The 57,671-nt window shown below is 51.1% G+C and carries 44 protein-coding genes (1 of these 44 running past the window's edge); 19 read left to right on the forward strand and 25 right to left on the reverse strand.

Translation table 11 applies throughout. The features are described from left to right. Both R3B84_24475 and R3B84_24480 read right to left on the reverse strand, forming a co-directional pair. Positions 1-10,388 (reverse strand): SdrD B-like domain-containing protein (locus tag R3B84_24475; GenBank protein MEZ6143733.1); only part of this gene is annotated, 10,388 nt, incomplete at its 3' end. Between the two features lie 362 nt (positions 10,389-10,750). After that, a complete protein-coding gene (locus tag R3B84_24480; GenBank protein ID MEZ6143734.1) occupies positions 10,751-11,230 on the reverse strand; it encodes a YfbM family protein in 480 nt (159 codons plus the stop codon). Positions 11,231-11,789: 559 nt separating this feature from the next. Here R3B84_24480 and R3B84_24485 point away from each other — a divergent pair. From R3B84_24485 to R3B84_24525, 9 genes are all read left to right on the forward strand, one after another. After that, the gene (locus R3B84_24485; GenBank protein ID MEZ6143735.1) at positions 11,790-13,562 is read left to right on the forward strand and encodes a prenyltransferase/squalene oxidase repeat-containing protein; all 1,773 of its coding nucleotides are present in this window, start codon (positions 11,790-11,792) and stop codon (positions 13,560-13,562) included. A 3-nt stretch (positions 13,563-13,565) separates the two neighbouring features. Further along, entirely contained in the window at positions 13,566-14,957 is a 1,392-nt protein-coding gene (locus R3B84_24490) for a hypothetical protein (protein ID MEZ6143736.1), read from the forward strand. Positions 14,958-15,179: 222 nt separating this feature from the next. Then, entirely contained in the window at positions 15,180-15,662 is a 483-nt protein-coding gene (locus R3B84_24495) for a helix-turn-helix domain-containing protein (GenBank protein ID MEZ6143737.1), read from the forward strand. Further along, positions 15,659-16,228 carry a PIN domain-containing protein gene (locus R3B84_24500; GenBank protein MEZ6143738.1) on the forward strand — a complete coding sequence of 190 codons (570 nt, stop codon included), beginning with the start codon at positions 15,659-15,661 and terminating at the stop codon, positions 16,226-16,228. Before R3B84_24495 ends, R3B84_24500 begins: the two co-directional genes overlap by 4 nt. A gap of 413 nt (positions 16,229-16,641) precedes the next feature. Further along, entirely contained in the window at positions 16,642-16,938 is a 297-nt protein-coding gene (locus tag R3B84_24505; protein MEZ6143739.1) for a co-chaperone GroES, read from the forward strand. 58 nt (positions 16,939-16,996) lie between these two features. Beyond that, on the forward strand, positions 16,997-18,631 hold the full coding sequence (gene groL, locus R3B84_24510) for a chaperonin GroEL (protein MEZ6143740.1): 1,635 nt from the start codon (positions 16,997-16,999) through the stop codon (positions 18,629-18,631). A gap of 280 nt (positions 18,632-18,911) precedes the next feature. Next, positions 18,912-20,243 (forward strand): sulfatase, encoded by a 1,332-nt coding sequence (locus R3B84_24515; protein MEZ6143741.1) that lies wholly within the window; start codon positions 18,912-18,914, stop codon positions 20,241-20,243. 28 nt (positions 20,244-20,271) lie between these two features. Then, positions 20,272-21,618, forward strand: coding sequence for a sulfatase (locus tag R3B84_24520; protein ID MEZ6143742.1), 1,347 nt, complete (start codon positions 20,272-20,274; stop codon positions 21,616-21,618). 89 nt (positions 21,619-21,707) lie between these two features. Further along, complete coding sequence (locus R3B84_24525; protein MEZ6143743.1) at positions 21,708-23,141, forward strand: hypothetical protein; 1,434 nt, start codon at positions 21,708-21,710, stop codon at positions 23,139-23,141. A 473-nt stretch (positions 23,142-23,614) separates the two neighbouring features. Here R3B84_24525 and R3B84_24530 read toward each other — a convergent pair whose 3' ends face one another. Together R3B84_24530 and R3B84_24535 are read right to left on the reverse strand one after the other, a co-directional pair. Continuing rightward, complete coding sequence (locus R3B84_24530) at positions 23,615-25,018, reverse strand: IS4 family transposase (GenBank protein ID MEZ6143744.1); 1,404 nt, start codon at positions 25,016-25,018, stop codon at positions 23,615-23,617. Between the two features lie 411 nt (positions 25,019-25,429). Next, a complete protein-coding gene (locus R3B84_24535; protein MEZ6143745.1) occupies positions 25,430-25,912 on the reverse strand; it encodes a hypothetical protein in 483 nt (160 codons plus the stop codon). Positions 25,913-25,922: 10 nt separating this feature from the next. Between R3B84_24535 and R3B84_24540 the strand changes: the two genes are divergently transcribed. Then, entirely contained in the window at positions 25,923-27,326 is a 1,404-nt protein-coding gene (locus R3B84_24540; GenBank protein MEZ6143746.1) for an IS4 family transposase, read from the forward strand. 337 nt (positions 27,327-27,663) lie between these two features. Here the strand turns inward: R3B84_24540 and rpoN are convergent, their stop codons facing one another. Genes rpoN through dnaX form a run of 4 tightly spaced genes read right to left on the reverse strand, consistent with a single transcriptional unit; the run spans position 27,664 to position 32,096 of the window. Further along, positions 27,664-29,229 (reverse strand): RNA polymerase factor sigma-54, encoded by a 1,566-nt coding sequence (rpoN, locus tag R3B84_24545; GenBank protein ID MEZ6143747.1) that lies wholly within the window; start codon positions 29,227-29,229, stop codon positions 27,664-27,666. A 30-nt stretch (positions 29,230-29,259) separates the two neighbouring features. Beyond that, positions 29,260-29,862, reverse strand: a complete 603-nt coding sequence (gene recR / locus R3B84_24550) for a recombination mediator RecR (GenBank protein MEZ6143748.1) — start codon at positions 29,860-29,862, stop codon at positions 29,260-29,262. 13 nt (positions 29,863-29,875) lie between these two features. Beyond that, positions 29,876-30,223 carry a YbaB/EbfC family nucleoid-associated protein gene (locus tag R3B84_24555; GenBank protein MEZ6143749.1) on the reverse strand — a complete coding sequence of 116 codons (348 nt, stop codon included), beginning with the start codon at positions 30,221-30,223 and terminating at the stop codon, positions 29,876-29,878. Between the two features lie 7 nt (positions 30,224-30,230). After that, positions 30,231-32,096 carry a DNA polymerase III subunit gamma/tau gene (gene dnaX, locus R3B84_24560; protein MEZ6143750.1) on the reverse strand — a complete coding sequence of 622 codons (1,866 nt, stop codon included), beginning with the start codon at positions 32,094-32,096 and terminating at the stop codon, positions 30,231-30,233. A 199-nt stretch (positions 32,097-32,295) separates the two neighbouring features. Between dnaX and R3B84_24565 the strand changes: the two genes are divergently transcribed. Both R3B84_24565 and R3B84_24570 read left to right on the forward strand, forming a co-directional pair. Continuing rightward, a complete protein-coding gene (locus R3B84_24565; GenBank protein ID MEZ6143751.1) occupies positions 32,296-33,054 on the forward strand; it encodes a hypothetical protein in 759 nt (252 codons plus the stop codon). Between the two features lie 156 nt (positions 33,055-33,210). After that, positions 33,211-34,182 (forward strand): DUF1559 domain-containing protein, encoded by a 972-nt coding sequence (locus R3B84_24570; protein ID MEZ6143752.1) that lies wholly within the window; start codon positions 33,211-33,213, stop codon positions 34,180-34,182. A gap of 76 nt (positions 34,183-34,258) precedes the next feature. Here the strand turns inward: R3B84_24570 and R3B84_24575 are convergent, their stop codons facing one another. From R3B84_24575 to rplK, 5 genes are all read right to left on the reverse strand, one after another. After that, on the reverse strand, positions 34,259-34,771 hold the full coding sequence (locus tag R3B84_24575) for a hypothetical protein (GenBank protein MEZ6143753.1): 513 nt from the start codon (positions 34,769-34,771) through the stop codon (positions 34,259-34,261). 243 nt (positions 34,772-35,014) lie between these two features. After that, complete coding sequence (rplL, locus tag R3B84_24580) at positions 35,015-35,410, reverse strand: 50S ribosomal protein L7/L12 (protein ID MEZ6143754.1); 396 nt, start codon at positions 35,408-35,410, stop codon at positions 35,015-35,017. Between the two features lie 107 nt (positions 35,411-35,517). Beyond that, positions 35,518-36,057: a 50S ribosomal protein L10 gene (gene rplJ, locus R3B84_24585; protein ID MEZ6143755.1), complete on the reverse strand. Its 540-nt coding sequence runs from the start codon at positions 36,055-36,057 to the stop codon at positions 35,518-35,520. A gap of 50 nt (positions 36,058-36,107) precedes the next feature. After that, complete coding sequence (rplA, locus tag R3B84_24590) at positions 36,108-36,902, reverse strand: 50S ribosomal protein L1 (protein MEZ6143756.1); 795 nt, start codon at positions 36,900-36,902, stop codon at positions 36,108-36,110. A gap of 63 nt (positions 36,903-36,965) precedes the next feature. Then, positions 36,966-37,427 (reverse strand): 50S ribosomal protein L11, encoded by a 462-nt coding sequence (rplK, locus tag R3B84_24595; GenBank protein MEZ6143757.1) that lies wholly within the window; start codon positions 37,425-37,427, stop codon positions 36,966-36,968. Between the two features lie 328 nt (positions 37,428-37,755). Between rplK and R3B84_24600 the strand changes: the two genes are divergently transcribed. Then, positions 37,756-38,139, forward strand: coding sequence for a hypothetical protein (locus R3B84_24600; protein MEZ6143758.1), 384 nt, complete (start codon positions 37,756-37,758; stop codon positions 38,137-38,139). A 58-nt stretch (positions 38,140-38,197) separates the two neighbouring features. On the opposite strand, the gene rho is transcribed toward R3B84_24600, so the two are convergent. Both rho and coaE read right to left on the reverse strand, forming a co-directional pair. Then, entirely contained in the window at positions 38,198-39,460 is a 1,263-nt protein-coding gene (rho, locus tag R3B84_24605) for a transcription termination factor Rho (GenBank protein MEZ6143759.1), read from the reverse strand. Between the two features lie 352 nt (positions 39,461-39,812). Further along, entirely contained in the window at positions 39,813-40,823 is a 1,011-nt protein-coding gene (gene coaE, locus R3B84_24610; GenBank protein MEZ6143760.1) for a dephospho-CoA kinase, read from the reverse strand. A 722-nt stretch (positions 40,824-41,545) separates the two neighbouring features. Here coaE and R3B84_24615 point away from each other — a divergent pair. Then, on the forward strand, positions 41,546-42,469 hold the full coding sequence (locus R3B84_24615; protein ID MEZ6143761.1) for a CAP domain-containing protein: 924 nt from the start codon (positions 41,546-41,548) through the stop codon (positions 42,467-42,469). A gap of 275 nt (positions 42,470-42,744) precedes the next feature. Here the strand turns inward: R3B84_24615 and R3B84_24620 are convergent, their stop codons facing one another. Further along, positions 42,745-44,031 carry a beta-ketoacyl-[acyl-carrier-protein] synthase family protein gene (locus R3B84_24620; protein ID MEZ6143762.1) on the reverse strand — a complete coding sequence of 429 codons (1,287 nt, stop codon included), beginning with the start codon at positions 44,029-44,031 and terminating at the stop codon, positions 42,745-42,747. A gap of 615 nt (positions 44,032-44,646) precedes the next feature. On the opposite strand from R3B84_24620, the gene R3B84_24625 reads away from it, so the two are divergent. From R3B84_24625 to R3B84_24635, 3 genes are all read left to right on the forward strand, one after another. After that, positions 44,647-45,204, forward strand: coding sequence for an RNA polymerase sigma factor (locus R3B84_24625; protein MEZ6143763.1), 558 nt, complete (start codon positions 44,647-44,649; stop codon positions 45,202-45,204). 91 nt (positions 45,205-45,295) lie between these two features. Continuing rightward, positions 45,296-46,189 carry a hypothetical protein gene (locus R3B84_24630; protein MEZ6143764.1) on the forward strand — a complete coding sequence of 298 codons (894 nt, stop codon included), beginning with the start codon at positions 45,296-45,298 and terminating at the stop codon, positions 46,187-46,189. Next, positions 46,189-46,683, forward strand: coding sequence for a hypothetical protein (locus R3B84_24635; protein MEZ6143765.1), 495 nt, complete (start codon positions 46,189-46,191; stop codon positions 46,681-46,683). The genes R3B84_24630 and R3B84_24635 overlap by 1 nt, the downstream gene beginning before the upstream one ends. A gap of 114 nt (positions 46,684-46,797) precedes the next feature. On the opposite strand, the gene R3B84_24640 is transcribed toward R3B84_24635, so the two are convergent. The 5 genes from R3B84_24640 to R3B84_24660 form a co-directional block, all read right to left on the reverse strand. Further along, complete coding sequence (locus R3B84_24640; GenBank protein MEZ6143766.1) at positions 46,798-47,262, reverse strand: hypothetical protein; 465 nt, start codon at positions 47,260-47,262, stop codon at positions 46,798-46,800. 32 nt (positions 47,263-47,294) lie between these two features. Continuing rightward, the gene (locus tag R3B84_24645; protein MEZ6143767.1) at positions 47,295-47,969 is read right to left on the reverse strand and encodes an HAD family hydrolase; all 675 of its coding nucleotides are present in this window, start codon (positions 47,967-47,969) and stop codon (positions 47,295-47,297) included. A 176-nt stretch (positions 47,970-48,145) separates the two neighbouring features. Further along, positions 48,146-48,835, reverse strand: coding sequence for a response regulator (locus tag R3B84_24650; GenBank protein MEZ6143768.1), 690 nt, complete (start codon positions 48,833-48,835; stop codon positions 48,146-48,148). Then, positions 48,832-49,938 carry a HAMP domain-containing sensor histidine kinase gene (locus R3B84_24655; GenBank protein MEZ6143769.1) on the reverse strand — a complete coding sequence of 369 codons (1,107 nt, stop codon included), beginning with the start codon at positions 49,936-49,938 and terminating at the stop codon, positions 48,832-48,834. Before R3B84_24655 ends, R3B84_24650 begins: the two co-directional genes overlap by 4 nt. Before the next feature lie 397 nt (positions 49,939-50,335). Further along, the gene (locus R3B84_24660) at positions 50,336-50,491 is read right to left on the reverse strand and encodes a hypothetical protein (GenBank protein ID MEZ6143770.1); all 156 of its coding nucleotides are present in this window, start codon (positions 50,489-50,491) and stop codon (positions 50,336-50,338) included. A gap of 30 nt (positions 50,492-50,521) precedes the next feature. On the opposite strand from R3B84_24660, the gene acnA reads away from it, so the two are divergent. After that, complete coding sequence (gene acnA / locus R3B84_24665) at positions 50,522-53,212, forward strand: aconitate hydratase AcnA (protein MEZ6143771.1); 2,691 nt, start codon at positions 50,522-50,524, stop codon at positions 53,210-53,212. A 175-nt stretch (positions 53,213-53,387) separates the two neighbouring features. On the opposite strand, the gene R3B84_24670 is transcribed toward acnA, so the two are convergent. The 4 genes from R3B84_24670 to R3B84_24685 form a co-directional block, all read right to left on the reverse strand. Continuing rightward, complete coding sequence (locus R3B84_24670; protein MEZ6143772.1) at positions 53,388-54,962, reverse strand: hypothetical protein; 1,575 nt, start codon at positions 54,960-54,962, stop codon at positions 53,388-53,390. Positions 54,963-54,989: 27 nt separating this feature from the next. Further along, positions 54,990-55,814: an SDR family oxidoreductase gene (locus R3B84_24675; protein MEZ6143773.1), complete on the reverse strand. Its 825-nt coding sequence runs from the start codon at positions 55,812-55,814 to the stop codon at positions 54,990-54,992. A 235-nt stretch (positions 55,815-56,049) separates the two neighbouring features. After that, positions 56,050-56,793: an ABC transporter permease gene (locus R3B84_24680; GenBank protein ID MEZ6143774.1), complete on the reverse strand. Its 744-nt coding sequence runs from the start codon at positions 56,791-56,793 to the stop codon at positions 56,050-56,052. Continuing rightward, a complete protein-coding gene (locus tag R3B84_24685) occupies positions 56,790-57,461 on the reverse strand; it encodes a methyltransferase domain-containing protein (GenBank protein ID MEZ6143775.1) in 672 nt (223 codons plus the stop codon). The genes R3B84_24680 and R3B84_24685 overlap by 4 nt, the downstream gene beginning before the upstream one ends. Positions 57,462-57,652: 191 nt before the next feature. Here R3B84_24685 and R3B84_24690 point away from each other — a divergent pair, with 191 nt between their 5' ends. Then, on the forward strand, positions 57,653-57,671 hold the start of the coding sequence (locus R3B84_24690) for an ATP-dependent Clp protease adaptor ClpS (protein MEZ6143776.1). It continues 305 nt past the right edge of the window; 19 of the gene's 324 nt are visible here — the first part of the coding sequence; its start codon is at positions 57,653-57,655; its stop codon lies off the right edge, out of view.

Consider the following 57,671-nt stretch of genomic DNA (forward strand, 5'->3'; position numbering starts at 1 on the left):
AAGTCCAGGGTATTGTTCGTGGTGCCGGGGGTGACTGCAAACGGATTCGTCTGCACCACGCCACCAGTTCCGAGCGTACCCACAACCACACCGTTGTCATCGTTGTCGATGCCATCGTTCGGCGTGGTGCTGGTTGTGGTGCTGGACTGGAAGCCCGCCAGTGGGTTGCCCACGTTGAAGTTCGTCGCACTGATCTGCACCTGGTAGTTGCCCGCACCCAGATTGCTGAAGCTGTACAGTCCGCCGCCAGCGGTTGTGGTGGTGACCAGTGGTGTGCCGGTGCCATCCAGCAGCACCACTTCCACGTTGTCGATCCCCACTTCACCCACATCCAGCAGGCCGTTGTTGTTCAGATCGTTGAAAATCGTGTTACCGATCGTCGATGGCAGGAAAACACCCATGTCCGCTGCCAGGTTCGACTGATTGTCTGGCGTGGTGGGGTCGTTATTGGGATTTTCGCCCGTCGGTTCGGTGTTATCCAGCACCACCGCCACGGTGCGGATCACCCCGCCGGCACCGAGGGTGCCCACGATCGTGCCGTTGTCGTCGCCATCCACATTACTGGTGTTCGCGTTCGCACCTGGTTCGAATGGTCCCGTCAGCGAACCATTCAGGCCGGTGCTGCTGGTGAAGCCCGCCAGCGGATTCCCCACGTTGAAGTTCGGTGCGGAAACCTCGATCACATAACTGCCCGCAGCCAGCCCACTGAACAGGTACAGACCCTGGGCATTCGTCGTCGTGGTCTGCAGAGCGGTCGTGCCGGCAGCATCGTACAGAATCACTTCGACTTCATTGATCCCCAATTCACCCACGTCCTGAATGCCGTTGTTGTTCAGATCGTTGAACACCACGTTCCCCAGCGACTGCGTGCGGTATACCCCAAAATCGACTGCCAGGTTCGACCGATCATCCGGTGTGGCAGGATCGTTGTTGGGTGTTTCACCTGTCGGCTGCACACCCTGCAGCAGGAAAGTGGGTGTTTCAATGAAGCCACCCGAACCCAGCGTGCCGGTGGTAGTACCGTTATCATCGTTGTCGACGTTGCTGGTACCAGGTACTGGCGTCCCCGCACCTTCAAAGGCGTTCGCTGCACCCGTGCTGGAGCGGTAACCCACCAACGCACCGGCAAGGTTAAAGTTTGCCGCACTCAACCGAACGCGGTATTCCGCTGGTGCCAGCCCGGTAAACAGGTACTGGCCGTTTGCATCGGTTGTTGTGGTCGCAATCCCGGTGCCCGTGCCATTGAGCAGTACCACTTCGACGCCACTGATGCCGTTTTCACCGACATCCTGCACACCGTTGTTGTTCACATCGTCGAATACCAGGTTCCCTATCGACAGAGCGCCGAACAGCCCGAAGTCCAGCGTGTTGTTCGTGGTACCAGGGGTGACTGCAAACGGATTCGTCTGCACCACGCCACCAGTCCCCAGCGTACCCACCACAATCCCGTTGTCATCGTTGTCGATGCCATCGTTCGGCGTGGTGCTGGTTGGGGTGCTCGACTGGAAGCCCGCCAGTGGGTTGCCCACGTTGAAGTTCGTGGCACTGATCTGCACCTGGTAGTTACCTGCACCAAGGTTACTGAAGCTGTACAGCCCGCCGCCAGCGGTTGTGGTCGTGACCAGTGGCGTGCCCGTGCCGTCCAGCAGCACCACTTCCACGTTGTCGATGCCCACTTCACTCACATCCAGCAGGCCGTTGTTGTTCAGATCGTTGAAAATCGTGTTACCGATCGTCGATGGCAGGAAAACACCCATGTCCGCTGCCAGATTCGACTGATTGTCTGGCGTGGTGGGGTCGTTATTGGGATTTTCACCCGTCGGTTCGGTGTTATCCAGTACCACCGCCACGGTGCGGATCACCCCGCCGGCACCGAGGGTGCCCACGATCGTACCGTTGTCGTCGCCATCCACATTACTGGTGTTCGCGTTCGCACCTGGTTCGAATGGTCCCGTCAGCGAACCATTCAGGCCGGTGCTGCTGGTGAAATTCTCTAACACATTACCAGCATTGAAGTTCGGTGCAGAAACCTCGATCACATAACTGCCCGCAGCCAGCCCACTGAACAGGTACAGCCCCTGGGCATTCGTCGTCGTGGTCTGCAGAGCGGTGGTGCCTGCAGCATCGTACAGGATCACTTCTACCTCATTGATCCCCACTTCACCCACATCCTGAAGGCCGTTGTTGTTCAGATCGTTAAAAATGGAGTTGCCGACGGAAGTTCCCAGAAACAGGCCTGCATCGATCGTACCGTTGATTTCGCCATCAGCCAGTGTGATCGTGTTCGTTCTTCCTGTGGTAGCACTGGCGTCACTATCATTGGCAGGTGTCGCACCGACTGCAATAGTGTTCTGAGGGGACCGTTGATAAGTGAGTGTACCATCCGTATTCCCAAACGCTAACTGGTAGTTTCCTGCAACGAGACCGTTAAAGCTGTATGCTCCCCCACCGGCAGTGGTGGTTTGAGCAATCACCTGATCATCAAGGGTATTGAACACACCATCGAGGCCTGCTTGAAGCAGACTGACCTGCACACCGTCCAGACCAGGTTCACCACCTTGCTGAATGCCATCACCATTCAGGTCGTTCCACACAAAGTCGCCGATGCTGGCCGTCCCACGGTAGCCGAAATCCTGCAACAGATTGGTCTGTCCGGGTGCTAATGTCAGGGCAGACTGATTCGGGGTGATGAATGGCCCGTTGAGAGGATCATCGTTGTCGAATGTCTGCACCGTAAAACCCGCGGGTGGGGTGACGGTTACTCGATACGGACTATTCGGCAGATTTGCCGGTAAACCAGTCAGTTGGTAGGTGCCACTGGCATTGGTGGTTGTGGTAAAGACGATCTGGTCACCTGTATCGCCAGCGTCGCCAGGGAATAGCCCATCCGCACCTGCAAAGGTAACTGTGACGACAGCGTTGGCAATTCCAGGTTCAAAAATACTGGGGCCGTTTTCACGAATGCCATTGCCATTGACATCATACCACACGGTGTCACCGATCGTGGCGTTGCCCTGGTAGCCAAAATCCACATTCAGCAGATTCTGGCCAATATTCAGGAACACCTGAGGCTGGGCATTGGGATCGAGCACTGCATCGTTAATGGAATCAGTCAGATTGACGTTGGCTGGTACTCCGCCCGACCCACCTGTGGCAGAAACCTGCACCGAATAATTCCCACTGGGAAGATTGCCAAACAGATAATTCGGCTGGCTTGCCAATGCCGGGTTCGTGGTAGTGACGGTGCCGATAGTGATATCGTTGCCATTGCCGATCGTGTCGCTGTTGAATCCACCCCAAACCAGGGTAACCTGAACACCGGGCAGGTTGGGATCACCAGTATCCTGCACCCCATCTCCATCCAGATCCATATAGACCCGATCACCAATGCTGCCTGTCCCACGCAGACCGAAATCGGCATCGGTGACTGTCTGCTGTTGCACAACAGTTCTGTTCTGGAACACTGGCGTCGTATTGGTGGTCAATGCAGAGGGAGCAGTGAGAGGATTTACCTGAACGCGGTACAAACCTGGCAGCAGATTATCAAACGTATAATTTCCCGTAGCATCAGTGGTGATCGAGGCTACCGGCGTGGTCAATTCCGTACCATTAAATACCCCATCTGTTCCCGAATAGAAGAGTTGCAACTGCACTCCAGGGATTCCAGGCTCGCCGGGGTCCTGGATACCGTCACCATCGATATCAAACCAGACGAAATCACCAATTGAGGCGGGCAAGGTATATCCTGCATCGATGCTGTTGTCTGTCTGACCTGCAGTCAAAGTGATCGGGGCTGTTTGTCCGGAAGTCTGTGCAGGATTGCTGTCAGTGGCTGGAGTTCCCAATGTAGAGTTTTGTGTTACTCTCAGATAAGTATTGGTACCATCATTGTTCCCAAACGTCAGCGTGTACGTGCCTGGACGGAGGTTGTTGAATGAGTACGCACCACCAACTCCTGAAGTAGTGGTGGCATTCACCGTATTCCCTGCGTTATCTGTACCAGTCAATTGAATGGAAATCCCAACGATCCCTGGTTCACCAGTGTCCTGAACACCGTTTCCATTCGTGTCATTCCAGACAAAATTACCGATCGAAGCGGGAATCAATTCGCCAAAATTGTAATTGACTGCGTTCGCATTGGAATCGAGTGGGATCACAATGGTGGCAATTTGATCCCCGGTTGGCGGCAATGCCGACCCACCGAACAGGTTGCCTGGGGTATCAATGCCATCCACAAAACCCGCTGGCTGGGTTTCCTGCGTGATCGTATAACCCTGGGCATTGCTGGGTCGAAGGTTCGAGAAGGAGTACTGGCCGGTGCTGGTGGTCAGCAGCACATTCACTGCATTGCCTAAGTGGTCGGTGCCTGTCAATCGCAGATTCACCGCACTGGTAATCAGGGTTTCGCCCGCACCGGGTTCAAAAATACCGTTATTATTCAGATCGGTGTAGATATTACCGCTGATCGAGTTGGTATTCACTGTCACGTTCGTTGTCGAACTGGTGGTACCCGGTCGACTGACGGTGGGGTCAGGATCGGGCGAACTGCGGAACGTGGTGGTGGCAGTATTGGGAATGGCGCTTCCCGGAGTAACTGCACCGGCAGCAGGTGGGCCAACAACGGTTGCCTGGTACTGAACCACAATTTCATCGAGAATTGCTGGCGAAACCGGGCTGGAAGGATGATCCAGCCATGGTGCGGTAATCGTAACCGTATTGCCCGCAGTGCTGACCACTGGGGGTGTCCAGCCAGGGCTGGTGTAATTCGGTGCCGATACCACCGTGGGGGTGCCAGTCAGTTGCAGGCCCGCTGGCAGGGTATCGGTAATCGATAGCCCATAAGCGATCCCTGTTGAAGTGGGAGCATGGCGTACCGTCACCTGGTAGGTAACTGTACCATTGGCATCCAGCGTCGAATCCCCCACCACTGTTTTGATCACTTCGAGTTGTGGCTGAACCACTTCAACGTTGGCATTGGCGGTAATATTACCATTTGGATAGGTCAGTGTGGCATTATTGGTCAATGCCAGGCCTGCGACGTTCGCAGCATTGTTGATGACCTGAGCCACCACTTCAACAACTACCTGATCTGCCGCAGTCACCACACCATCCGGGGTGTTGGTAATCGTACCAAAGTTGAATGTCGTGAGATCGTTGTTGGTGTCTGCGTTGGTATCAGATGCCACTCCGCTGGCACCCACCGCGAGTGCCGAGCCAGAAAGGTTCGCACCCAGTGAGACGACCTGGGAAGACACCACACGCATCACTCCCTGAGCACCCACAGGAAGTTGATCGGTCAGAGAAATCTGATTGGTTCCTTCTGGCAGCACTACCGTCATGCGGTAGGTCACCGTTTCACCAATCGCAGCGTCCACCACCGTGGGATTAAACTGATTCGAAGTGGTTTCCGCAATCGAAGTCCCAAATACTGCTTTCGTCAAGGTTGGTACAGCAATCGGTGTGTTGTGGGTGTCGTTATCGGTGTAATCGTTCGGCGTTCCGGGAGTATTGTCGCCGGTTCGTTCACCCGTGGTGGTTCCCGGTGTACCGGGTGTGGTGCTGCCAGTGGGGTTCGCAGGTGTCCCGTTCGGGCCAGGCAAGCTGGTGTAGGTTACGGTTGCCGTGTTTGCGATGTTCGCACCTGGTACCACCGCGGTGGTGAGAATCACATCATAAAAGATCGAAATGGCATCGTTCGGCAGAACCTGATCGATACTCACATCGACTGTCGTGGCGGTAGAACTGTTGGTGAATCCAGTGGTAATCGGAACGCCATTTCGGAATACACGGATACTGCCCAGATCGAGCGTCATATTCGCTGTGGGTGGGGTATCGGTCAGGCGGACATTGTAGGCGGTGGCAATATTCGCCGCAGGCCCGTTCGTGAAGGTATTTCGGAAACGGACCCGATCACCAGCATCGTGGGGCTGATTATCCAGCGTAATATCATCCAGCAGCACAGCCACTTTATCAACATTGGTAATGTTGGGCTCAGCCACAGTGATCACCGCAGGACCAGACGGTGTACCTGGCGTACCATTGACTACCACACTGTACGTGTTTGATAGAGAAGTACCTGCCTGATTTCCTGCAACGTTCAGAACCAGCGCATTGAATTCGATGACAACGAATTCCAGGTTGGCATCGTTCTCGGTGTTGGTCAGTGAGCCAAAATCGAAGGTAACATCCGTCCCGTTACCAAATGGCCCACCCAGAATGGCACCGGCTGGAATCACAAACTGGGGAATAATCGAATTCAGTGTGCTTTCATCCCCCACCTGGAATAAGGCGGGTGGGTTGGGATCCGCATCTGTAATTGTGGAAGATGTGACAGTACCAAGTGTATTCGATACAAACGCAATGGTGGCGGTACCATCATTCAGAAATTGCATACCAGCCGGCATCTGATCTACAAACTGCATGGTGGTGCTGGTACTTTCTGGCACACGCGACAGCAGTCGATAGCGGACAATTTCTCCCACAACCACTGAATCTGCGGCCGTGGTGGCTGTTTCGGAAGTATTCGTAAATTGTTTGACCACTTCCACTGCCTGAATGGTGTGGGTGGCAGGATTGGTTGCGGTGTAGTCGTTGATTCCACCTGCCCCAGTCCGTTCGACAGAATTCGCATTAAAGGTCGAACGAGGGCCGGGAGTGCCATCCAGACTGCTCCAGGACGTAGATGCAGTGTTCGTAATGGTTTGCGAAGGTACCACACTGGGGCTGATGGTGCCATTGACCGTCAACGTAATGGTGCGGGTATTGTTCACAAGCAGATCAAAACTGGTTCCTGTCAATGTCCGTAGCGTCCAGCCCGCAACATTATCCCCCACCAGTTCGAAATCAGCTGCCGTAACGGTGCCGGTAGAGTCTACCACCGTGAAGGTGGGATTGATAATGGTGGAACCACCTGCAAAGATCGGCAACGGATCGTTGAAAGTGACATCAAATGCATCGGCAGTGCTGTTATTCGCACCAGAAGGATTACTCAGCACAATGGTGTAACTGACGGGGTCGTTGGCATCCCCTACCGTGCCTGTACCATTCACCAGCACTGTTTTGTTGACGACCACACGTGGTTCAATAATCAATGTGTTGGGTGCAGATGCGGTGATGGCACCAGGAGCACCAGTGAACGTCAAGGATGCACTATTGTTGACGTTCGTCCCACCCTGGGCATTATTGACGTTCAACGGCACTGCGGTGTAGGTAATGGTGATTGTTTCTGCTACCGAATTATCGGTATTGGAATTGGTGATATTCCCCAGATTGAATGTCACCACCTGTCCACTGGACGTGACCACCGGAGTTAACGATCCAGAAATTGCCAAACCAGGAGATAAGGTGGTCGAAACAATATCCACAAATGCCAACTGGCTATCCAGTGTATCGGTTAATACGGCGTTCGGTGTGACCCCTTCCGGAACAGTAACTGTCACGGTATAGGTAATCAGTTCACCAATCACCGCTTCAGAAATCGTGTTGAATGTGTTGACAATTTCTGTGCCGTTTCGCACTTTCGTTAAGGCGAGATTTCGGATCTGTACGGTGGCATCGTTCGTCAGATCGGTGGCGGTAAAATCAGGCCCGGCTTCCGAGTTGGCATAATTGAACAGCGTGGCGGTGTTCGTAATCTGCTGGGCAGGTGTCACTCCCTGCGAAATCAGATCGTAGGTAATCACCAGAATATTACTGCCATCGGTCACGGGGTTACCGTTTACAACTCCAGCACCCAGCGCACCGGTGGCACCATCGGTCAGTTCAATGCCCCCAACACCGGAAAAGAAAGATCCGTTGGTGGTAAATGCCAGCAGATTGCCCGCACCATCGGTGACCCGCAGATTCACTCCTTCCGCACCCACGCCAGTGGGGACAAAACCAGTGGGGATCAGATCTCGCAGCCGAATGTCAAATGCGCCCTGTGAGCTGGTGCCGATATTTTCCACAACGACCGCAAAAGTAACCAGATCGGCGTTATCAATGTTCGATAAATTGCTGTTAATTGGGTTGGAAGCAAGATTGGTGGAATTGATGGTTCCAGCAAAGCGTGCGCCTGCGGTACCAGGTGCGTTAAAGGTAACAGGTCCCACGGTGGTGGGGGCAAACACCCCTGCAGCATTCGAGGTTGCCACAACACCTTTCTGGATACCCAGAATCGAAGGCTGTTCCAGCACCACCTGGGTGATACTGGCACTGCTGACAATCGTGGTGGTAGAGGTTTCGCCAGTGTATTCCACCTGATTGGTATGCAACAATTCATCTGCAAAAGGCAGATTGGTTACTGTTACCGTAAACACCAGATCGATTACACCCGGCTGGTTGGCTGGGTCGTTGGCATCGCCGTACTGCAACTGCACCATGTTTTCGGTCAGATTCACACTCAGCGTGGGAGTCACCCCTGGATACAAAACGCTGTAAGTATCTGTGGGCAACAATCTTACGGTGCCTGCAGGTGGGGGAACCGCACTTTGGGTGTAATCCAGCGTGGTTACTTCTGCCGCATTGAAAATGGGCAGGGGCAGATAATCGCGGATGAACGTATTTAACTGGTCAGAAGTGATATATTCATACCGAATTCGGTATGTCACTGTATCACCGGGTTCAATCCGGTTTGACGTGAATCCGGTATTTCCATTGATCGCATAGATCGATTTCTGGATATCCGGTTCGGGAATAGAAACACCTGCACTACTGTTATCCGCTTCCCGCTGTCCGTTCTGTGGGAAGCCTGCGGTATTTGTCAGTACCGCACCATCAATATTGACCACATTATTCAGTGAATCACCCTGGGTGACGTTTGTGGGACCGGGATCATCCGTATATTGGTCCTGAATCACTGCTCGAAATGTCAGCGTTCCCGTCGTGGGGCCATCACCAGGTGCAGCGACAATCGCACCAGTGGTAGGATTGACCAACCCACCCAGCAGGTTGCCGTTCAAAATCCCTCGGCTGATCATTTCATCGGAAACACGAAAACTGATCGTCGTGGTGCCGTCATTAGCTGCTGGATCGACTACGAAAATCGGAGGGGTTGCGGCCGCGCCGGTAAAATTCTGCGAAACGGTGTAATTTGCAGCATTCAGTGCCACCGGTGGGAGGGTGAATGTATTCCCGTTGATTGTCAGCGTGGGCACGAACGTCTCATCAAAGCGCAGACCATCCTGGATCGTATCCGTGATCACCAGATCGTTAAATGCAAAGAAATCGGATACCTGGAAATTGACAGCATATTCCAGCACATCGCCAGGTGACGTACCTGTCGCACCTGCGTTGACAACGGTTGCTACCGATTTCTGGGTGGCAATCGATTTTAAGGTCAATTCATGCTCTGGTCCGGGTGGGTCGATAGTCACCAACGTGGTGCCATCGCGAACATCCAGCGGATCCCAGGTGCCACTGGCAGAGGCATTGTTGGCTGCCAGCACATCATCCCCGGTGGTGGGGTTCAATACAGAATTACTACCCGCATCCAACTGTGGGGCAAAAAATGAGAATAACAGTTCCGCATCATTGTCTGCTGCGGTTCCGACAACCGTATTCAATTCCCGAATCAGCGAACCGCCTGGGGTGGCACCCGGTGTGGCAACGGGCGTAATGGTAGTGGTACCATTGCCCGTAACACTATCTACCTGCACATATTGCAGATTATCGGGTAATAAATCGGCAATCTGCAGATTGGAAATTGTCTGACCGTTCGCCACATCCACCGTAATGCGGTACTGCCGCACAAAATTCGGACCGGTCGCTGTTTCATTTTCCGGTCCAATATACGTTTTTGTTAAGGTCATCACCACGGGAGTTGTGCTGGCCGTACTCACCCCACTCAGCAACGGATTATCGGTGGTGGGGTTGTTCAGGGGGTCGCTGCCAAAGCGAAAGCCCCCCTGGGCTGCCACCTGCAGTGGGACGTTGGCATCCGCCAGGTTACTGACAGTACCAGTAACTTCAATTTGCAGATCTGGTTGATCTGGCACAATACTGCCAAACGGCAGTTGGATGACTAATAATTGATCCCCCGGTCCAAATCCAGGTGGTGGGGTTATTACACGTGGATTTCCGGCAGCATCCAGTGCAAATGGGTGGTTCTGCGGTCCTGCGGTTAATGTAATGGTACTTGTCGTCAGCGGTGCACCACTATACGTGGCAGCAACATTTGTAAGACCATCGTTGCCATCCGCACCCGTAGCTGGGATAAACAGGTCGATGTACGGCCCATAACCTGTATCGAGCAGGTCGGCGTTATCAAAATCGACTGTGAAAGAAATATCCGATCCAATCAATGCCGTTGAAGGCATATCCAGGATCGTAACCACTGGGTTTGCAACAGGATTGACCCGTTCTTCGAGAGAATTCAATTGCAAACGAGTATCACGCTTCCGTGGTGTCATTCTTCTAACCTGTTTGAGACAATAGCGAATTTGGATAAGCTGGCGAACAAGCCGCACTAGGAGAATTTACACCGATTCTTGTGAGTGACAAAATGAAATCTGTGTTCTCATCAGAATTTCCCGCTTAGAAACTGCCCTGAACGGTGCATGCCGAAAAGTTTACTAAATATAACAACAGTGATATATAGCTGGCTAAAAATATAACTTGATGTTGAAGGCGATTAAGTTTCGTGTAAAATAATCACATGTAATTAATTGATCGGACAGGTAATGGAGTATTCGTGGCTTGGGCATTCTGCCCCTGTTGGTTCCCACGGTTGAAAAGTTGAATTGTGAGAACTTACCGGGTGGGGAGCGTTCAATTACATCATCGCCACCAGCAATGCCTGTCCTTTACCTGCGGCACGCACGATTAACTCTCTCGTCGCTCGAAAATAATCGGTGTATTCTTCCAGCAAATCCTCGAGCGGCTCATCCCAGATCTGTGGGTAAATCTCATTTTCTTCTAATAAATTGAGATCAAACCTCTGTGCGAAATGATCATCACTAAAGTCACCCAGTTGGCCATTGATTTCTACAACATCTTCAGGCTTGATGATGCGTGCGGCCCCGTAACCAATATCTTCACCAACTTCCTGCCCACCACCCAGAATGAAGTTTAATGGGGGATCACCTTCCCACGCAGTGCCGGTAAGAGTGAAATGGATCCCATGCCAGCTTTTTTCAAGCGAGACCTGATCGATATTGCCATCATCCAGCAAATTTTCGATCATTTCCGGGTTGGCAATCGCCTGCCGGGCAGCATCGGCAGAGATTGCATACAGCACGCACGTCATACTCATCGCGAGGATTCCTGCAACTTTGGGTGGAGCACTTTGAATGCACCCTAGAACACAGCCAAAGCAGAAATTAAGAAGAAATTATTTTTTTCATCATTCGGGTGGCTGAGTGTAGATAACTATTCGTTTTCATCACCAGTAAAGACCAGTTGATTGTCCCGCTGCAGTTGCCCTTCCGAACCATTTCGACTTTGTGGGTGATAGCAATTTTGCAAAAATTCACAAAAAAGTTGTTGCTGACGCAACTCACTTCCAGATAAACAGTTGTGGCAATTTTGTTGCAAAAAAACTCGGCCCAGCAACAGAAAAATTGCCAATATTCGACTGTTCGAGGATATATTAATATAGCATGGAAATAATTCCATGCTTTGAAATGATTGTTGGGTTGCCTGCTTGTTGAAAATTTCCCCCAGGTTTCTTGGGTTTGAAATCTGGCTGATTGGGCATCCAATTTGAAGAAGCTTGTCATTTCAGGAGAACAATGGAGAAAATCTTTCATGAAATATCACTTGTACCGCCAAGGTACCAATTCTGGCGAAATCTGCTATCGTAGCCAAAAAAGATGATCACCAGGGAACAGATCGATGCTGCGTGGCAGACCGTCCGCACCACATTGCTGGAGCAACGGGTGCCCAGTGGGCATTGGGAAGGGGAACTTTCCAGTTCTGCGTTGTCAACTGCCACAGCAGTGGTGGCACTCTCCTTTTCTGGTCCAAAATACCAGCACCTCATTCAATCTGGCCTGGATTGGCTGATTCAGAACCAGAATTCTGACGGTGGGTGGGGCGATACCACAAAAAGTTTCAGCAATATTTCCACCACGATGCTGTGCTACGCTGCCTTCAAACGCAATCCACACCCCGCCAGTGGTGCGGCAATGGCACAGTGCGAGCAATGGCTTTCAAGTTATGGCAGCACACCAGAGGAATTGGCGGAAGCAATTCGAGCTCGTTACGGCAAAGACCGCACCTTCAGCGTGCCGATTCTGATGATGGCTGCGTTGGCGAACCTCATTTCCTGGCGGGAAGTGCCCCGTCTGCCGTTCGAATTGGCTGCACTGCCCAGTTCGTGGTATCGGTTTGCCCGCCTGCCAGTGGTCAGTTACGCACTGCCCGCCCTGATTGCGATTGGCCAGACTGTCCAGGCTCACCGTGGGAGTTGGAATCCCATCTCCAGCACCATCCGCTGGTGGTGCCGAAACCGTACCCTGCGAAAGTTACGCACCATCCAGCCGACCAGTGGGGGTTATCTGGAAGCCACGCCACTGACCAGTTTCGTGGTGATGTCGCTGGCCAGCTTACCGTATCGCACAACGGATTCTGAAGCGGTGATGGCTGCGGGCCTTCAGTTTCTGGAAGATTCGGTGCGACCCGATGGCAGTTGGCCGATTGATACGAATCTGGCCATCTGGGTAACTACATTGTCGGTAAATGCCCTGGCTGCGGGGAACGATCTGCCCACGGAAACGGAACGCGCACCACTGTTTGACTGGATTGCCGACCAGCAGACACGAACAAGGCACCCATACACCGATGCAGACCCAGGTGGCTGGGGCTGGACCGATTTTTCCGGCAGCGTACCCGATGCCGATGACACCCCAGGTGCCTGGCTGGCACTGATGAATCTGGATGCCAATCGTGGGGTAGAGGCAATTGCCCGACCGGAGTGGTTGCTGAATCTGCAGAATACCGATGGGGGCTGGCCCACCTTCTGCCGTGGCTGGGGCACATTACCGTTCGACCGCAGTGGGGCAGATTTAACAGCCCACGCAATTCGGGCTTTGAACCGATATTGTCAGCTTCAGCCCAATTCCCCCCACGCCAGCCGCATGAAGCGTGCAGTAGAACGTGGGTTTCGCTATCTTGCCCGCCAGCAGGCAGCAGATGGTTCGTGGCTGCCACTTTGGTTTGGGAATCAGCACGCACCGGACGACATCAATCCGGTGTATGGCACCTCCCGCGTGTTGGCCTGCTATCTGGAAGCAGATGGCACCACCGACCCTGCATATCAACGTGGAGTAGCGTTTTTAATGAAGTTCCAAAACAGTGATGGTGGCTGGGGCGGTGCGGCAAACACACCAAGCACTGTTGAAGAAACGGCGTTGGCCCTGGATGTGCTGGTGCGGGCAGTACCCACAGAACATCCCACCATTCAGAATGGTTATCAGTATCTGCTGCAACAGATTGCTGAGGAAAGCTGGACCACCCCATCGCCAATCGGTTTCTATTTTGCGAAACTATGGTACTTTGAAAAAATGTACCCACTGGTCTATGTATCTACTGCCATTGGCCGCCTTCGAATACTCATGCAATCTTCAAGCACCGTACCTGGGTAACAAATGCTGAAAACAACTCTCGCTCTCTTTGCTGTTCTCTGGATCAATGTGGTCTGCTTCGCCCAGCCATCGCGATATGAACTGGGTCGGCGAATGCACGACTTTGAAGTAGCGTGGGATCAGCCGGGCATCGATGCTGCCGGGAAAAAGCGGGCTGCGGTGCTTGTGAACGATGCCGTACAAAGTTTCTTTCGCCTGAACCTGACCAAAGCCGGCCAATTGATGGATCAGGCACGCCATTCACTCCGATCTGCAGAGCCAGCAAGCCCCACCACGCAGTGGGCAGAATCGTTGACTTTTGAACTTCCCAGCCGCGTCTTCGATACCGAAACCAAATCAATCGAAGCGACCTTGGTGCCGTTCTACAAAACTGAACTCGACATCCCCGCCAAGGCCAAAGCGGTCTTTCTGTTCGAGCAAACTCCTCTGGTGACTGCAGCAATCAGCAAATTGCCACAGCCAATTTCAATCCCCATATCACTGAAGGATGATGCAGATAAACAACTCCACCTTCATGTGGTGGTGGACGGCAAAGTGCTGTTTCGCCGCGCCATCAGCATCAGTTTTCTGGTAAACAAGGCAAAACGATTACAGGCAGCAGATGACGCACTGCTGGCGATGCCAGAATTGCCTGCGTTAGAAGCAAATACCGCTGCCCACCTGGTGCGGTTAATCAAGGCAGGTGATCGCACGCCTGAAACCGATATGCCCTACGCGCGTTTTCTCAGTGAAATCGAAACAATTCTGAAAACAAAATCGCCCTACTACACCCCCGAACGTGGGGGAGAATTCTGGCTGAAACTGCCAATTGAGAAACGCACTGTTACGGTGCGAGTGGCTGTCCCGCAGAAGGCAAAACCGCCCATGCCGGTGGTGCTGGCTCTGCATGGTGCCGGTGGCAGCGAAAATCTGTTTTTTGATGGCTATGGCAACGGCATCACCATTCGTGAAGCCACCAGACGGGGCTGGTTCATCGTTGCCACGAATGCCGGTGGTCTGTTTGGTACGGGCGGTGCCCCACCGATCGATCAGATTGTCGAGGTATTGGCGAAGCGTTATCCCCTGGATACCAGCAAAATTTTCGTAGTGGGCCATTCGATGGGTGCGGCCCACACCATTTCGCTGGCACAGCAAACCAAACTGAAATTAACCGCCATCGCCGCACTGGGAGGTGGGGGGAATGTGCGTCAGCCGGAGAAATTCGCGAAACTGCCCACGTTCATTGGCTGTGGGAAGGATGATTTTCTGCTGAACGGTGCCCGCAGCCTGAAAACCAGCCTCGAAAAATCTCCCACCGTGGAATACCGGGAATACGATGATATCGAACATCTGCTGATTGTGCGGGAAGCCACCCCAGACGTGTACCGCTTTTTTGAAAAGCAGTTGCAGAAGTAAAGTTCCTCGCTGCAGGCGCAAACTCCATTTCATGTAGCAAAGCCGCACGATTCAGACCAATTCAGGCAAAAAACCTTGCGCTCAGCATTTTGGCGTAGATTCCGTGATGAAAACGGAATTGACAATTGCGTTTGCTTCGTCTGCTGCGTTTATTGCGTTTAGATGCTATCATGAAGAGATGGCAACGCGTGTCAGCTACCTGACAGAGATGGGAATCAACGGATGACAATTACACTTGAAGAACGATTGGAAACTGTTGCACCCACGCCGGAGGAAACAGCTCTGGCGCAGGAAAGCAGTCGCCAACTGGTGCGATTGCTGGGGAAAAGTAAGGCACGAACCGAGTTCAAACTGCGTATAGGTTCCGATTCTGATCAAGAAGAGACGGTGTCGATACCTGTTTCGGCATTTCGCCTTTTGAACGATATTCTGACGCAGATGGCACAGGGGAATGCCGTCACCATTATTCCGATACATGCGGAACTGACTACCCAACAGGCGGCAGATATTCTCAACGTATCGCGACCATTTCTGATCGAGCAACTGGACAAGAACGTGATTCCTTTTCGCAAAGTGGGAACGCACCGACGCATTCTGTTCCAGGATTTGATGGTATATAAGCGGGAAACAGATCGCCAGCGACTGGAAGCGTTGGAAAAACTCACTCAACAAGCGGAAGAACTAGGGATGGGGTACGAGGCTTGAGCCACTTTACGGTTGTTTACGATGCCTGTGTGCTCTATCCAGCACCGTTGCGTGATTTTCTGATGCACTTAGCCCTAACCGACCTGTTCCGGGCAAAATGGAGTGCGATGATACACGACGAGTGGATACGTAGCGTATTGCGAGACCGCCCCGATCTGAAGCCCGAACAGTTACAGCGAACCCGCGACCTGATGGATGCCCACGTTCGTGATTGTCTGGTCACTGGTTTTGAAGATTTGATTCCTTCTTTGCAACTTCCTGATGAGAACGATCGGCATGTGATGGCAGCAGCCATTCGCGCAGGTGCAGATGTTATCGTGACATTCAACGCACGGGACTTTCCAGTTGCCAGCCTTCAACCCTACGGCATTGAAACACTTCACCCGGACGCGTTTTTGAATTATCAACTGGATCTGGCACCAAATATCGTCTGCACCGCCGCAAAAAAACACCGTGCCAGTTTGAAAAAGTGCCCCAAAACGGTAAGTGAATATTTAACAACGCTGGAAGCACAGGGATTAGCACAAACAGTTGCTGAACTACGAAAATACTCTGAATTAATTTAATTCAAATGACTGACCAAGTACAAAATGTACCTGGTCGAGTTTGAGATTTTCGACGGTGGCACACTGATTAACGTTTGGGATTGGATGTGTGAAACCAACCTGGCACAACAACCAAAGTTAGATTGAGTGATTGAAGTTGAAAAAGGCGAAGAAATGCCTCCTCACCAGCAAGAACAAGTTCGTTGGGTATTGCCTTCATAAATGAGCAATTATTCATAATCTGGCAGACTGCCAAAAAGACAGTCTCGCCACGGTGGGGGTGGCGAATCCTGTCATTTTGGGCTCGATTTTATTTCGCTCGATATTCCTAAACCCCTGTCAAACAACACTTTACGAATAATAATTTCTCTTTGGCACAAAAATTGCACACATCTCCAGCAGATTATTTGAATCTTTTCGGTGGAGTATATTGCATGGCCATCCAGCCACTTGATGACAGAATCCTGGTTCAGCGAGAAACCAGCGAAACAAAAACTGCCGGCGGTATTCTGCTGCCGGATAACGCACGTGAAAAACCACAGAAAGGCAAAGTGCTGGCTGTGGGTCCGGGCAAAATGAAAAAAGATGGCACTCGCGCTGCCATGCAGGTCAAAGTAGGCGATACCGTCCTCTTTACTTCATGGGCAGGTGACGAAGTGAAGCAACAAGTTGCCACTTCCGATGAGCACCTGATTATGCGGGAAGACGACGTGCTGGCAGTGATCGAATAATTTCCACCCGATAATAATTTATTCACAAGTATTTACTAGATAAGAGGTTACAACGAATATGAGCGCGAAGCAGATTGCATTTGATCAGGAAGCCCGTGAAGCTATGAAACGGGGCGTTTCCAAACTGGCCAAAGCCGTGAAAGTGACCCTCGGACCGAAAGGCCGCAACGTCATTATCCAGAAATCGTTTGGTTCCCCCACCGTTACCAAAGACGGTGTCACCGTGGCACGGGAAATCGAACTGGAAGACAAATACGAAAACATGGGTGCCCGTATGGTGCGTGAAGTTGCCAGCAAAACTTCCGATACCGCTGGCGATGGCACCACCACCGCAACGGTGCTGGCAGAAGCCATTTACAACGAAGGCCTGAAAGCAGTGGTCTCCGGCGTCAACCCCATGCTGATGAAGCGTGGGATTGAAAAAGCCGTTGAAGACATCGTTGCCGCTGTTAAAGCAATGGCCATTCCTGTCAAGAACGAACTCGACCTCGAAAACGTAGCCACCATCGCAGCCAACAACGACAATGTGATCGGCAAAATCATTGCCGGTGCCATGGCCAAAGTGGGCAAAGATGGCGTGCTGACCGTGGAAGAAGGTAAAACCCTCGAAACCAACCACGAGTTTGTGGAAGGGATGCAGTTCGATCGTGGCTACATCTCCCCTTACTTCGTGACCGATGCCGAATCGATGGAATGCGAATTGGATGAACCATACATCCTCGTGTTCGAAAAGAAGATCGGTTCGATTCGCGATCTCGCACCCGTACTGGAAGAAGTGCTGCGCCAAGGCAAAGCTATCCTGATTATCTGCGAAGATGTGGAAGGTGATGCTCTTGCCGCACTGGTGGTTAACAAGATCCGCCAGCCTGGCGTCTTCAAGTGTGCCGCAGTCAAGGCACCTGGTTACGGCGATCGCCGTAAAGCAATGCTGGAAGACATTGCCATTCTGACCGGTGGCCGGGCGATCTTCGAAGATCTGGGCGTGAAACTGGAAAACGTCAAAATTGGCGACCTGGGCCGTGCCAAGAAAGTGAAGATCGACAAAGACAACACTACCATCATTGAAGGTGAAGGCAAGAAAGAAGCCATTCAGGCTCGTATTGCCATGATCCAGCGTGAACTCGACAAGAGCACCAGCGATTACGACCGCGAAAAGCTGTCGGAACGGATTGCCAAACTGTCCGGTGGTGTGGCCAAGATCAACGTTGGCGGTGCGACCGAAAGCGAAGTGAAAGAAAAGAAAATGCGTGTGGAAGACGCAATGCACGCCACCCGCGCTGCGAATCAGGAAGGGATCCTGCCAGGTGGGGGCATTGCACTGCTGCGTGCCACTGCCAGCCTGAAACCATCCGGCCTGAGCCACGACGAAGAAGTGGGTTACAACATTGTGCTGCGGGCCTGCAAAGCACCAATCACTCAGATTGCGTTCAATGCAGGTGTTGATGGCAACATCGTTGCAGCCAAAGTGCTGGAAAACAGCTCCCCCACCTTCGGCTACGATGCACGTAACGATAAATACGTCGATATGATTCAAGCCGGTATCATCGACCCAGCCAAAGTGGTTCGCAGCACCATTCAGAACGCAGCCAGCGTTTCTACCTTGCTGCTGACCTCGGATGCTCTGGTGGCAGACGCACCCAAGGACGATGAGAAGAAGAAAGGCGGCGGCGAAGGCTACGACGACATGTACTAAGAAATGATCCAGATTCGTGGGATGAAAGCATTTCTTTAGATCCCACATTTTTGGGTTATTGCGTCTCCCTTATTCAACATTTTCGATTGGTTTTTCAATCAATTTCAGGCACAAATTCATCAAGCATTGCAATGGTCTGTGCCATGTGATTTGATTTTCATGGACTGATCATTCCCGCTGTGGTATGTTTCAATACAAGATCATCACCCCCACCTGACCTGTTAACATTGTGCATCGTTTGGTGGCCAATTGAAGTTACAAACATTGTGCAGGCAACCTCATGAAATATTTTGGAATTGTGTTCGCTTTTCACACGTTGCTGATGCTGGGGACTGCCCAGGGTCAGGTTCGGCCAAATATCGTATTGATCGTGGGCGACGATATGGGCTATGCAGATGTTGGTTTTCAAGGCTGCAAAGATATTCCTACTCCACATATCGATGCACTCGCAAAAACGGGTGTTGCCTTCACTAGTGGCTATGTTACTGGGCCATATTGCTCCCCCACTCGGGCTGGATTGCTGAGTGGGCGATATCAGACTCGTTTCGGTCACGAGTTTAACCCCGCAGGAAAAGGCCCAAAGCAAGGGTTGCCTGTCGCAGAAAAAACAGTTGCCGATCGACTGAAATCAGCAGGCTACCGCACCGGGATGGTAGGCAAATGGCACTTAGGGAATTCTCCAGAGCATCACCCACAGAAACGTGGTTTTGATGACTTTTATGGTTTTCTTGGTGGGGCCCACGATTACTTTCGCCCCATGGGGATCTTGCGTGGAACGGAACCTGCTGGTGACAATACCTACCTGACAGATGCAATTGCTCGCGAATCGGTAGCATTTATCAAAGCAAATCAAACAAAGCCGTTTTTCTTATACGTCACCTTTAATGCAGTTCACACTCCAATGCAGGCAGACGATCCAAGACTGAATAAGTTTGCCTCCATTGCTGATAAAAACCGCCGCACATACGCAGCCATGATGAGCGCCATGGACGATGCAGTAGGTTCAATCTCAAAGACATTAACTGATCTGAAATTATCGGAAAATACTCTGGTGATGTTTATCAGTGATAACGGTGGCCCGACAATGAAAGGCGTTACTGTCAATGCCTCCAACAATGCCCCTCTCCGAGGGTCGAAACGCACCACGCTGGAAGGTGGGATCCGAGTGCCATTTATTCTTAACTGGCCAGGCAAACTATCACCGGCTAAAGACGATCGCCCGGTAATCCAGCTTGACCTGCATGCCACATCTCTCGCGATTGCAGGCATCACACCAAAAGAAGACTGGAAACTGGAAGGTGTAAACTTACTGCCTTATCTGCTGGAGAAAGACAAAGCGACAGAAATACCCCACGAGGCCTTGTACTGGCGATTTGGAAAACAGATGGCAATCCGTCGTGGTGATTGGAAACTGGTGCGTTATGATCTTGCTGCAGAGGGAAAGAGTGGCCTCTCTGCTGCAAAGCTATACCACTTGAAGCAGGACATTGGTGAAACAATCGATCTTGCTTCGAAAGAATCAGATAAAGTAAAGGAGCTGCAATCGGCCTGGGATACGTGGAACAAATCGAATATCGCCCCACTGTGGGGATCCCCTGGGCCTGTTCAATAAACTGCCTCTGGAGTGACGGATACTATCTATGCGACACATAATTCTCTTAGCATTTTTCTTCCAAAGCATCCTGGCTATTCCAGCAGCAGATCTACCAGAGAAGCCAAACATCGTGGTGTTTTTATCCGATGATCATGGCCAGTTGGATAGCACCCCATACGGTGCCAAAGATGTTCGCACTCCAGAAATGCAGGCACTTGCAGATGCGGGATGTGTGATGACAAACGCCTTTGTTGCATCGCCCAGTTGTGCTCCCAGCCGAGCGGCACTGCTGACTGGATTAATGCCCGCTAGAAATGGAGCCGAAGCCAATCATTCGTTTAAGAAAGATGATGTTGGTTCGTTGCCAGAAGTTTTAAGAAAAGCAGGATATGAAACCGCAGCGTTCGGTAAAGTAGCCCACAATGTAATGGATGCCAGGAGGCACGGCTTCGACCAGATCAATAAACTGCACGATGTCAGTGCGGTGGCAGACTTTCTCGCAACACGCACTTCGAAAAAGCCCCTGGCACTGTTTGTGGGCACGCCACAACCGCATGTTCCGTGGGCGAAAAAAAGTGCATATGATCCCAGAAAAATTACCCTGCCACCCACTTCCATAGATACTGCTCTCACACGCGAATTTCGAACACGGTACTACGCTGACATTTCTATTGCTGACCGGGAACTGGGTGAAACAAGACAACTGGTGAAAAAATATCTTGGTGATGCCTGCCTGTTCCTTTACACATCTGACCACGGTGCACAATGGCCATTTGGCAAATGGAACCTGTACGATGCTGGAATACGTGTACCACTCATTCTGGAATGGCCTGGAGTTATCAAAGCTGGTACCCGTTCCGATGCCATCGTTCAATGGACAGATCTTTTGCCAACTTTAATTGAAGTGGCAGGCGGGAAAGTTCCCGATAAGCTCGATGGTCAATCTTTCCTGCAAGTTATCCTTGGGAAAAAATCAACGCACCGAGATCGCATTTTTGCAACGCACTCCGGAGATGGCGATATGAATGTGACTCCGATGCGATGCTTACGAAAGGATGGTTATAAGTATATTCTGAACCTCTATCCACAGCACGAATACAGCACGCATATCGACCGTGGGCCGGTCCCGGACCGCGATGGTGTTCCCTATTGGGAATCATGGGTGACCAAAGCAGAACATGATCCTGCGGCGGCAACTATTGTGCAGCGCTATCGGCGGCGTCCTGCAGAAGAGTTGTACGACTTAAAACAAGACCCACACGAGATGAATAATCTGGCTGGTGTCGCAGAATATACCAAGCACCTGCAAACGATGCGGCAGGAATTGAATGAATGGATGATTTCTCAGAATGACAGCAAAAAATTCTTTGGAAAACCAAGGTTATTCAAGTAACCTGCGATTGACCTGGAAGTTCAGACTTGCACATCGATTATGCACTAAACTAATCATTAAGTAGATTTTCACTGCGAAGCGGTACAACCATGGCACCTCTCAAGAATTACCAGAGTTTCAAGAACCTCCCACCGTTAGCGGGGCTGGCATCATTTGCAGAAGCCAGCAAACCAGGCATGTCGGTGGAGCAGTGCACGGACAGATTAAAGCGTTTTCACTTTATTTTCCGTCGCCTGCACGAAATCCTGATCAGCAAAATCCCATCGCAGCCGATTTACGAACTGAAATCGGGCTTTGCCCACCATGCCTATCTGTGTGCAGAACATGTGCAGGCACTCCGCACCCGAATTGGTGAAATGCGTGAACCACCCCTGGGGCTGGACAAAATCCCCCACGATGGGCTGGAAATGCTGATGAAGGAGATTCAGTGTGCTCCCAACACTGCGGAACTGCTGATCGGCATCTATGAAGTGGTGATTCCGAACCTGCTCGGTGCGATCACTCGTTATATGGACGAAACCAATCGCTTGACCGATGCACCCAGTGTGCGGGTGCTGCGATTTGCCCATCTGGAACTGCTGGATCTGATCGAATACGGCGAACATGCCATTGCTGCGGTCGTGGAAGAAGAAGACCGCACCGCTTCCAAACATTGGGAGGCCGTTTTACAGGATTGCCTGGATGCGGCGGGGTCAATTGATGGCAGTGGCAGCACAGGGCCAGTGCCGCACGCCATTTATTCCCAGGCTGGCTTTCGCTATGATCCCGTCCCACAGCGGGATGAGCGATTTGAAGATCTCTGGAATCAGGGTGTTAATGCGGAAGCCTTTATTTACGATCCCACCCTGCCTGCGAAGCCTAAAACGCTGATGATGCTGTTCAAACGGCTGCGGGAGATCGATGTGCCGGAAATGATGTCCAGCATCATCTACGAAACCAAAGGAAAACCGTGGGAATACTACCGTGATATGACCCGCCAACTGTGGGATGAGGCCCGCCACGCCATGATGGGTGAAGTGGGCTTTGTCGCACAGGGGGTAGACTGGAAACTGGCACGCATCACCTTCAACTGGTCGATGCGGCTGAACACGGAATGCACCGCACAGGAACGCCACGCAGTGTTGTATTTCATCGAACAGGGATTGATGACCAGAACCGGAAAACGGTATGAATGGGAAGTGGCCCAGGAGTCTGGTGTGCCACTGATGGCGACAATCCAGGATTTCGACTGGGCCGATGAGGTGTTGCATGCCGCAATTGGCCGCACCTGGTATGTACCGGAATTTGAGAATCTCCACCAGGCACTGGCGTATGGCGATGAATGCTGGTCTCGGATTTTAAGCAACTGGGAAGAAGTGCGGGATTCCGGCCTCACCGAGCACCACAACTGGTGGCCATCGCTTTATCGCAATGCTTGCCAGGCGTGGGGAATTCAACCAGACCCACAGGTAGAGCAGTTTGATATCGATTACAATGGTGCCCGCGCCGACCTGAAGTCGATTCAGGCCGGCTCCAATGGGTAATAATTAATTCCCTGGGTTCTGTTTCAAGTCACCATAGGCTTAGAAAGTTGACACTTTCGTAGAAGAAAGCAAGGCTTCCCGCTTTCGAGAAAATGACGGCTGCAGGAATTGGCAGCAGGTTATCAGCAACCGGAATAACTGCCGTTATTTGCGTCGCAATGCAAGTAATCAATGAGAATAATTCCCATTAGAATCACTATCTCCGAGGACAATCAAGTGGAAAAGATCCTACTGAGAGTTATCTGTTATGTGCTTGAACAGCGGGGCCTGGAAGAGCTGACTTTACTGTGGATGGAATCCTATCCCTGCGGGGGATTCTGGGTTCACCCTGATATCGATGACCAACCTCGTGCCTTGGGTTTTCACCCGCCCATAAGTATCGGTGGCGTGCCAGGAAGCAGAGGACAAGGGGAACTGAGTCTCCGCACGGTGGACCCGGAGTCAACAGACCATTGGTGTGAAGGTCTTGGGCATCATTTTTTTGCTCGCTTCATCACCCTAAAGACTGAATCGTGGCAAGTTGTCTGTTTCAGTTTTTGGGGTTTTGGATTTGGAATTTTTGTAGGATCTGTACGCCCTACTTTGCTTTTTGCCCACTTCTTTTTCCACAGATTGCCCAATAATTCAGTTAGTCTTTCTAATATCCCCACTTCTTGTTTGATCCCTTGAAGCAGCATCTGCACATCGCGCGTTCGAAGCAATCGCGTTGCGGCCATCACCTCATCTCGGATATCTCGCCAGAGCATTTCGCCAGATACTTCATCTATTTTCTTTCCGTTTCCGACCGAAATATGCCATTTGATTGCTTCTGTAATGTTAAATAAAATGAGGCAAAGCGATGCTTGTATTAAACCAGCCTCTGGACTGGTACCTATCAAGTGACGCAACTGAAACACTTTTGTAATCGTCGCGTATACACGCTCAATATCCCAACGATAGCGATATATCTCTGCGATGTCGTCTGCAGGGTATCGTTTCGAATCGGTCAGGTCTGTTAGTAGTTGTATCTGCACTTTATCGCGGATAATGCTCAGTCGGCGTACTGCGATCAATTTCGTATTCTTTTGACTTGTGATCCAGCCATGTTCTTCGATAAGTTTTCGGCCATATCGGTCTTTGCCAATTCTCGCTGGTTTTTCCGGATCTTGAATAAATTGGGTAATGCTTGCAACTCGTAAAACAAAATGGCACCCGTCATCCTTGATCATTGCAATATGCTTGTAGAAACCATAGCATCGATCCGCCACAATTAATTTCTCGCCGCAATGGTCTTTCAGCTGTTGCAAAAGTGGAGCTAACAAGCGTGTTTCACTTGCTTCTCCATCCAATTCCGAAGCCATTTCCATTACCAGACCAGTACTCAGATTCACTGCAACAAGTGCTTTCCCTCCAAGCAATTTTGATGCATTTTGCTTGCTTATTCTTAAAGGAAGAAGGCGCCGCATCGTATGCTTAATTACTTTGCCATCAACGGCGACAACAGTAAGTTTGCAAAGAGATTTTGGTAATTTAGAAGTCATTTTTCTTGGCAAAAGCTTTGAAATAGCCCGATAGGAATGCGAAAGGAGCCCCGCCCCAACCTCTGGCGGCATATGCGCTAATTTGTCATAAAACGCTTTGAGCGATGTAGGCAATTCACCGTTTTCAGATGCATCGATCAGACGAGCCCTGGCAGAGTGATCGGGAGAAATCAGTGAATCTCGCAACAATTGGAAAAATGAAGAGAATGTCAAAATACGAGTGTAGGTGCGTCCACGATTTGATTGATAGATCGCTTCAAGCGTATTATTTTGGAAAATGTCATCAAGCATGAGGAAAGCGGCTTCGGCTAAAGGTAGGCGTGATAAAGCCTCTGAAGCGAATGAATTTGAAGTCATCTGTCAATCCTTGACAAAACATAAAACCTTACTCTTAAAGAACTTAGCCAAATCCTCCCAGCAGTTCAAGACCTTCACACCAATGGCCCTTACGGACCCTTACGGACTGGGCTACACCTAGACGGCACTTCGTGCCTACAGAAATAATCGGGCATCGAAATCTTGGTAGCCCTGACCAACCAGAGATGCCAAGTACAGACGACAACACCCGTCAACTCAGCCCAGTTCAAGTACTACTTCCCACTCTTTCGATAACGGCATATTCGGATCTGGTATGGCCTACAAGTGATTTTCAAAGTTATCTGGCTGGCTAATCAGGAACGCCAAATAACAGACAAACACCCCAAACTGCTGGAAGTCACCACACCTGCCACCATTGCATGGATGCACTCAATTCGTTTCATTAGCTTGTCATCCCACCAGCTGGCCAATAGTTTGGCCGAATCTGGATAGAACGGAGATGTCTTTTGGCACGATCTTGAAGGCTGAGACAACTATCACTTCGCCCACCGCTTCCCCAGAAGAACTGCATTCCGTGAACCGAACCACTCCCTTCACACAGGAACCTGAAGTCGTCTCGAAATCGGCCGGATAAAAGACCTCAAGCTCGATTCGGCGTGCATGAAATAATTCAACGATCTCTTGTTCACCTCTTTGCCGCAGTCGATCTACAGCTTCCTGAGAAAGGGCAAACGGCAGGACAGACAGCGAGGCGAGTTGCATCCGGGCATTGAACCGCAAGGTCGTTACGGGGATCTCGGTATTGATTATGAAGCCACCTTGCAGAGTCTGGTCGTGTAGAACCGGGTCTGTTGACTCCATTGGTGTGAAGGTCTTGAACTGCTGGGAGGATTTGGCTAAGTTCTTTAAGAGTAAGGTTTTATGTTTTGTCAAGGATTGACAGATGACTTCAAATTCATTCGCTTCAGAGGCTTTATCACGCCTACCTTTAGCCGAAGCCGCTTTCCTCATGCTTGATGACATTTTCCAAAATAATACGCTTGAAGCGATCTATCAATCAAATCGTGGACGCACCTACACTCGTATTTTGACATTCTCTTCATTTTTCCAATTGTTGCGAGATTCACTGATTTCTCCCGATCACTCTGCCAGGGCTCGTCTGATCGATGCATCTGAAAACGGTGAATTGCCTACATCGCTCAAAGCGTTTTATGACAAATTAGCGCATATGCCGCCAGAGGTTGGGGCGGGGCTCCTTTCGCATTCCTATCGGGCTATTTCAAAGCTTTTGCCAAGAAAAATGACTTCTAAATTACCAAAATCTCTTTGCAAACTTACTGTTGTCGCCGTTGATGGCAAAGTAATTAAGCATACGATGCGGCGCCTTCTTCCTTTAAGAATAAGCAAGCAAAATGCATCAAAATTGCTTGGAGGGAAAGCACTTGTTGCAGTGAATCTGAGTACTGGTCTGGTAATGGAAATGGCTTCGGAATTGGATGGAGAAGCAAGTGAAACACGCTTGTTAGCTCCACTTTTGCAACAGCTGAAAGACCATTGCGGCGAGAAATTAATTGTGGCGGATCGATGCTATGGTTTCTACAAGCATATTGCAATGATCAAGGATGACGGGTGCCATTTTGTTTTACGAGTTGCAAGCATTACCCAATTTATTCAAGATCCGGAAAAACCAGCGAGAATTGGCAAAGACCGATATGGCCGAAAACTTATCGAAGAACATGGCTGGATCACAAGTCAAAAGAATACGAAATTGATCGCAGTACGCCGACTGAGCATTATCCGCGATAAAGTGCAGATACAACTACTAACAGACCTGACCGATTCGAAACGATACCCTGCAGACGACATCGCAGAGATATATCGCTATCGTTGGGATATTGAGCGTGTATACGCGACGATTACAAAAGTGTTTCAGTTGCGTCACTTGATAGGTACCAGTCCAGAGGCTGGTTTAATACAAGCATCGCTTTGCCTCATTTTATTTAACATTACAGAAGCAATCAAATGGCATATTTCGGTCGGAAACGGAAAGAAAATAGATGAAGTATCTGGCGAAATGCTCTGGCGAGATATCCGAGATGAGGTGATGGCCGCAACGCGATTGCTTCGAACGCGCGATGTGCAGATGCTGCTTCAAGGGATCAAACAAGAAGTGGGGATATTAGAAAGACTAACTGAATTATTGGGCAATCTGTGGAAAAAGAAGTGGGCAAAAAGCAAAGTAGGGCGTACAGATCCTACAAAAATTCCAAATCCAAAACCCCAAAAACTGAAACAGACAACTTGCCACGATTCAGTCTTTAGGGTGATGAAGCGAGCAAAAAAATGATGTCCAAGACCTTCACATCAATGGCCCTTACGGACTGGGCTGGACCTAGACGGCACTTCGTGCCTGAAGCAAGACCTCGAATGATCGCGAACGCTGTGCCACATTTGTTCTATTCAGCAATGGTGTAGATTTAAAATGAACAATATTTGTAGAGCATTCGCACGTTCAAGTTCACTCGAATGTTAACCCATCCCGGTTAGGTTATTAGGAGAATTGAACCCAGGAAGTACATCGAGCCAACTGACCTGGATTCGAAAGTTCGTGGGAAGGACGAAGCTGACACCCATTTCCTTCAAAAAGCAATCCAAAGTGCCAACCCACAAGTGGGGCCGGATTTTCAGTTGCTTTCTACCCAGCTTCGACGTTCGCGGCTGGAGGGGATGTTCAGCACCTTGCGGTATTTGGTGATGGTGCGGCGTTTGACAGGATAGCCTGCCTTTTCCAGCCGGTGGTACAGCTCTTCATCGGAGAGCGGGTTAGACTTGTCTTCGTTCTGGATCATTTCGGTGAGTGCGGCTTTCACTTTCTCCCAGGGAATACTTTCGCCAGTATCCTTGTTTTTCGCGGCACCCACAAAAAAGCGTTTCAGTGGGAACATTCCCTTGGGGGTCATTACCCATTTATCATCCACTGCCCGGCTGACGGTGGTAACGTGCACACCCACCTGTTCGGCGATTTCCTGCATCCGTAGCGGCTCGATGTAATCCGGGCCGGAATCCAGAAATGCCCGCTGGTGCCGCACAATTGCTTCAGTGACTTTCTGTAAGGTTTCCCGCCGTTTCAAAATGGCATTTCGCAGCCATTGTGCTGAATTCAGTTTTTCCCGCAGGTAGGTGCGGGTTTTTTCGTCGTTATTGGGGTTCCGGGCCATGTCCAGATAGCGTTTCGGAATCCGCAGCCGTGGCACCCAGTCGTTGACAATTTTTACTTCATATTCCCCATCCGCATTCTGTTCAATGATCAGGTCTGGCAGCACATAGGGGGTGGTTTCGTGCTGAAAACGGTTGCCCGGCTTGGGATCCAGTGTCTGGATAAATTCAATCGCCGCCTGAATCATTTCCAGCGATGCACCAGTGTGCTTCTGCACCAGCGGCAGGCGATTGTGGGCAATATCTTCCAGATGTTTTTGGATAATCGTCTGAATCAATCCGTACTGTGGGTGTTCCTGTGGCACCTGCAGCAACAGGCACTCCCGCAGATCGCGTGCCCCCACCCCAGGTGGGTCCAGCATCTGAATTAATTCAAGGCAGCCTTCAGCATCCGACAGTGTGGCGAGGTATTTTTCTTCTTCAGCCGATTCCAATTCTGGATTAGTCTGACGCTGATTAAACTGTTCTACAATTTCGGCCAGGGAAACCGGTTGAAACTGGTCCTGTTCGTCACGTTTCCCCACGTAACCAGTGGGGTCGATGTAGGAAATGATGTGCAGAACCAGCAATAATTCCTGCGGGTTCAGATTCAGCTCGGGAAGCTGTTCAAACAGGTGGTCGTGAAGGGAAATCGGTCGATCCTGGATGTTCATCATCGCATCCAGTTTCTGATCTGACCGTTCCTCGCCCGTGGCCCGCGTGGGGCCAGCATCTTCCTGATTAAAATACCCACCCCAGTCGATATCCAGAGCATCCAGCCGCTCAAATTCCTGCGAGGCACCAGGGTCGCTTAAATCGTGTTTTAAGGGGGTATCGGGGGCAACCATCGCATCCATCGCCGGTGCATCCCCAAAATCCTCTACTTCGGCACGGCGAAGTTCGATGACTGGATTTTCTTCGAGTTCCTTCTCGATGCGTGCGTCCAACTCCACCTGCGGCATCTGCAGTATTTTCATCGCCTGGATCTGCAGGCGGGAAAGTACTTGCCGCTGGGTTTGGATCATCTGCCCCGAGAGATCAATCCCCATTTTCATCGAACGTGAAACCTCTCCGGAAAGTAGCTGTTAATCCATCGACCTTCGCCCTTCCAGGGCATCGGCCAGCATTTGAGTGTTCGCCAGTTCGATCGATGCCCCACTGGGCAGTCCTCGCGCCAGTCGGGTAACGTTTTTGTTGGTGCGTTGCAGCAGGTTCGCTGCAAACAGGGCGGTACCATCCCCTTCCATTGTCGGGCTGGTGGCAAGGATAATTTCCAGCACTTCTGGTGCCATCGCCCGCTCCAGCAGTGCGTCAAAAGTCAGTTTGTCCGGCCCCATGTTGCTCAGTGGGGCCAATCGCCCACCCAGCACGTGGTAGACACCACGGAAGGTGCCTGCCCGTTCAAACATTGCCAGATCGCGTGGGGTTTCCACCACGCAGATAATGCTGGTATCCCGCCGATTGCTGGCACAGATTTCGCACTTTTCATGATCTGTCAGGTTGAAGCAGATCGGGCAGGGGTGAACATCCCGTGCCACCTGATGGAGTGCGTCTGCCAGTGCCACCGCGTTGCGGGCATTTTCCGCCAGTAAAAAGTGGGCAATCCGTTCCGCAGACTTTGGTCCGATCCCGGGTAATTTCACCAATTCGCTGATCAGCCGCCCTAACGGACCAAGTGATTCATTCACGTGATGTTATTTCCTAGCTGGGGAATAAACCCTGCATTCCAGGTGGGAGTGCCACACCCATTTCGTTCGCCATGGCCACCTGCGATTTTGCCACCTCTTCGCGGGCTTTGCCCATGGCCACGTTGGTGGCAGCCAGCACCAGGTCGGCAAGCATTTCGCGGTCGTTCATCTGCATCGCGGCTTCGGTAATATCGCAGTGCACCACTTCGAAGCGACCATTCACCTTTACTTTGACCAAATCCCCACCTGCAGAACCTTCCACGATGATTTTCGCCAGGTTTTCCTGCATTTTGCCCATGGCTTCCTGAATCTTCTGCGGGTTGCGCATCAGACTCATCATCTGGCCGAGTTCCTTGAACATTGTTACCTCATTCGATGAAGGGATCACCTTCACTCATCGTTTCTTCATTTTCCAGGTCACTCGCACCTTCACCGGTGAGAGATACACCATCGCCATCATCCACAACAGTGGCGACAGCAGAACCAAATTCGTCGTCCACTTTCAGCAACCGCGCTTCCAGAACCTCGAGAAGCCCTTTCACTAATGGAATTTGCTTCACTTTTTCCTGATGGCTTCTGGCTTCCTCACCCGCACTTGGGGTGCGGGCAGTTTCGGGGCCTGCCGACTGGTCGCGTTCGAGGCGAAAGTTCCATGAACTTCCCGTCAACGTGCGGAGATGTTCCTCGACTTTCGCCACCCGTTTGGGGTCGGAACAGTAGTCATATGAGTGATTATAGTGTGCAGAGAAGGTCAATACCAGTGTGTTTGGCCCACGAATTGCTATGCTGGCCGCTTTTCCCAGCTCTCCCCCATGCATAATCCCTGCCTGAGATTTGACGGAACTCCATACCCTGTTGAGAGTTGCGTCATTCAGCTCGACCTTCTCCGAGGGGTTTAGACCGTTCGAACTAATTTTCTCCGTGGGCGTCGGAATTCCCTGATTTTTCGCGGTTAAGGAGTTTTTTTTTAGATTTTCTACCGCACCTGCGCGGGTGGGTAAATTACTCAAATTACCAGCCGAACTGGCACCACCCTGTTTGAGCCATTGAATGATCTGGCTGACAGAAAGCATTTCTTCCAGACGACACAACCGCACCACCGTCATTTCCAGAACCACCTGGTGCTGGCCTGTCAGTTTCATCCGATTTTTGGCCGAAGTTAAAATTTCAAGCCCCGCCAAAACCGTGTCCAGCGTAGTCATTTGGGCATGGGCTACCACCTGTTCGCTGGCTTCCACCGTCAGTTGGAAATCCCGAAACTGCCCATTGGTGGCCTGAATCAGCATCAGATAACGCCAATATTCGATCAACTGGTCCAGCAATTCCCCCATCTGCAGGCCATCTTCTGCCGCCTGAGCGATCAGTTGCAGGCCAGTAGCCGGGTTGTGGTTCAGGATGCCATCGGCAATCGCTACCACCCGGTCGTCGGTGGCTGTGCCCAGCAGACTGTGAATCAATTCTACTGTTAACTGGCCGTCTCCCGCAGCCAGAAGCTGTTCCAGCAGCGATTGGGCGTCCCGCATCGAACCGTGGGCACGTTGTGCCACCAGTTTCAGTGCGTCGATTTCCGCATTCATCCCCTCTGCCGCCACAATTTCCTGCAGGCGATTCAGAATCCGGGCGGGGGTAATCGTTCCGAAATCGAAACGCTGGCAACGCGACAGGATGGTGATGGGGATTTTCTGCACTTCCGTGGTGGCAAAAATGAACTTCACATGAGGCGGGGGTTCTTCCAGTGTTTTCAACAGTGCGTTGAATGCTGGCCCGGTCAGCATGTGAACTTCATCGATGATGTAGATTTTGTACCGCGACTGGGCGGGGCGAACGGCCACATTCTGGCGAATTGCCCGAATCTCGTCGATACCACGGTTACTGGCACCATCGATTTCCTGCACATCGATATCTTCGCCAGCAGTAATGGCCACGCACATCGGGCAGCGGTCGCACGGGCTGATCGTGGGACCTTCCGCACAGTTCAGGCACTTGGCCAGAATCCGTGCCGTCGAGGTTTTGCCCACCCCACGTGCACCGGTAAACAGGTAGGCATGAGCCACGCGATCGTTCTGGATGGCATTCGCCAACGAACGCGCAACGGCATCCTGGCCCACAAGTTGTGTAAATTGCTGTGGGCGGTACCGGCGTGCCACCACCGTGTATTCTGCGTTTTCCACCCCACCAGACGTGGGGGGTTCCGGAACGATATCGTCTGTCGTTGCTGGTCCGTGTTTCGCCATAACAGTTATCTTATTGCCCCACAACGGGTGCGGTGAGTATTCTCACCACAAACGCACCGGTGGATTTCAGCCAGGATCGCTGCAAGAAATCGCGTTAAGAGCACAATCCTGGCCTGACTCAAGTTTATGTATTGTCCGGTACTTGCATGAAGGAATTTCAGGTAAGATGAACTGAAAATCGACTTCCCAAGGCCCACCCATGACCCGTGAATTTGATTCTCCATGGAAAGAGACGTTGGAAAACTATCTGTTTGTCCACTTTGAAGTCCAGGCACAAAGGGATCCCCAGTTACCTGAGAGAATGTTTGATTACTACTGTCGGATTCGACAAAAATACGGCAAAAATGTCTGTAGTTTTGCCATTCTGGCCGACGATGACCCACGCTGGCGCTCAGCACCTTTTGATCTTTCGATTTGCGGCACCCGTTCGTACTTTGAATTCAATTTGGTGAAACTGCTCGACTACGCTGAAAGACTGGACGAATTAACCAACCACCGCAGCCCCGTGGGGCTGGTCGTGGCAGCCAGCATTCGGAGTTTGTTGACCCACGGCAAGGCAGATCTTCGCTTTGCGGATAAAGCCCGCCTGATTCGGCAACTTTTTGATCGAAAATTAACTTCTGATGAAGTCTGGAATATCATGCGCCTGCTCGACTGGCTGCTAGAATTACCAGAAGAGCTTGCAGAAGACTTTAACAAAGTTCGAAATGAAATGATGAGGGAGAATCAAATGCCATTCGTAACGTCATTTGAACAGATTGCCGAGAAAAAAGGCTTCAAACTCGGCGAAGAGCGGGGCCGAGAAGAAGGTACGATGTATGGACAAAGAATTGGCCAAATACAGCTCTTAGCAGAAATGCTCGGCTTACCACGAATTTCTACCGATGAGTTACAGCTGAAAACACTCGAAGAACTGGATCGCATGATCAGCGAATTGAAGGCGAAATTGATCCGCTGAACAGACCTGCTTGCTGAAACAAAAAACTCCGATTTACAAAATGAAACGGGGTTTAGATACCATACCAAAAATAATATTTCCCGTAGTCTCCGTTTTCAGAATCACTATTCGAAAAATCAGTGCCTCTCTTCACCCAGCTATTCCAAGGATACTATGATGAGATCGAATCGAGATGATGATGAGTATGATTACTCGGAAGAAAGCCGAAGCCGTCGAGAGAGAAGGCGTTCGCGTGAAAGGGAAGAAGACTACGACGACGACCGCAATGATCGACGTGGCAGGCATCCAGAACCACGCAAAGGCAATGGTTTAGCCGTTGCCAGCTTCATTCTGGGGCTAATTTCGATCATCTTTGGCCCGCTGACCGGGATCGTTGCGGCGATCCTGGGAATCATGGGTTACATCAAAGCCAGCAATAGTAAAGGGCTGATTGGCGGCCAGGTATTAGCCATTACGGGTACCGTGCTAGGAGTTCTGTTTTCTGCTTTGCTCATCCTGGCGGTACCGTTTGCTATCCAGAAAGTGCGTTTTGCAGCACTTAACACACGCTCTGCAAATCAATGCAAGCAAATAGGTATCGGTATTCACAACTATGAAGCCATTACTGGTCATTTAACAGGTCCTTATGTCACCAACCAAAACACGGAAAATACGGGTTTAAGTTGGCGTGTTTCTCTACTCCCTTACATTGAACAGGGAAGAATTCATCAATGTATCGATCTCTCAGAAGCATGGGATTCACCTGCAAACAGGCAATTCACATCAATGTATATCCCCACATACGCTTCTCTTCACGATAAGACCATCAATAACTTAACCCCACATCGCTGTTTTGTGGGAGAAAATACTCTCTTTGATCCCAGTTCGAAAATTGGTTTTTCAAATGTGACAGACGGTTTAAGCAATACGCTAATTTGCGTTGAAGCAACCCAAACGTTTCCGTGGGCAGCACCGATGGATATCCCCTACAAACCTGGGATGATACTTCCTGACTTCGGCCATCAATCGAATGACAAATTTGTTGTCGCGTTCGCCGATGGCAGTGCGAGAATCATGAAGAAAACCGTTTCACCACAGATTCTACACGCATTGATCACCAGAAATGGTGGGGAACCTGTAAGGGAATAATAGCAGCGGGTTGAATAAATAATGAGTGGTACAGGATCAGTTCATTCGTTACCCCCACAATGTTATCAAACGTGCTCTAATTGAACTTCAGGCCCATTTGCTTCATTTCCAACATCGCTTCGGCGTTGCCACGGGCATCATCCACCGGGTGGTGCGTATGTGGCGTCTTCCGCAAGTGCTTGAAGTTGACAAACAAGCTATGCTGCATCCCTTTGTATAACGAGCCCAGGTTGGTAGAACTGTGCCCGAAGGGATTCCCACCCGTAAAGTGGTGGAAGTACCAGTTGATAAATTGCCAGTCGAAGCCGTTGTTATCCGAAACAAACATCATCTTTCCGGTGCAATTGGCGTGTAGCCAATCCTGAAATTGCTCCATGACCATCGCAGGTTCCGAAAACTCCCAGCATTCATCCCGAGTAAACCCACTGACCGCCAACGCTTCGGGTATGTAAGTATCGGAAATCGGACGCAGCCTGCCATAAAACGTCCGCTGTAAGCCTGGTTCGACAACTACTGCACCGAAGCAGATCATCGAATAATCGCCAGGTATTGGCCCATCCGATTCAACATCCACCATGACAAATGCCATCGTAATATCCTTAATGCAAACTCAGAAAGTGCACAAAGTGGCCACTGATTATTAATGAAAACACTGGCTGAAAGCTACATTAACCAGCGGCAGGATGCCGCTGCCACGTGGTTTTGGATATGATTTTGCGCAAAGCAAAACACGGTTTGAAAAACCGTGATGCGTAACAAATGTTGTTCAGTGGCTTGTGTTCCAGCAAAAACTTGGCTGGATCAGAATATGGAACCGAAAGAAACCAGCGAATTATACGCCTTTGATGGTCGCTTTGCCACCAGCGTCTTCCATTGCTTTGGCCACTTTCTCGGCGGTGGGTTTATCCACGCCTTCTTTCACTGCCTTAGGAGCACCTTCCACGAATGCTTTGGCTTCGGCCAAGCCCAAACCAGTTTGTTCGCGAACGGCCTTGATCAACGAGATCTTCTTGTCAGCAGGGAAACCTGCTTCCAGAATCACGTTGAATTCGGTGGGTTCTGTTGCTGCTGCAGGTGCTGCTGCTGCAGGACCTGCTGCCATCACCACGCCACCTGCGGCGGGTTCAATCTTGTACTGTTCTTTCAGGTAGTCTTTCAGTGCAACAGCCTGGATAATGGTCAGGTTCGCCAGCTTGTCGCCCAATTCTTTGATTTCAGTCTCACTCATGATCTCTCACTCTCTAAAAATAAAACGGTGCCGCTGAAGCTGACGGCGATCGTAATAGCTGTTTTGTTATATAGTCAATTGCAAATATTTGTTTCTGTTTCGAAACCTTAGGCAGCCGCTTCCTTTTCGGAAATCTTTTCGATCTGGCTGGCCAATTGGCTACCCACCGAGGTCAAACCACCAATAATGTCGCTTGCGGGTGCCAGCAACGCGGAAAGGATATCGCCAATCGCTTCCTTCCGGGTGGGCATCACCATGGCTGCTGCCATCGAAACAGACTGGCCATCGGCTACAGCAGTCTTGATGGCAACTTTGTTCTTATCGCCCTTGGTATCTTTCTTTTCAACAACTTTGACGAGCTCGTCTACCGCGTTGGAAAGTTCTTTGATGGAATCGCCACCCCATGCCAGCAGGGTGGTACCAGACCACACCGTAGCATCAAGTTCAATCCCCTGCTTGGCAAGAATGTTGCGTGCGAGGGTGTTTTTCACCATCATCAGGCGAATATTCTTTTCACGCAGGGTTTTCCGCATTTCGTAAGCGGTTTGGGCATCCACTTTGCTGGGCCCCAACACGATCAGTTCGCGGACACCTTCCAGGGTTTTTTCAAGGGCGGTGTATTCGTATTGTTTGACGACCTTACTCATGACCAGTTACGCCACATTTAATTGTTTTAATTGATGTAAACTCTTGCAAATCAGGCGTTTACGAACACACCTGGGGACATCGTGGTCGAAATACTGATCGACTGGACATAAATCCCTTTCACTGCGGAAGGCTTGACTGCACGAATCTGGTCAACAAAGGTCTGGATATTTTCCACAATTTTGTCGACGGGGAAGCTGATTTTGCCCACCCCTGCATGCACGCACCCACCGGAGTCGGCACGATATTCCACCTTACCAGCTTTAAACTCATTAATTGCCTGGGCAACATCGCCATTGGCAGCAATCACTGTACCCGCCTTCGGAGTGGGCATCAAACCACGTGGGCCGAGCACCTTACCGAGACGAGCCACCTGACCCATCATTCCCTGTGTTGCCAGCACCACATCGAAGTCCATCCAGTTTTCACTCTGGATCTTCTGAATCAGTTCGGTGCCACCGACGAAATCGGCACCTGCTGCCTGTGCCTTGGCAACATCATCCCCCTGGCAGAACACCAGAATCCGGACCGTTTTGCCCAAGCCGTTCGGCAGGGAAACAGTGCCACGGACCGCCTGGTCCGCCTGGCGGGTATCCACACCCAGCTTCATGTGCACTTCGACCGTTTCGTCGAACTTGGCACGCTTAACCGATTTGAGAGTTTCAACCGCCTTTTTGAGCGCCTGAACCCCTTCTTTTTCGATTTTGTTGACGGTGGACTTAATTTTGTTCCGCAACTGCTTGCCACGGCGGGGGGCCACACCTGGGCGACGCTTGCGACGCACAGATTGCTGATCGGAAGATACAGCAGGAGCAGACGGTACTGGATTCGTTTCTTCGGTTGACATTTTACACTACCAACTATTCGAGTGCTGCACGCATCATGCAGCGTTTCGGTTGTTCCAAACTAATTATTCAGCTACGACCGTCAGCCCCATACTACGGGCGGTACCTTCAATAATCCGTGCCGCATGCTCCAGATCGCGTGCGTTCAGGTCGTCTTTTTTACGTTCGGCGATTTCCAGCACTTGCTTGCGGGTCACCTTGAAGCCTTTGTACTTCCCTTGACGCTTCTGATCGGCGGGGATCAGATCGCCCGCTTTCTTCTTTTCGATCGGCAACCCGGCTGCCTGTTTTAACAAGACTGCTGCAGGTGGCGATTTGATCACGAATTCGAAGCTACGGTCGGAATAGACCGTAATCACCACGGGACACATCATCCCTTTCATGGGTGCAGTCTTATCGTTGAACTGCTTGACAAACATACCAATGTTCACCCCATGGGCACCCAACGCGGGGCCTACGGGCGGTGCAGGGGTTGCCTGCCCACCGGGACACTGGAGTTTCACATAAGCATTCACTTGCTTGGCCATAACCAACACCCAATATAATGATGTTACGCCCACATCAAGCAGCGTATCATCGCACTTCAGCAAATAAGGAAACGTACTTTATAGTTATTCACTGGTCTGAATCAAGTTGGCAAAAAGAAATTTCTTTCAAAGTGGGAAATTTATCCCTTTCCGGCGTTGATTCGAGATTCCAACGCGCCAATTGTGAGAGAAAACTCATTTTGCGTCCGTCTCACACCCATCGATGTGTGCACCACAGAATGGGTCTCATTTTATTTTCATTTTTCCCACTCGTCCCGATCAAATCGTTCTTACGATTGTCTCTATGTGGAACATCGAGAGCTGAAAAATGAGTGAACTTTCACAAGAACGCCGGGCCATGCTGGCAGAGAAATCCGAACGCCTATATGGCAAATTCTGTGGCACTGGTGGCAGGGGAATCTGTGCTGAAAGTTTTTGCGTCTACCATATCGGGCGTGGGGAAACTGCCGTTGCCCACGATTTTGTCGAGTTTCTGGATGATATCATCCGGCAATTACACCAGAACGATCCGGAAAATCGCCTGCAGGCAACCATCGGTCTGGTTGCTCGGATTCGCACCCACCTGAATGTGGGGCTGGATGAATCGGGCTCTCCCACCTCAGAGATGCAGCAAACCGGGCTCGCCCTGCGGCAATTTGTCTATGAAAGTGCCAGCAAAACCGAAGAATGCACAATTTCGCCTACTGATTAACAACGGGAACGAAAACGGCGAATGTGGAATTCAGATGCGAATTGACTGACCAACCAGCTTACGAATGCATCATCGACATGAATTCCTGGTTGGTTTTGGTGCGTTTCAGGCGGGAGCTTAAGGTTTCCATCGCTTCCACGGGATTCATATCGCTGAGCACTTTGTGCAGCACGTAGATGAATTTCAATTCCTCTTCCGTACGAAGCAGTTCTTCTTTTCTTGTGCCAGAGGCCGAAATATTGATCGCAGGCCAGATCCGTTTGTCAACCAAGCGACGGTCCAGGTGTAACTCCATGTTGCCGGTGCCTTTGAATTCTTCAAAGATCACATCGTCCATCTTGCTGCCAGTATCCACCAGTGCGGTGGCAATGATGGTCAGGGAGCCCCCCTCTTCCAGGTTGCGGGCGGCACCGAAGAAGCGTTTGGGCTTGTGCAGTGCGTTGGCATCCACCCCACCGGACAGGAGTTTGCCACTGGAAGGCATTTCCGCATTGTAGGCACGAGCCAGGCGGGTAATACTGTCGAGGAAAATCACCACATCAGTGCCATATTCCACCAACCGCCGGGCTTTTTCGATCACAATTTCACTCACCTGCACGTGCCTGCTGGTGGGTTCATCGAACGTGCTCGAAATCACCTCGGAGCGTGGGCCTTTGACGCTGCGGATCATGTCGGTCACTTCTTCCGGCCGTTCATCAATCAGCAGCACAAAAACGTAGCACTCAGGGTGGTTTTTCAGGATCGATTTTGCCAGTTGCTGCAGGAGCATCGTTTTCCCGGTCCGCGGTGGGGCCACAATCAGCCCACGCTGGCCCTTGCCGATCGGGGTAATCAGGTCGATTACCCGCGTTTCAAGTTCATTCGCAGGGGTTTCCAGTTCAAAGCGTTCTGCAGGGTGCAGTGGGGTCAGATCCTCAAAATTCACCTTATGGCTTAAGATGTTCGGGTCCTGCCCATTGATCGCTTCTACCCGCAGTAAGGCGAAATAGCGCTCATTTTCTTTTGGTGGGCGAATCTGGCCAGAAACGACCGCACCCTTCCGCAGGCCGAACCGCCGAATCTGGCTGGGCGAAATGTAAATATCGTCCGGACAAGGGCGGTAGTTATAGTCGGGGCTGCGCAAGAAACCGAAGCCATCCGGCAGGATTTCCAGCGTTCCTTCCCCCACCATCAGGCCGTTCTGGCGGGCTCGCTCCTTGATGATTTTGAAGATCAGGTCCTGTTTTTTGTTCCCCACCCATTCTTCTTTGGGAATTTGGGAATCTTCTGCGATTTGTTGCAGTTGCCCCATCGACATGTGCTGCAATTCGGTGATGTACAGCCCACCACGCTTGATCTCTTCATAACGATCATTCACATCGTTATTTTCAACACTGGGTGGTGGTGGGGGTGCGGGCACTTCCACAGGTGGGGTAGCTGCAACTGGGGCTGCTTCAACTGGTGTTACAGCAATTTCTTCTGCAACAACAACTGGTTGTTCCGTAACGGGCTGTTCGACTGCAACAGGCGTTTCGACCGCTGCTTTGGCTGTTTTTGGCGTGCGTGTACGTGCAACTTTTACCGGCTTCATACCGTCTGTTTTGCCATCAGACATGAAAAACTCCTGAAGAGTTGGGTGTCGCTGAGAGTTTTTGCCGGAATCGGCTGTTCACTCCCAACTGTGTGTGAGAATCTTAATGTACCAACAACCGCCAATTTTCCAAGATTTCGTCGACCTGTTGGCGGGTGCGTTCAATCCAGCCACCGTTGTCAACGATGGCATCCGCTTTGCAACGTTTGATGTCGACTGGCATCTGCACTGCTTCACGACTTTCAAAATCCTGTTCTGTCCAGCCACGCTGGGCCTGGATGCGGGCAAAACGCAGGTCTTTCGGTGCGTCCACAAAGATTAATTTGTCACACACATCATTCCAACCCGCTTCCAGCATAATTGCGGCATCCAGCACCACAAACCGAACATTGTGATCTGCCTGGGCCTTTTCAATTTCTTCCCGAATCCGGCGTTCAATGTATGGGTGCACCAGATGTTCCAGGCGGGTGCGTTCTACAGGGCTGGTGAACACGATTGCGGCCAGTTTTTTGCGATCGATGGCACCGTTCGGCTGGGTAATTTCTCGATTTTCCCAGATTTCTAACATTTTTTTCATAATTTCGGGCTGTTCCAGGGCTTCGTGGCCCAACGGATCGCCCGCAATGATTCTGCCCCCGTGCTCCACCAGCATTGCACCGACCTGGGATTTACCGGCACCGATCCCGCCGACGAGGCCGATGATTGGCTTATGTCCGTGGGAAACAGCCCCACCCACAAAGATGGTGGACTGCTCTACAAAACATACCTGATTGCCGAACGGATCTTTCGCATAAAATGCGGTCTCGCCCCACGGCATCTGGGTGGCAGGCTGGGTAATTTCCATGCCAAGCTGGGCTGCTTTGGTTTCAAACGCTGCCAGCCCTTCTACGCTGAAATAATACTGCCACCCATGGTGGGTAGGCATGGCAGGCATTGGCTCATCACCGTCGGCAACAGCATCGTAACAGGCCACCACCAGATTACCGAGCGTGAAATAATGCCGGCCGGGTGAAACGCGTACACCAGCTTGCCCGAACAGGTGGGAATAGAGCCGCTCAGCTGCAGAAATATCACTGACAGGAAGTATGACGCGAAATAATCGTGGGGTATTCACCAGAAAAATCCTACATTCTGAATGGGCTGCATTCGACCGTCAGAGAGAAACCGATCCTGTTGGATTGCCCCCGACACACGATGCAGAACCATTTGGGGTCATTTGACATGGCATAGCGATTTCACCCGTCCGTGGTTTTTCCGCCAACCTTCCTGAAGTTATTGTAACGAGAGAGGTCGATCTGTTCAATTCCCACCCGGTTTCGGGGAATGGGCTGCCAAACGGCCAAAGAACATTTCTGGACGAGGGTTACTCAAATGTCTGGAGCAACATGGTGTCACGAACGCGAACTGCGTTGGTAATTTCCTTCGAAACTTTGCGACTTTGCGTGTGATCTCTTTTAGACATTCCCGTCATTCCCACGCAGGCAGAAAGCAAAGCACGGTAAACTCAATGCACAATCAGTAAACCGTCATTCCCGCGCAGGCGGGAATCCACGTATTTCGGAAGGTACAAATTACTGAACGCAGCATCGGAGCACCAGCAATACTGAATTTATTCTCATCTTTCACTTTCTTGCACCACAATTCAGCTTTTTTGTGGGAATTTTTTTGAAAGACCTTTATCCTGGTTTCGGTACTGATTCCCAGAACCCCTAGTCACTCGATTTTACCAGGAGAATCGGGAATTCCATCGACTCGCATTCATGATGAGTGTGTTCGCATAGACGGGAAGAGAGATCGCCCAGAACATCATTGATTCGCACTTAGAAGGAATTCAGTATGCAGAGAATTTTTATTGCCACAGTGGCAATTTGTGGGGCTTTTGGCATTGCTCGTGGGCAGGAAACCAAGCTCCCACCACTGGCACCGGAACTGGTGCTGGTGGATTCGATTGACCCAGAGAAAGAACAGATCATTCTAGCTCGACAATCATCGCAAACCGTTATTGAACCAAGACTTAGAACCATTAACGTGCTGCAGGGCAACCAGATTGTGCAGCAGACCATCACCGAACAGGTGCAGGTGGTCCGCACGGTAAAAACCACCAAGAACTGGTGGGGCAAAAACGATACCACGGTCAACCAGCAGGGCAAAGCAATTGCCACCAAAAATGTGTACTCCACCCTCAAGGTGGGGGAGCCTGTTTTCTATTTTGAAGGGAAACAGGTCGATCCCATTTACCTGAAGGTGCTGCCGGCAAACGCCTTCATTTTGCTGCACGATCCATCGCTGCCTGACCCCACGGTGGCAAAAGCAGTGCCTGCCACCCCTGCCGAACCGGCAAAGCCAGCCGCACCGAAGGTGGCACCCGGCCTGCAGTTAGCAGAGGCAGAACAGGCAATCGTTGCAGAAACCAATGCGGCACGTGCGAAAGCAGGGCTGCCTGCGTTGCAGGTGTCGCCCGCACTGATGAGTGCGGCACGTGGGCATTCCAATAACATGGCGGCAGCGGGTGTAATGTCCCACAATCTGAATGGACGGGGCGTGGGAGATCGCGTGCGTGCGGCTGGCTATGCCTTCACTGGCTGTGCCGAAAATATTGCCATGGGCCAGTTCAGTGCGTCCGATGCGATCCGTTCCTGGCTGAATTCCGCCGGCCACCGTGCCAATATGCTCAGTGGCACCTACACCCAACTGGGTGTGGCCGTTTCCTACGACCGTTCCGGCAGACCCTATTGGACGCAAGTATTTGGCAGACCATAAGTTACGGCGAAATTTGAGTTAGAGCCGAGGCAGCGCAGTAACTTGAAAAATCCCTTTGTTTTCCCGGAGACAATTGATTTGGGTTTAGCTTAAACCTAAATCAGTTTGAAACTCAGTCGAAAAACGAACAGTTACCACGTTTGCCTTGATCAGAGAGTCACGAAAAGCCAATCTTCCAGTTGAACGGGATTTAAGTTTTCTGGCATGGGCTCCCGTCTACGCGGGAATGACGGGTTCGTATCGCTTGCGCTTTTTCGCGGCTACAAGTGTAATGATTACGCTGCTTTCATTACCAACGCACCGTTCTGGCCACCGAAACCAAAGCTGGTGGACAAGGCGATGCGTGCGGAGTAATCTCGGGCCTGCAGTGGGACACAATCGAGGTCGCAGTTCGGGTCGGGGTGGGTCAGATTAATCGTTGGTGGTACGACATCTTCACTGAGCGACATGGCCAATGCAGCTGCTTCAATGGCACCGGATGCAGCAATGGAATGCCCAATCATCGATTTGATCGACGAAATCGGAATCGTACGAGCACGATGATCAAAAACCTTTTTGACTGCCGTGGTTTCCATCTGATCGTTTAACCGAGTGCTGGTGCCGTGGGCGTTGATATAGCCAATTTCTGATGGATCAATGCGAGCTTCGTTGAGTGCGTTCTTGATGGCCCGTGCGGCACCGTTTCCTTCCGGATCAGGCTTAATAATCGAATAGGCATCAAAACTACTGCCAAAACCAAGCACTTCGGCATAAATCTTCGCACCACGCCGACATGCCCGTTCGCGATCTTCGAGAATCAGCATGCCAGCACCTTCACCAAGCACAAATCCATCCCGCAACCGGTCAAACGGCCGCGAAACTTCATCTGGTGGCAGATCGGTGCGTCGGCTCAGCGTGCCAAGCGATGTATAAGCCATCAATAAAAGGGGATCCAGCCGACTATCCGAACCACCTGCGATAATCAGATCGGCTTCCCCACGTGCAACGAGGCGGAATCCTTCGCCAATTGCCTGGGTGCCAGCCACACACGCCGTGGTGACCGTATTGTTAGGTCCCTGGGCGTTAAACATCATGCTGATGTGGGCGGAAATCATGTTGGGCAGGTATTTCAACAGCCACAACGGAAACATCGGGGCGCCATTCGCACAGTTCAGGCGACTGTAATCGAACGTGCCATCTTCATTCATTACGGTTTGCAGCATCGGCATGATTTCCGACATATCAATCGGAACCAGACCTGTGCCAACAACAACCCCTACCTTGCCAGGATCTTCATTTTCGATGGAAATGCCACTATCGCGTAGGGCCAGTCCTGCGGCACCCACGCCAAATCTGGCAGCACGTCCCATCACTTTCAGCGATTTTCGCATCGACTCTGGAATAAAGGGCGATGGGTCGAAATCCTTGACCTCGCCTGCAATTTTCACTGGGAACGACGTTGCATCGAACGCCGTAATGGGCCCCACGCCGCTCTTACCAGCGACACATGCATTCCAGAACTGGTCCTTGCCGACGCCGTTGGGTGCAACGACACCCACACCGGTAACGACAACTCGGCGCATGGACAATGTCCCTCCTCACCCGCTGCAGATAAATTGTGGATCCCAACAATAACCAACGTAAGTTTGCTTTCTGTAAGGCTTTACGTGAATCTATGTATAGAAATCCAACTTCCTTCCCCTGTATCCTAACCAATTTCTGTGGGCCTGCCAGCATTCCATTGGGGAAGTTCGTGCATAACGTGCATCATCACAATGCACAGTTGACACAAGTTAGATAATCCATCCAGACGATTGCACTAAACGCTAACTGCTAATTTTGCGTAAAGTAGCGTATTTAGGTAAGATACACGATTTATACAGATTTGCGTAACGGTGACAGTGGAATTTTCGATTTGTTGTCAAAATTCGCTTCAGAAACAAGGGGCAACTGGCCGTAAGTGCATTTTCAAGATGTTATATAGCCGACATGTAACATAATCCATCGATTATATAACTGACCCCTGAGAAACTTTTTCCATTTCATTGCCAACGAAAATCACCCACAACCGTTGTACCTGTAGTTGTTGGGAATCGGCGACTCTTTCAGGTGGGCGTTCAACACTGGAAGTTCCCACGATTCTGGTATAATCAGGGGATGTTTTGCTACTGCACAACCGCCTCACTAACATCTCCTGAATGATGACAGAATCGGAACTGCTGATCGCGGCCCAACAAGGTGATCGAGAAGCGTTTGCCTCGATTATCAATGGCTATTGGGATCGGCTGTACCGTTGGCTGTTGCGTTTGACTCGCGATACCCAGACTGCGGAAGATTTAACTCAGGACGCGTTGTTAAAGGCTTTTGCCAACTTGAAACGCTTTGAACCTGGCACGAACTTCCGTGCGTGGCTCTTTCGAATTGCTCACAATAACTTTGTGAACTTTCGGCGAGCCAACCAGTTGCCAAAAGTGGCGTTAGAACCCACGATTCCACCTGGGCAGCTAAGTCCCGAGCAGGCTGCGATCGGTGCGGAAACCATCCAACTGGTGATGCACGCAGTGGCAAAGTTGCCTTCGGATTTTCGTGCGGCACTGCTGTTGCGGATTGAAGAGCAGTTATCGTTTCGTGAAATTGCCAGTATTCTGGAAACCACGGAAGAAACAGCACGCTGGCGTGTCTTTAAGGCACGGCAAAAATTAATGAGTACGCTGCACCCGGATCTGCTGCCCAGCACCCAGGAAAAAGCAGATTGATGATATGTGAGCCGATGTTAGCTGCGGTTGGTATTGTGATCCGACAGCATTGACTTCGGTTGGTTTTATTTGTTTGAAGTGAGTTTTTTCGATGACACCCTGTAAGCAGACCCAAAGCAAGCTGCTGACAATTCGAGATACGGCAAAGATCAGCCCCGATCTTGCCGCCCACGTGCAGCAGTGCAGCACCTGTGCTGCCTGGCTGCAGGCGTTGTCGTCGATGCAACAGGCGATCATCGTAGCACCGAAGCCGGATAGCTCCGAACGGAAAAACGCCTTTATCAATCAGTTCCTTGCCGCACCAGTGGTGCAGGCAGCAACAGAGCGACCCGCACCGAAAAAGGCGGTACCTGCAAAGAAATCTGCCACCAATGTACCGATAGAATCGCCACGTGAATCGATTCAGTTGACAGAGCCAAAGCCCAAACCAGCCACGGAACAACCTGTTTTCACTCCCACCGTGCGTCAACCGTTCAGTGAACGTGTTGCCAGGTTGTGGCCAGCCGGCATTGCAGCGGGTCTGATCCTTACTTTCACATTTGTCTGGTACGGATTCTTTCACACGAACGATACACCCGTTGCAGAAACCCCTCGCGACCCCTTTTTGAATGATGTGGTTGCCACCACCATGGAAATTGATCGTTCCAACACAACGGGCGAGCGGGTAAAGTTGTACCATCAGTTGGCCGACCGCATCCACGAACAGGCTCGTTCGCTGGCACGCGTGGCACCCGATGAGCTGGAATCGCTGGCTCGGATGTATGCCACGGTGGTATCCGATGGCCTCGTGGCACAGGCGAACTCGCTTGCACCGCAGGAAAAACAGCAGTTGACAGATTATGTCCGTCGACTGGCAGAAAGCGAACAGGCTGCAGAACGACTGGCTGCGGAAGCCCCACCTCAAAGTATTCCCCACCTGAAGGCGATTGCCCAAACCGCCCGACAGGGTCGGATTCATCTGGCTAAAATGCGGGGGCAGATCTGATGAGATTTCTACTGCCCTGCACCACTGCCTTATTGTGCTGTATGTTGCTGGTTGCCCAGGATCGGCAAGACCTGCCACCAGGGGTGCGATCGCAACAATATGCCAGCAACAAGGTGCTGATCGAATCGATGGTGAACCATGCGGTTCTGAACAGCAAGTCGCCTGGTGACTTACTGGTTCGCACAGATTCGTATTCCAGCCTGTTTCTTAGTTTTGCGAAAGAACTGGATGTGACCGCCGATCCAAGCCGTCAGGCGGAATTGCGGCACCACCTGCAGCAAATTGTGCAACGTGGGGTAAAGCCCACCGTGGCAACGATTTCAAAACGTCTGCAGCAGGGAACACAACTGCCGGAATATCCCACGACTCGGACACAAATGCTCACTGCCATTCAGGCACTTTCACAAAGCACCACGGGTGATCCTGCGTTGATGAATGATCTGACTGACCTGCAGCATTCCCTCCCCGCTGCACCCACCAACAAGCAAGATTAATAGTGTCACATTTACGCTTATTGCTATAGTTGTGCAAAGCAGCAAAATGCAAACTGATTAAACTACGGCAATGATAGTTGACAATCTAATGCTATAGCTTGTAGCTGAAATTGGTTAAAGCGTAAGCCCATCTCTTCCTAGTAAATAATTGTTACCCCAATGCAGTACGGAATATCGATTTTTTAGCCAGTCATCAATATCTTTACGAAAGATAAGAGCATCATCGTCAGAATATTCTTCAGGTTGGCCAAGAAAATCTTCCAGGTCAATTGGGAACAACTTCAGCCCAACATTCCAATCCGCCAGAAAAAAAAGGGCGATATTGATTGGTGCTTCGACAACAGCTAATGATTCGGAAATACGCTTAATATCTATGGTTACAATTTGTTCTATATAAGGGCCAAGTCCATGGCTGAGATCTACGCTGGCGTTGTACTTCGTAAATTCGAGTAAGTTTCCTGTGTTATCAAATGAAATAAATGCAATGAAGTTTTCAACTTGTCCAAACAAGTATTGTTTTCCATCAATCCTTTTTCCAGTATAGTAAGCTGGTGGGCTGGATTGTATCTTGTAAATCATTTGATTATTCCTGTATGAATAATTGATTAGATTTACGCCATGCCCCAGGCATGCAGGACTTCGTGGGCGGCGGTAAAGTTTTCCACCAGATAGTCCGGTTGGCAGGCCTTCAATTGTTCGGGGGTGTGCCAGCCAGTGGATACTGCAACTGCTTTGGCACCGATGGCGCGGGCACATTGCACATCGGCTGGGGTGTCACCAATTACCCACACCTGATCACCCGCAATCGGAAACTGCAAATGGTGGTGCAGATCTACCATGGCTCGGCGGGCAACATCATCGCGATTGGCCAGATTATCGGCGAAGCCACCAAACTGAAAATGATCCCACAGTCCAAAGTAACGCAGTTTCATTTCGGCCCCCTGGCGGATATTGCCCGTCAGCAGACCAAACAGGGTATTCTCTGTGGGGCGAGCAAAAATTTCCGTTATCCCAGGTAAAACCTCCCCACGGTGCGTCTTCAGGGCACGTGGCAAGTGACTTAAATACTCCTGGTGCATCCGTTCCAAGTTTTCTGCAGTCACTGGCAGTTCATGAATCTCCAGCAGTTCGGCAATAATCCCAGGGTCGGTTCGCCCCGCAAAAGAGATGGAATCGCGGATTTCCGGCACCTGAAACGCTGTCTTCAGTGCAGCTTCCATTGCCCATTTCCCCGCACCGCCGGAACGAATCAGGGTGCCATCAATATCAAATAAAAGCACTTTCATGAAAATCTTCTCATTGTCGCCCCACAAAATGGGGTTGGGCACCACTTGCGAAACAAGCAGTTATTATGCAGAACATCAGAATATTGTAGGGTTGAACAGAGCGATAGGAAAATGTGAGCAGACGTTATGAGAGCGAATGATAGAAATGCCTGAAAACCCTGTTCAGGATTCGTCACTTAAACGCCGTGGCTTTGAACGGCCTGGAACAGATCTGCCATACGCAGATTGATTGCCACGCAGATGCGGTACAAAGTTTCAATCGAAGCGGAGTTTTTGCCCAGCTCGATCTGAGACAGATAACCAAGAGAAACACCCGTCTTTTTGGACATGGTTTCCAGGGTCATTTTCATCGCTTTGCGGCGGTCCCGGATGACGGTTCCCAGGTTTTCCCGCAGTGCGTCTTCGGTCATCCGCAGCAGGCCTTTCGATTCAAGGCACCGTACCACCAGATTACGCATCGTCTGTGGGTCAAACGGCTTGGTCAGATAGTCGTAAGTTCTTGCCCGCAAGCAGCTTAACGCACTTTCCACCGTGGGATAGCCGGTCACCACGATGACGCTGGCATCGGGTTGGTAATCGCGAATCCAGTTGAATATCTGATCGGCATTCAAGCCGGGAATAATGTAATCCATAATGATCAACTGATATTGTTGACCACGCAGGTAACTTTCGATTTCCGTGGGGTTCGAAAGCGATTCAATCAGAAATCCGTCCTGATTCAGCAGGTTCTGCAAAAAAGTGCATACACTGGGATCATCATCCAGAATAAGGATGCGAATCTCGCCTGCTGTTTGAAAATCAGCTAATCCTGCCTGTGCGGCAGGTGTCTGGCTTGGTCGTGGGGGTGCCATCACTCGCGCGTTCATGTTGTCTGTTCTCCTTTCCGTTGCTTCACATAGTTGTTGGCGACATTCTGCCGATACATTGGCAATAACACGCGTATTGTTGTTCCATTGGGAGTGGTATGTATCCTAATCCCACCACGGTGCATACGCATCACCAGAGCAATAATTAACAAACCGAGGCCGTGGTGGCCGAGTTTGCTGCTGTTAATCAGTTCTTTGAGCAGATTGGGATAGATTTCCTGCATAATCCCAAGCCCGTTATCGGCGACGGTTACCTGCAGATACGTGCCAGGTTTCACATCGCCATTCCAGTAATCCACTTCGGTGGGCGATAATTCGGTCAGTTCCACGCCCAGTTTCACTTCCGAAACCCCATTCGCTTCCAGTGCATTCAGCAATAAATCCCCCACCACCAGCCGAATGTGGGACTGATCCATCATCACCACCGGCATCGAATTCGGCAGGTCGGTGTGAATCTGTACATTCGGGTGGCTTTGCTGGTAATCTTCCACCAGCTTCAGCATGATTGCCTGTGGGGTGCACGGCGATGGCGTGGTGCGTGCCGCCTGACTGAACTGGTGCAGGCGTTTGGTAAAATTAATCCCACGCTGGGTGGCTGCAAAGGCATCGTTGGCATCACCATAGGCGGGGTGTTTTTCGTCCAGATTCTCAAACAACAGATACAAATGACCGTAAATCGCCTGAAACGTATTATCAATATCGTGGGCAATGCGACCAGTAATTCTGGCCATGCTTTTCAGGCGGTCCAGTGCCACAGAATGGATTGCTGGTGTTTCCAGCAATCGTTGCACACACACCACGTGCGGAATGGCACCTGCGACCAGCTTCAGCCAGTCTTTCTGCTGTTCGGTGACCTTTCCTGTTGCCCAGAATACGCCCGGCTGGTTCCGGAAGGTAAACGGATATTCGAAGGTGGCACCTTCTTTGGGCAGTTCCGGGTAGGAACAGGCGGGATCCTGTTCCGGCCAGTATACCCCCACCTGGGGCAGTTGGAAGCTTGCTGCGATCTCCTGGAAACACTCGCCGATCGTAGGCCAGTTGTCCCCTTCGTGCAATAGGCGGTGCAGCAATTGCATCCATGTGTTCGGAGAAGGATCGCTCACAAAAACTTACTCTGGGGAATTAATTCATTCTGTACCGCAGAAATTAACGCCCGAACTGAAAAATTATCAAAGTCAATACTTCTCTAGTTTATGTGTGGGCAAAGTCAAACGCTCTGTTCTGAAAAAATCATTTCTGATGATAAGTTTGAGAAAATGCACTGTAGCGAATGTGCGGAATCTGCGATGTCTGGGAAAACTGGGTAAGACTTTCCGGTCGCGAAACCCTGGCAGGTGTCGAATTCAGGTATGCTCTCAACTCTATTGATACTTGATTTGGGCTGAATTGTATACTTAAATTACTATATAAATGTGTTATTTTGTTCACAAAATCAATTGAATAACAATTTTGTTATATAACTTTCTGTTGCACTGAATTTCTTTTGGCATTTTTTGAGAATTATTTGCACCGCACGCCAGAAAGTGAAGTTATTCTCATTGTTGTCCACTGTGGCACAGGATCGGGAACTGATTTCAGCTTCTTTTTTCCCCACGTGGGGTGGTTTCTCAGTTCTGCACTCGCCAGTACATGGTTCGTTTCGGACAATAACATCATCTTTTATGCAATTGAACAGAGGCTTGTACCATGTCGAACAGTTTCGGGACACAGTCTACCCTTATGGTGGACGGCAAATCGTACACCATTTATCGGTTGGCAGAAATTGAGAATCGCTTCCCACAGGCGAAGAAATTGCCATACTCATTAAAAATTCTGCTCGAAAATCTGTTACGCACGGAAAATGGCCTGTCGGTGATGGCGGGAGACATTGAGGCACTGTGCAATTGGGACCCCAAAGCGGAACCGGATAAGGAAATCGCCTTCAGCCCTGCCCGCGTGCTGCTGCAGGATTTCACCGGTGTGCCTGCCATTGTCGATCTGGCGGCGATGCGGGACGCGATGAAAAATCTGGGCGGCGATCCCGCCAAAATTAACCCACTGATTCCGTGCGAGCTGGTAATTGACCACTCAGTTCAGGTGGACGATTTTGGCACAAATACATCGTTTGAGAATAACACCCGCCTCGAATATGAACGAAATCAGGAGCGGTATACCTTCCTGCGGTGGGGGCAGAATGCCTTCAATAACTTCAAGGTGGTGCCACCGGAAACGGGGATTGTGCACCAGGTGAACCTGGAATATCTCGCCCGCGTTGCATTCGTTGATGGCGGAACCACCCCCAAAGTGTACCCCGATACGCTGGTGGGCACCGATTCCCACACTACGATGATCAATGGCGTGGGTGTCCTGGGCTGGGGTGTTGGTGGGATTGAAGCCGAGGCAGCGATGCTGGGGCAGCCAGTCACCATGCTGATCCCACAAGTGGTTGGCTTTAAGCTGATTGGCAAACTCAAAGAGGGTGCCACCGCCACTGACCTGGTGCTCACCGTGACGCAAATGCTTCGTGCGAAAGGAGTTGTGGGCAAATTCGTCGAATTCTTCGGTGCCGGCCTCAGCCAGTTACCACTCGCCGATCGGGCAACCATCGCTAACATGGCACCGGAATATGGTGCCACGTGCGGCATTTTCCCTGTCGATGAAGAAACGCTGCGTTACCTCCATACCACTGGACGGCCTGAAGGTTTGCTGAAACTGGTGGAAGCCTACTACCGCGAACAGGGCCTGTTCCACACTCCAGACAGCCCGGAAGCAACGTATTCGGACGTACTGGAACTGGATCTGGCCACCGTAGTACCCAGTCTGGCGGGCCCCGCTCGTCCACAGGACCGCGTCGCACTGACAGCGGTGCCGGAATCATTTTCCAAAGCACTGCCCAAGTTGAAAGAAGCCGCCATGGCTGCCAAGCCCACGCTGGCAATGGCCGATAACGGCCCCACCACCCAAGTTCATATTGCCCCAGGGAATCTGAAAGATGGCTCCGTGGTAATTGCAGCAATCACCAGTTGCACCAACACTTCTAACCCGTATGTGATGGTCGCCGCCGGCCTGGTGGCGAAAAAAGCCGCTGCACTTGGCCTGCACACCAAAGCGTGGGTAAAAACATCACTGGCACCCGGTTCGAAGGTGGTTACCGACTACCTGACCGTTTCCGGCTTACTGCCCCACCTGGAAGCGTTGCGATTCAACGTGGTGGGCTATGGCTGCACCACCTGCATTGGCAACAGCGGCCCACTGCCACCGGAAGTGTCGCAGTATATTCAGGCAGATCGCCTGGTGGTCACCTCTGTGCTGTCGGGCAACCGGAACTTTGAAGGCCGCGTCCATGCAGAAGTGCGGGCGAATTACCTGGCCTCCCCACCGCTCGTGGTGGCATACGCTTTAGCTGGCCGGATTGACATTAATTGGGAAAAGGAACCAGTGGGCACTGGTTCTGATGGGAAGCCTGTTTATCTGAAGGATATCTGGCCTACCCACAAAGAAGTGGCGGATGTGGTGCACTCCAGCATTAACCGCCAGCAGTTTGAAACGATTTATGGTCAGGTATTTGAAGGGGACAGCAATTGGCAGGCACTCACCGTGCCAGAAGGTGACCTGTATTCGTGGGATCCCACTTCAACTTACATTGCCAACCCACCTTACTTTGAAGGGATGACCAAAACACCCCCACCTGTGAACGATATTGTGGGGGCACGGGTGCTGGCATTGCTGGGCGATTCGATTACCACTGACCACATTTCACCCGCAGGGAATATCAAAAAGGACAGCCCCGCTGGGGAGTTTCTGCTGGGCAATGGCGTCAGCCAGAAAGATTTCAACCAGTATGGTGCCCGCCGTGGGAACCACCACGTGATGATGCGTGGCACCTTTGCCAATGTGCGGCTGAAAAACCAACTGGTACCTGGTACAGAAGGGGGTGTGACCCGCTATCTGCCCGACAATCAGGAAACCAGCATCTACGATGCCTCCATGAAATACCAGCAGTCGGGCATCCCACTGGTAGTGCTGGCAGGGAAAGAGTACGGCTCCGGTTCTTCACGGGACTGGGCTGCCAAGGGTGCCCGCCTGTTGGGTATCCGTGCGGTGATTGCCCAAAGCTATGAACGTATCCACCGTTCAAACCTGGTGGGGATGGGTGTTCTCCCACTGCAGTTCCAGGCGGGCGACAGTGCAGAAAGCCTGGGACTGACTGGTGAAGAAACCTTCCAGATTACCGGCGTGGCAGAAAAACTGGACGCTGTTGGCCAGGGGAAGGTACTGATTACCGTGAAAGCAAACGACAAATCGTTTGACGTGTTATTACGCGTTGATACCCCACAGGAAGTGCTGTATTACAAGCACGGCGGCATTCTGCAGTACGTCCTGCGTCAACTGGCCTAGCGTTTCATCGAAGAGGATGAAACACTCTTCAAAATTGACCGAAGTTACGATAAACGAAATCCCGAATTGAAATCTGAGTATGGGTAAATTAAGTAAGTTTCCAAATCAGTGAAAGCCTGTTTTGTTAGATTCGCATTGATGAACAACTATTTGTGGTTCATTCTGAAATTGATGTTTACTTTCTGGACAAGATAACCAGCCAGTTTTCTTTGGCAGGTTCGGCGGCAGCACCCTGGGGTTTGTTCATATTTCGGGTTTCCGCAACCGCCCACTGTGGGTGGGATGCTCGTAATTTCTGCATAAAATCATCCAGTTGTGTCTGATCCAGGCTCATTTGCGACCAATAAATGAATATTTTATCATTATTCTGTGCTAGTTCTGCCCACGGTGTCTGTTCAAACCGTGTGCTGTGCCTGATTTCGTGGGCAATGTACCATTCATCGTAAGGCATGATCCCCGAAGGTGGGTAAACCACTATCAGTGGGCTGTCACCTACCAATTGGGCAGTTTCTTTCCAAGTTGACTGATACCAGCCGGAATCGAACTCGCGTTGAGTTTTTACCAGAGCCAACGTGGTGCCTCCCACGCCAATCAGGACCAGTACGATGATATTCAAGTATGCAAACCGCAATCGGTGCGGTGCAGTCACCCACGTGGAGATGATTTTCAGCCAGCCAAAACCGAGCAACAGGCAAAAAACAGGGGCCAAGTGCATGCTGAGGCGAGCCGCACCATACGGGTATTTTTGCAGAAAGGCCGCCAGAATGTGCAGCACAAATGGCACAGTCAGCAGTAACAGGTAGCCAAACTGGCGTTGTTGCCGCAGACCCCACCAGCCAATCCCACAGACAATGACCGTGAAAATACTGCCCCCATTTTGACTTCCTAACGGATATGCAGCGAGTTCGCCAGTAGTCATTCGTACCAGCCAGAACAGGATCTGTAGCGCGTTGCCTGTGGGGAATTGGTCTCGCCAGTATTTCTGCATGCTCATTTTCGTGTTTACATCAGCCACCGAAGAGGACAGGTGGGCCTGGCTGACAAAGTGATAGTGCAGCAGAAAACTCCCCAGCAGCACCAGATTCCAGATGAGCCAGTAGACCCACAACGCACGTGGGGCTCGCTGCACATAAAGGTGGTACATAATTGCCAGCGATGCACCACCTGCCATAAAGACCCACGGATACGAGGAGGCCACCGCAATCGGTGTCAGCAGAATCAAGAGCAACAGTGGAACCGTTTTGCGGGTGCGGGAGAAAACTTCCAGTGCAAGAAACACCACTGCGGTAGCAAAAAGGAGATCCCAAGTATATGGTTTGATGGTGCCACCTTTGGTGGCAGGCCAACTAGAGACAGCCATCACCCCCACCGCAATCATGCCTGACAGTGGGGGCAGATGCCTGCGACACAGCCACCAGAACAGCAACAGACCAGCCAGACTACCCAAGGTTGCGGGCAGACGCATGGCATATTCCGAACTACCTAACAGTTGGTATGCGGCAATTTCTGCCCAATGAAACAGCAGCGGGGCAATCTGGGAATGGTCGATCGGCCCAAACATATCCCCGTACGATTTTTCAATGTAGTTGACGCACAACATCACCTCATCGCCCCAGATTGGTGCGGCAACAAGATACTTTACCAGGCGGTAGACCACGCCCAGCCAGACAAAGATGATTGTCCAACGATCAAACAATCGCTTGTGAACGCTTTGCCATTCAGCGAACGAAAGTGTAGGACTATTCGACAATTCAGAATCTCAAATGATTGAGATTCTTCATACAGATGAAACCGAATCTGGTAACCCTTGGCGAAAACTTGGAAACTTCGGTACCCATGTTGTTTCCGATTGCAGGCGGGCACTGGAGATTCGTCGATGTCCACCATGGCGTGCCGTTTCAGGCCCATCCTCAAATTTCGCAGGTGGGGCACCCAGTACCTCTGCAGCGGCAATGTAAAAATCTCTGCGACTGACGGGATGATTATCTGCTACGAGATAATGGCGACCCGCAGGTGCCTGCTGCAATATTGCCAGCAGTGCCGCCGCACCATCGTCGCGGTGAATTAGATTAAGCCACTTGTCTGCATTACCCACCAGTGGATGACCTGCCAGCAGTTCTGCTCTCCTCAAAATTCTGCCCGGACCATAAATTCCTGCAAAACGCACCACGTTGGCGTGGGGCAATCTGGAAATGAGAAGTCTCTCACATTCCAGCATCAGCCGGCCATTTTCTTCCAGTGGTTCGGTTTCTGAATCCTCATTGACCCACGAACCATCGGTCTGACCGTAGACACTGGTGCTGCCCACGTACAGAAAACGTGCAGGTGGGGGAAGCTGGTCCAGCACATTATTCAAACCATCGTAATACAGTTCTCGCATCGAGATTCCACTGGCACGGTCACGGGCAACTGCGTAAATCACTGCATCGTAAGCATTTAGCGATATTTTTCCAGTGATATCGCCCACATTCGGTTGAATGCCGGCAGCAGCAAGTTCTGCCCCACGGGTGCGAGTGACCGCGTGAACTTCCTGACCTTGTGCGATCAGTTGTTTCGCAACCTGAAAGCCGAGATAGCCGCACCCAATGATCAATACTGCCATGTTGAAACTCAATTAAATTTGCTAATCGGAGCGATTTGTTCTGTTAATTTTAGCGGCCAGTCGAACAAACGCATAATGTCCCAGATTTCTTGAACAGGTAATTTTCGTTCAAAAAGTTGCCGAATCAGGCCTGCTTTCTCGGCAAAGCGGAGGTGCGGTCTGCAAATATTTGAAATTAAACCGGCGCCTTGGCGGTCGACATACAAGATGCAACATGATTTATATAACTTATCCGCTATGTAATAAGTTGAATCAGTGCCACCAACAGAACATCGCCAGCCAATACCAGTAAGCTGGATGCCACTACTGCCTGGGTTGCCGCTTTGCCGACACCTTCCGTCCCACCCTGGGCAAGCATGCCCGCCCGACAACTGGCGACAGCAATCAGAAAACCAAACACAATTGTTTTCATCGCAGCCAGCACCACCTCATTGAGGCGAAGTTCCTGAAAACAGGCAGTCTGATACCGAAGCCAGGTGGTGGATGAAACCACATTTTCTGCAAAATAGCCACTGATCAGTGCCAGTGCGGCAATGAAAATATGTAACAACGGCAACGCTACCATGCACGCCAACACCCGTGGGCCAACCAGAACCTGCATGGGGGATAGGCCTAACAGTTGCAACGCGTCCAGTTGTTCGCCCAGCTTCATTGCACCCAGCTCGGCCCCCAGGCTCGCCCCAGTGCGTGCGGCAATAATCAGCCCCGCACCAATGGGTGCCAGTTCCAGTAATACCGCAGCCGCCAGCACTGTCGGAAGATAGTCCTGCGTACCGGAGCGCTGCAGCACCCCGTAGGTATGCATCCAGACCACCGCACCCAGAGCAATTCCTGCGATGGTGCCCAATAACAGGGACCCAATCAGGATCTGGTACAGTTGCCGAATCGTTTCACGTGGGGCAGCCAGTTGCGACAATGCCGCCCAGGCAGACTGACCGGCAAAGTGCGTCCCATCACCAATTGCAATCAGCCATTTCATGTGCGAGTTCCTGTGCCAGCGACAGCCCAGGTCCAGTGCCGATCAGTGGTCTGGGAAACACCACTGGCGGGAAAGCCTGCCTGCACAACCATCTCCTGGATTTCGGCCAGCGTCAGAGCGGCATGCAACGATTCTGCAAACATCTGTTGCTGGTGGGGGGTGGCACTTCCCGCATAGAGTGAGACCAATGCGTCCCGTTCTTCCAGCGTGGTTGGCCGAAGAAGATCCCGCACCAGTATGGTGCCACCTGGCTGGATCAGTCGTGCGATTTCACGCACGACGGTGTCTGGATTCGGAATATGGTGGATGATACTGTTCGACATAATTGCCGCGAACGATTGGTCAGGGTACGAAAGCTGCTTCGCATCCTGAAATACCAGTTCAATCCGTTGCGTGAATCCCGCGTTGTTCACGTTCTGCTGTCCTAATAACAGCATTTGCTGGCTGGCATCCACTGCAATCACCTTACCCAGAGGTGACTGTCGACAGAATTCGATTGGTATCTGAGCAGTGCCTGTGCCCAGATCTAGAATCGGACTACCACCATCCCACAGAGCAAGGAAATCGGCCACAAAGCGTTCGTTGACTTCACGATGGTCCATGGCATCGTAGCCATGTGCCTCTTCGTGGGTATCCATCACTTCTGGTTCAAGAATTCGCTGTAGCACGTTTCAGATCTCCTGCAAAGGCACTTGGCAGGTAACGTGGAAACAATTTTCCTGCCACAAGACAATTTAGGTATTGGGATGAAGAATGGAAAATAGCTCGCAAAATAATTGCATTATTCAACAAAAGAGGTCAGAATAGTGGGTATCAGCATACTCCTTCTCATCTCTTTGGCACCACGGAGAACAACCCGATGGTACATCAACTGGATT

Origin of the sequence: Zavarzinella sp. (genome assembly GCA_041399155.1) — a bacterium.
GTDB lineage: Bacteria > Planctomycetota > Planctomycetia > Gemmatales > Gemmataceae > JAWKTI01.

What these genes read in the sequence shown, in the direction of transcription:
- R3B84_24480 (MEZ6143734.1), bottom strand. Translation starts at nt 11,230, where the DNA reads ATGAGTATGACGTGCGTGCTGTATGCAATCTCTGCCGATGCTGCCCGG.
- R3B84_24485 (MEZ6143735.1), top strand. Translation starts at nt 11,790, where the DNA reads ATGATCACCAGGGAACAGATCGATGCTGCGTGGCAGACCGTCCGCACC.
- R3B84_24490 (MEZ6143736.1), top strand. Translation starts at nt 13,566, where the DNA reads ATGCTGAAAACAACTCTCGCTCTCTTTGCTGTTCTCTGGATCAATGTG.
- R3B84_24495 (MEZ6143737.1), top strand. Translation starts at nt 15,180, where the DNA reads ATGACAATTACACTTGAAGAACGATTGGAAACTGTTGCACCCACGCCG.
- R3B84_24505 (MEZ6143739.1), top strand. Translation starts at nt 16,642, where the DNA reads ATGGCCATCCAGCCACTTGATGACAGAATCCTGGTTCAGCGAGAAACC.
- groL (MEZ6143740.1), top strand. Translation starts at nt 16,997, where the DNA reads ATGAGCGCGAAGCAGATTGCATTTGATCAGGAAGCCCGTGAAGCTATG.
- R3B84_24515 (MEZ6143741.1), top strand. Translation starts at nt 18,912, where the DNA reads ATGAAATATTTTGGAATTGTGTTCGCTTTTCACACGTTGCTGATGCTG.
- R3B84_24520 (MEZ6143742.1), top strand. Translation starts at nt 20,272, where the DNA reads ATGCGACACATAATTCTCTTAGCATTTTTCTTCCAAAGCATCCTGGCT.
- R3B84_24525 (MEZ6143743.1), top strand. Translation starts at nt 21,708, where the DNA reads ATGGCACCTCTCAAGAATTACCAGAGTTTCAAGAACCTCCCACCGTTA.
- R3B84_24530 (MEZ6143744.1), bottom strand. Translation starts at nt 25,018, where the DNA reads ATGACTTCAAATTCATTCGCTTCAGAGGCTTTATCACGCCTACCTTTA.
- R3B84_24540 (MEZ6143746.1), top strand. Translation starts at nt 25,923, where the DNA reads ATGACTTCAAATTCATTCGCTTCAGAGGCTTTATCACGCCTACCTTTA.
- rpoN (MEZ6143747.1), bottom strand. Translation starts at nt 29,229, where the DNA reads ATGAAAATGGGGATTGATCTCTCGGGGCAGATGATCCAAACCCAGCGG.
- R3B84_24555 (MEZ6143749.1), bottom strand. Translation starts at nt 30,223, where the DNA reads ATGTTCAAGGAACTCGGCCAGATGATGAGTCTGATGCGCAACCCGCAG.
- dnaX (MEZ6143750.1), bottom strand. Translation starts at nt 32,096, where the DNA reads ATGGCGAAACACGGACCAGCAACGACAGACGATATCGTTCCGGAACCC.
- R3B84_24565 (MEZ6143751.1), top strand. Translation starts at nt 32,296, where the DNA reads ATGACCCGTGAATTTGATTCTCCATGGAAAGAGACGTTGGAAAACTAT.
- R3B84_24570 (MEZ6143752.1), top strand. Translation starts at nt 33,211, where the DNA reads ATGAGATCGAATCGAGATGATGATGAGTATGATTACTCGGAAGAAAGC.
- R3B84_24575 (MEZ6143753.1), bottom strand. Translation starts at nt 34,771, where the DNA reads ATGGCATTTGTCATGGTGGATGTTGAATCGGATGGGCCAATACCTGGC.
- rplL (MEZ6143754.1), bottom strand. Translation starts at nt 35,410, where the DNA reads ATGAGTGAGACTGAAATCAAAGAATTGGGCGACAAGCTGGCGAACCTG.
- rplJ (MEZ6143755.1), bottom strand. Translation starts at nt 36,057, where the DNA reads ATGAGTAAGGTCGTCAAACAATACGAATACACCGCCCTTGAAAAAACC.
- rplA (MEZ6143756.1), bottom strand. Translation starts at nt 36,902, where the DNA reads ATGTCAACCGAAGAAACGAATCCAGTACCGTCTGCTCCTGCTGTATCT.
- rplK (MEZ6143757.1), bottom strand. Translation starts at nt 37,427, where the DNA reads ATGGCCAAGCAAGTGAATGCTTATGTGAAACTCCAGTGTCCCGGTGGG.
- R3B84_24600 (MEZ6143758.1), top strand. Translation starts at nt 37,756, where the DNA reads ATGAGTGAACTTTCACAAGAACGCCGGGCCATGCTGGCAGAGAAATCC.
- R3B84_24615 (MEZ6143761.1), top strand. Translation starts at nt 41,546, where the DNA reads ATGCAGAGAATTTTTATTGCCACAGTGGCAATTTGTGGGGCTTTTGGC.
- R3B84_24620 (MEZ6143762.1), bottom strand. Translation starts at nt 44,031, where the DNA reads ATGCGCCGAGTTGTCGTTACCGGTGTGGGTGTCGTTGCACCCAACGGC.
- R3B84_24625 (MEZ6143763.1), top strand. Translation starts at nt 44,647, where the DNA reads ATGATGACAGAATCGGAACTGCTGATCGCGGCCCAACAAGGTGATCGA.
- R3B84_24630 (MEZ6143764.1), top strand. Translation starts at nt 45,296, where the DNA reads ATGACACCCTGTAAGCAGACCCAAAGCAAGCTGCTGACAATTCGAGAT.
- R3B84_24635 (MEZ6143765.1), top strand. Translation starts at nt 46,189, where the DNA reads ATGAGATTTCTACTGCCCTGCACCACTGCCTTATTGTGCTGTATGTTG.
- R3B84_24640 (MEZ6143766.1), bottom strand. Translation starts at nt 47,262, where the DNA reads ATGATTTACAAGATACAATCCAGCCCACCAGCTTACTATACTGGAAAA.
- R3B84_24645 (MEZ6143767.1), bottom strand. Translation starts at nt 47,969, where the DNA reads ATGAAAGTGCTTTTATTTGATATTGATGGCACCCTGATTCGTTCCGGC.
- R3B84_24650 (MEZ6143768.1), bottom strand. Translation starts at nt 48,835, where the DNA reads ATGAACGCGCGAGTGATGGCACCCCCACGACCAAGCCAGACACCTGCC.
- R3B84_24660 (MEZ6143770.1), bottom strand. Translation starts at nt 50,491, where the DNA reads ATGATGTTATTGTCCGAAACGAACCATGTACTGGCGAGTGCAGAACTG.
- acnA (MEZ6143771.1), top strand. Translation starts at nt 50,522, where the DNA reads ATGTCGAACAGTTTCGGGACACAGTCTACCCTTATGGTGGACGGCAAA.
- R3B84_24675 (MEZ6143773.1), bottom strand. Translation starts at nt 55,814, where the DNA reads ATGGCAGTATTGATCATTGGGTGCGGCTATCTCGGCTTTCAGGTTGCG.
- R3B84_24680 (MEZ6143774.1), bottom strand. Translation starts at nt 56,793, where the DNA reads ATGAAATGGCTGATTGCAATTGGTGATGGGACGCACTTTGCCGGTCAG.